The sequence below is a fragment of the Massilia yuzhufengensis genome, from assembly GCF_900112225.1.
Classification (GTDB): Bacteria; Pseudomonadota; Gammaproteobacteria; order Burkholderiales; family Burkholderiaceae_D; genus Telluria; species Telluria yuzhufengensis.
Window position 1 is genome coordinate 1 of sequence record NZ_FOLD01000016.1, and the last position, 56887, is coordinate 56887.

At 67.9% G+C, this 56887-nt stretch carries 47 protein-coding genes, 3 tRNA genes and 1 pseudogene (1 of these 51 cut by a window edge); 20 read left to right on the top strand and 31 right to left on the bottom strand.

Features of this window, described 5'->3' with window-relative positions:
* From BM031_RS25090 to BM031_RS14065, 5 genes are all read right to left on the bottom strand, one after another.
* A partial coding sequence (locus BM031_RS25090; RefSeq protein ID WP_177207757.1) for a DUF4372 domain-containing protein occupies positions 1-181 on the bottom strand: 181 nt, incomplete at its 3' end.
* Between the two features lie 225 nt (positions 182-406).
* Positions 407-1795: a multicopper oxidase family protein gene (locus BM031_RS14050; RefSeq protein ID WP_091875207.1), complete on the bottom strand. Its 1389-nt coding sequence runs from the start codon at positions 1793-1795 to the stop codon at positions 407-409.
* Entirely contained in the window at positions 1792-3168 is a 1377-nt protein-coding gene (locus BM031_RS14055; protein WP_091875208.1) for a TolC family protein, read from the bottom strand. Before BM031_RS14055 ends, BM031_RS14050 begins: the two co-directional genes overlap by 4 nt.
* Positions 3168-3491, bottom strand: a complete 324-nt coding sequence (locus tag BM031_RS14060) for a hypothetical protein (RefSeq protein ID WP_091875209.1) — start codon at positions 3489-3491, stop codon at positions 3168-3170. The genes BM031_RS14055 and BM031_RS14060 overlap by 1 nt, the downstream gene beginning before the upstream one ends.
* Before the next feature lie 55 nt (positions 3492-3546).
* Positions 3547-3846, bottom strand: coding sequence for a hypothetical protein (locus tag BM031_RS14065; protein WP_143084591.1), 300 nt, complete (start codon positions 3844-3846; stop codon positions 3547-3549).
* A gap of 181 nt (positions 3847-4027) precedes the next feature.
* On the opposite strand from BM031_RS14065, the gene BM031_RS14070 reads away from it, so the two are divergent.
* Positions 4028-4429 carry a hypothetical protein gene (locus BM031_RS14070; protein ID WP_091875211.1) on the top strand — a complete coding sequence of 134 codons (402 nt, stop codon included), beginning with the start codon at positions 4028-4030 and terminating at the stop codon, positions 4427-4429.
* Between the two features lie 88 nt (positions 4430-4517).
* Positions 4518-7196, top strand: a complete 2679-nt coding sequence (locus BM031_RS14075; protein ID WP_091875212.1) for a bifunctional acetate--CoA ligase family protein/GNAT family N-acetyltransferase — start codon at positions 4518-4520, stop codon at positions 7194-7196.
* Between the two features lie 440 nt (positions 7197-7636).
* Here the strand turns inward: BM031_RS14075 and BM031_RS14080 are convergent, their stop codons facing one another.
* From BM031_RS14080 to BM031_RS14085, 3 genes are all read right to left on the bottom strand, one after another.
* Positions 7637-8884, bottom strand: a complete 1248-nt coding sequence (locus BM031_RS14080) for a DEAD/DEAH box helicase (protein WP_091875213.1) — start codon at positions 8882-8884, stop codon at positions 7637-7639.
* Between the two features lie 75 nt (positions 8885-8959).
* Positions 8960-9085, bottom strand: coding sequence for a hypothetical protein (locus BM031_RS26235; RefSeq protein ID WP_267873317.1), 126 nt, complete (start codon positions 9083-9085; stop codon positions 8960-8962).
* Between the two features lie 71 nt (positions 9086-9156).
* Positions 9157-9834: a hypothetical protein gene (locus tag BM031_RS14085; protein WP_091875214.1), complete on the bottom strand. Its 678-nt coding sequence runs from the start codon at positions 9832-9834 to the stop codon at positions 9157-9159.
* 215 nt (positions 9835-10049) lie between these two features.
* On the opposite strand from BM031_RS14085, the gene BM031_RS14090 reads away from it, so the two are divergent.
* The 4 genes from BM031_RS14090 to BM031_RS14105 all read left to right on the top strand — a co-directional run bounded on the left by BM031_RS14090 (position 10050) and on the right by BM031_RS14105 (position 13506).
* Positions 10050-11348, top strand: a complete 1299-nt coding sequence (locus BM031_RS14090) for a histidine kinase (RefSeq protein WP_091875215.1) — start codon at positions 10050-10052, stop codon at positions 11346-11348.
* Positions 11341-12111 (top strand): LytR/AlgR family response regulator transcription factor, encoded by a 771-nt coding sequence (locus tag BM031_RS14095; RefSeq protein ID WP_091875216.1) that lies wholly within the window; start codon positions 11341-11343, stop codon positions 12109-12111. Before BM031_RS14090 ends, BM031_RS14095 begins: the two co-directional genes overlap by 8 nt.
* 104 nt (positions 12112-12215) lie before the next feature.
* Entirely contained in the window at positions 12216-12719 is a 504-nt protein-coding gene (locus BM031_RS25550) for a hypothetical protein (protein ID WP_091875217.1), read from the top strand.
* 238 nt (positions 12720-12957) lie between these two features.
* Complete coding sequence (locus tag BM031_RS14105; protein WP_091875218.1) at positions 12958-13506, top strand: ferritin-like domain-containing protein; 549 nt, start codon at positions 12958-12960, stop codon at positions 13504-13506.
* 93 nt (positions 13507-13599) lie between these two features.
* Here BM031_RS14105 and BM031_RS14110 read toward each other — a convergent pair whose 3' ends face one another.
* Complete coding sequence (locus BM031_RS14110; RefSeq protein ID WP_091875219.1) at positions 13600-14589, bottom strand: aldo/keto reductase; 990 nt, start codon at positions 14587-14589, stop codon at positions 13600-13602.
* Between the two features lie 128 nt (positions 14590-14717).
* Between BM031_RS14110 and BM031_RS14115 the strand changes: the two genes are divergently transcribed.
* The gene (locus BM031_RS14115) at positions 14718-16034 is read left to right on the top strand and encodes an NAD(P)/FAD-dependent oxidoreductase (RefSeq protein ID WP_091875220.1); all 1317 of its coding nucleotides are present in this window, start codon (positions 14718-14720) and stop codon (positions 16032-16034) included.
* 156 nt (positions 16035-16190) lie between these two features.
* Here BM031_RS14115 and BM031_RS14120 read toward each other — a convergent pair whose 3' ends face one another.
* Positions 16191-16928, bottom strand: a complete 738-nt coding sequence (locus BM031_RS14120; RefSeq protein WP_091875221.1) for a sensor histidine kinase — start codon at positions 16926-16928, stop codon at positions 16191-16193.
* Positions 16929-17116: 188 nt separating this feature from the next.
* Here BM031_RS14120 and BM031_RS14125 point away from each other — a divergent pair, with 188 nt between their 5' ends.
* On the top strand, positions 17117-17572 hold the full coding sequence (locus BM031_RS14125) for a hemerythrin domain-containing protein (RefSeq protein ID WP_091875222.1): 456 nt from the start codon (positions 17117-17119) through the stop codon (positions 17570-17572).
* A gap of 189 nt (positions 17573-17761) precedes the next feature.
* Here the strand turns inward: BM031_RS14125 and BM031_RS14130 are convergent, their stop codons facing one another.
* Positions 17762-19387 carry an ATP-binding response regulator gene (locus tag BM031_RS14130; RefSeq protein ID WP_091875223.1) on the bottom strand — a complete coding sequence of 542 codons (1626 nt, stop codon included), beginning with the start codon at positions 19385-19387 and terminating at the stop codon, positions 17762-17764.
* 259 nt (positions 19388-19646) lie between these two features.
* Between BM031_RS14130 and BM031_RS14135 the strand changes: the two genes are divergently transcribed.
* Positions 19647-20096, top strand: a complete 450-nt coding sequence (locus BM031_RS14135; protein WP_229408885.1) for a hypothetical protein — start codon at positions 19647-19649, stop codon at positions 20094-20096.
* Positions 20097-20406: 310 nt separating this feature from the next.
* On the opposite strand, the gene BM031_RS14140 is transcribed toward BM031_RS14135, so the two are convergent.
* The 4 genes from BM031_RS14140 to BM031_RS14155 form a co-directional block, all read right to left on the bottom strand.
* On the bottom strand, positions 20407-21411 hold the full coding sequence (locus tag BM031_RS14140) for a GGDEF domain-containing response regulator (RefSeq protein ID WP_229408894.1): 1005 nt from the start codon (positions 21409-21411) through the stop codon (positions 20407-20409).
* A 132-nt stretch (positions 21412-21543) separates the two neighbouring features.
* Entirely contained in the window at positions 21544-24612 is a 3069-nt protein-coding gene (locus BM031_RS14145) for a hybrid sensor histidine kinase/response regulator (protein WP_091875224.1), read from the bottom strand.
* Entirely contained in the window at positions 24609-25688 is a 1080-nt protein-coding gene (locus BM031_RS14150; RefSeq protein WP_091875225.1) for a uroporphyrinogen decarboxylase/cobalamine-independent methonine synthase family protein, read from the bottom strand. Before BM031_RS14150 ends, BM031_RS14145 begins: the two co-directional genes overlap by 4 nt.
* A 112-nt stretch (positions 25689-25800) precedes the next feature.
* Complete coding sequence (locus BM031_RS14155) at positions 25801-26643, bottom strand: response regulator (RefSeq protein WP_091875226.1); 843 nt, start codon at positions 26641-26643, stop codon at positions 25801-25803.
* Positions 26644-27037: 394 nt separating this feature from the next.
* Here BM031_RS14155 and BM031_RS14160 point away from each other — a divergent pair, with 394 nt between their 5' ends.
* The 3 genes from BM031_RS14160 to BM031_RS14170 are packed head-to-tail and all read left to right on the top strand — an operon-like array spanning position 27038 to position 31392.
* On the top strand, positions 27038-28903 hold the full coding sequence (locus tag BM031_RS14160; RefSeq protein ID WP_177207758.1) for a TOL_0244 family TonB-dependent receptor: 1866 nt from the start codon (positions 27038-27040) through the stop codon (positions 28901-28903).
* A gap of 15 nt (positions 28904-28918) precedes the next feature.
* Positions 28919-29500 carry a TOL_0243 family YfiR-like periplasmic protein gene (locus BM031_RS14165; RefSeq protein ID WP_177207759.1) on the top strand — a complete coding sequence of 194 codons (582 nt, stop codon included), beginning with the start codon at positions 28919-28921 and terminating at the stop codon, positions 29498-29500.
* Positions 29497-31392, top strand: a complete 1896-nt coding sequence (locus tag BM031_RS14170; protein WP_091875229.1) for a sensor histidine kinase, YfiR-like protein-associated — start codon at positions 29497-29499, stop codon at positions 31390-31392. The genes BM031_RS14165 and BM031_RS14170 overlap by 4 nt, the downstream gene beginning before the upstream one ends.
* A gap of 252 nt (positions 31393-31644) precedes the next feature.
* On the opposite strand, the gene BM031_RS14175 is transcribed toward BM031_RS14170, so the two are convergent.
* The 3 genes from BM031_RS14175 to BM031_RS14185 all read right to left on the bottom strand — a co-directional run bounded on the left by BM031_RS14175 (position 31645) and on the right by BM031_RS14185 (position 33067).
* Positions 31645-32160, bottom strand: coding sequence for an FxDxF family PEP-CTERM protein (locus tag BM031_RS14175; protein WP_229408902.1), 516 nt, complete (start codon positions 32158-32160; stop codon positions 31645-31647).
* Between the two features lie 521 nt (positions 32161-32681).
* Positions 32682-32758, bottom strand: a tRNA-Arg gene (locus BM031_RS14180).
* A 232-nt stretch (positions 32759-32990) separates the two neighbouring features.
* Positions 32991-33067 (bottom strand) — tRNA-Arg (locus BM031_RS14185).
* Positions 33068-33258: 191 nt separating this feature from the next.
* On the opposite strand from BM031_RS14185, the gene BM031_RS14190 reads away from it, so the two are divergent.
* Together BM031_RS14190 and BM031_RS14195 are read left to right on the top strand one after the other, a co-directional pair.
* Complete coding sequence (locus tag BM031_RS14190) at positions 33259-33588, top strand: H-NS histone family protein (protein WP_091875231.1); 330 nt, start codon at positions 33259-33261, stop codon at positions 33586-33588.
* A gap of 33 nt (positions 33589-33621) precedes the next feature.
* Positions 33622-33858 carry a hypothetical protein gene (locus tag BM031_RS14195; protein WP_091875232.1) on the top strand — a complete coding sequence of 79 codons (237 nt, stop codon included), beginning with the start codon at positions 33622-33624 and terminating at the stop codon, positions 33856-33858.
* A gap of 231 nt (positions 33859-34089) precedes the next feature.
* Here BM031_RS14195 and BM031_RS14200 read toward each other — a convergent pair.
* Positions 34090-34166, bottom strand: a tRNA-Arg gene (locus tag BM031_RS14200).
* Positions 34167-34274: 108 nt separating this feature from the next.
* Here BM031_RS14200 and BM031_RS14205 point away from each other — a divergent pair.
* Positions 34275-38195, top strand: a complete 3921-nt coding sequence (locus BM031_RS14205) for a two-component regulator propeller domain-containing protein (RefSeq protein ID WP_091875233.1) — start codon at positions 34275-34277, stop codon at positions 38193-38195.
* Between the two features lie 3 nt (positions 38196-38198).
* On the opposite strand, the gene BM031_RS14210 is transcribed toward BM031_RS14205, so the two are convergent.
* Together BM031_RS14210 and BM031_RS14215 are read right to left on the bottom strand one after the other, a co-directional pair.
* Positions 38199-39146 carry a D-2-hydroxyacid dehydrogenase gene (locus BM031_RS14210; protein WP_091875234.1) on the bottom strand — a complete coding sequence of 316 codons (948 nt, stop codon included), beginning with the start codon at positions 39144-39146 and terminating at the stop codon, positions 38199-38201.
* Between the two features lie 99 nt (positions 39147-39245).
* On the bottom strand, positions 39246-39599 hold the full coding sequence (locus tag BM031_RS14215) for a hypothetical protein (protein ID WP_307186917.1): 354 nt from the start codon (positions 39597-39599) through the stop codon (positions 39246-39248).
* Positions 39600-39798: 199 nt separating this feature from the next.
* Between BM031_RS14215 and ligD the strand changes: the two genes are divergently transcribed.
* Positions 39799-42435, top strand: coding sequence for a DNA ligase D (ligD, locus tag BM031_RS14220; RefSeq protein ID WP_091875235.1), 2637 nt, complete (start codon positions 39799-39801; stop codon positions 42433-42435).
* 162 nt (positions 42436-42597) lie between these two features.
* Here the strand turns inward: ligD and BM031_RS14225 are convergent, their stop codons facing one another.
* Genes BM031_RS14225 through BM031_RS14240 form a run of 4 tightly spaced genes read right to left on the bottom strand, consistent with a single transcriptional unit; the run spans position 42598 to position 46328 of the window.
* Positions 42598-44028 carry an App1 family protein phosphatidate phosphatase gene (locus BM031_RS14225; protein ID WP_091875236.1) on the bottom strand — a complete coding sequence of 477 codons (1431 nt, stop codon included), beginning with the start codon at positions 44026-44028 and terminating at the stop codon, positions 42598-42600.
* A gap of 13 nt (positions 44029-44041) precedes the next feature.
* On the bottom strand, positions 44042-44275 hold the full coding sequence (locus tag BM031_RS14230; protein WP_091875237.1) for a hypothetical protein: 234 nt from the start codon (positions 44273-44275) through the stop codon (positions 44042-44044).
* Between the two features lie 3 nt (positions 44276-44278).
* Positions 44279-45337, bottom strand: a complete 1059-nt coding sequence (gene ku / locus BM031_RS14235) for a non-homologous end joining protein Ku (protein WP_091875238.1) — start codon at positions 45335-45337, stop codon at positions 44279-44281.
* 25 nt (positions 45338-45362) lie between these two features.
* The gene (locus BM031_RS14240) at positions 45363-46328 is read right to left on the bottom strand and encodes an SDR family oxidoreductase (protein WP_091875239.1); all 966 of its coding nucleotides are present in this window, start codon (positions 46326-46328) and stop codon (positions 45363-45365) included.
* A gap of 169 nt (positions 46329-46497) precedes the next feature.
* Between BM031_RS14240 and BM031_RS14245 the strand changes: the two genes are divergently transcribed.
* The 3 genes from BM031_RS14245 to BM031_RS14255 all read left to right on the top strand — a co-directional run bounded on the left by BM031_RS14245 (position 46498) and on the right by BM031_RS14255 (position 51823).
* A complete protein-coding gene (locus BM031_RS14245) occupies positions 46498-47979 on the top strand; it encodes a GGDEF domain-containing protein (RefSeq protein ID WP_091875240.1) in 1482 nt (493 codons plus the stop codon).
* Positions 47980-48180: 201 nt separating this feature from the next.
* Positions 48181-49815: a SulP family inorganic anion transporter gene (locus tag BM031_RS14250; protein WP_091875241.1), complete on the top strand. Its 1635-nt coding sequence runs from the start codon at positions 48181-48183 to the stop codon at positions 49813-49815.
* Positions 49816-50038: 223 nt separating this feature from the next.
* Positions 50039-51823: a DUF1302 domain-containing protein gene (locus tag BM031_RS14255; RefSeq protein WP_091875242.1), complete on the top strand. Its 1785-nt coding sequence runs from the start codon at positions 50039-50041 to the stop codon at positions 51821-51823.
* Positions 51824-51829: 6 nt separating this feature from the next.
* Here the strand turns inward: BM031_RS14255 and BM031_RS14260 are convergent, their stop codons facing one another.
* Complete coding sequence (locus BM031_RS14260; RefSeq protein ID WP_091875243.1) at positions 51830-52471, bottom strand: 1-acyl-sn-glycerol-3-phosphate acyltransferase; 642 nt, start codon at positions 52469-52471, stop codon at positions 51830-51832.
* Positions 52472-52662: 191 nt separating this feature from the next.
* Between BM031_RS14260 and arsC the strand changes: the two are divergent.
* Positions 52663-53007, top strand: a pseudogene (gene arsC / locus BM031_RS14265) (arsenate reductase (glutaredoxin)); the annotation flags it as partial.
* 27 nt (positions 53008-53034) lie between these two features.
* Here the strand turns inward: arsC and BM031_RS14270 are convergent.
* From BM031_RS14270 to pepN, 5 genes are all read right to left on the bottom strand, one after another.
* Positions 53035-54243, bottom strand: coding sequence for a right-handed parallel beta-helix repeat-containing protein (locus BM031_RS14270; protein ID WP_229408895.1), 1209 nt, complete (start codon positions 54241-54243; stop codon positions 53035-53037).
* A gap of 112 nt (positions 54244-54355) precedes the next feature.
* Complete coding sequence (locus BM031_RS14275) at positions 54356-54790, bottom strand: acyl-CoA thioesterase (RefSeq protein ID WP_218147598.1); 435 nt, start codon at positions 54788-54790, stop codon at positions 54356-54358.
* Between the two features lie 61 nt (positions 54791-54851).
* Entirely contained in the window at positions 54852-55697 is an 846-nt protein-coding gene (locus tag BM031_RS14280) for an endonuclease/exonuclease/phosphatase family protein (RefSeq protein ID WP_091875247.1), read from the bottom strand.
* 311 nt (positions 55698-56008) lie between these two features.
* Positions 56009-56725, bottom strand: coding sequence for a hypothetical protein (locus BM031_RS14290; RefSeq protein ID WP_091875249.1), 717 nt, complete (start codon positions 56723-56725; stop codon positions 56009-56011).
* Positions 56726-56729: 4 nt separating this feature from the next.
* Positions 56730-56887, bottom strand: partial view of an aminopeptidase N gene (gene pepN / locus BM031_RS14295; protein WP_229408896.1) — the 3' end only. The gene runs 2488 nt beyond the window's last position; the window shows 158 of its 2646 coding nt (coding positions 2489-2646); its start codon lies beyond the right edge, outside the window — the gene reads right to left on this strand; its stop codon occupies positions 56730-56732.

A 56887-nucleotide genomic window follows, 5' to 3' on the forward strand; every position in this document is an offset into this window, starting at 1 on the left:
GGTAGTGATGCGATGCGTGCGCATTGAAGCCAGTTTCGAGGGCGCGCAAACTCGGCGCTCCGCTGGCCTGCGCATACACCATCGCCGTCATGTGATTCCAAGGCTTGAAGTGCTTGGTATATTTGGCGGCATTGTGGCGGGCGACTGCCTGATCGAAGGCAGCGCGGGGCAGCCCCTTCATTAATTCTTGAAATGTCGTTATGCTGTACATGGTTGCAGGTTTGGTTTTTAAGTCGGCAAACCGAGGTTAACCCTCGTAAACCAATGCCTGCAACCCCTCCTTGCTAAGTCAAGCAAATTATTCCGGACAGCAGTGCGCGCAGGCGGGAATCCAAGTTTGCATGCACCGCGATAGCGCACACAAAATTAGGCTCCCGCCTGCGCGGGAGCGACGGGCTAACTAAGCCTAGTGGCGGTGACTGGTCGGCTTGCGCGCATTCAGCGCAGGCGCTGCTGGCACTGCGTCGCCTGGCGCTGTCTTCGGCGCCCCCGCCGCCACCGGCACCTCCCCCGTCCACTCCTGCGCCACCGTCCCCTTCGGATGCGCATACCACCCCGGATCCCGGTAATCCGACCGCCCCAGCCCCGCGCGCACCTTCAGCACCGTGAACATCCCGCCCATCTCCATGTTCCCGAATGGCCCCTTCCCATCCATCATCGGCAGGGTGTTTTCCGGCAGCCGCATGCGCATGTCGCCCATCGAGCCCCCGCGGTCGCCCATGACCATGTAGCCCGGCACCAGGCTGTTGATCTTGCGCGCCACGCCGCGGTGGTCGACGCCGGCCAGGTTGGGCACGTCGTGGCCCATGGCGTTCATGGTGTGGTGCGACTTGTGGCAGTGGAAGGCCCAGTCGCCCAGGTTGTCGGCGACGAACTCGATGGCGCGCATCTGGCCCACCGCGATGTCGGTCGTCACTTCCGGCCAGCGCGCGCCTGGCGGCACCCAGCCGCCGTCGGTGCCGGCGACCTCGAAGCGGTGGCCATGCAGGTGGATCGGGTGGTTGGTCATGGTCAGGTTGCCGACCCGGATGCGCACCTTGTCGCCCAGCCGCGCCACCATCGGGTCGATGCCCGGGAATACGCGGCTGTTGAAGGTCCACAGGTTAAAGTCCAGCATGGTGTTGGTGCGCGGCGTGTAGCTGCCCGGTTCGATGTCGTAGGACGAGAGCAGGAACACGTAGTCGCGGTCGACCGCGTGCTGCTTCGGGTTCCTTGGATGCGTGACCCAGAAGCCCATCATCCCCATCGCCATCTGCATCATCTCGTCGGCATGCGGATGGTACATGAAGGTGCCGGCGTGGCGCGCCACGAATTCGTACACGAAGGTCTTGCCGGGCGGGATACCGGGCTGGGTCAGGCCGGTGACGCCGTCCATCCCGCTGGGCAGCAGCTGGCCGTGCCAGTGCACGCTGGTGTGTTCGGGCAGCTTGTTGGTGACGAAAATGCGTACCCGGTCGCCCTCAACCACTTCGATGGTCGGGCCCGGGCTCTGGCCGTTGTAGCCCCACAGGTTGGCCTGCATGCCGGGCGCAAGTTCGCGCACCACGGGTTCGGCCACCAGGTGGAATTCCTTGACGCCGTCCTTCATGCGCCAGGGCAGGGTCCAGCCATTCAGGGTGACCACCGGGTTGTAGGGCCGGCCGCCGGCGGGCGGGAGCGGCGCGGCGGTGGCGCTGCTGCTGTGGACCGGGGCTTCGGGCAGCGTGGCGGCGCCGGCCTTGCTGACCAGCGAGGCGCCCAGCAGGGTGGCGCCGGCGCCGGTGACGTTGCCAAGAAAAATCCTGCGCTTGTTCATTGCTGTTCTTCCTTCGAGTTCGTCGGTTGATGCGCCGGGCCATCCAGGCGCCCGCCCAGCGCGCCTTCGAGCGCGGCCTCGGCCAGCCAGAATTCCTTCAGCGCGTCGATGGCGCCGCTCACGGCCTGCGCCTGCTCGCGCGCGTCGGCCAGCAGCTCGAACGGGCTGGCCAGCATGCCGTTGTAGCGCAGCAGGGTCTCGTCGCCGATCTTGCGGCGCAGCGGGATCACTTCGTCGCGGTAGTGGCGCGCCAGGTCGTAGCCGGCGCGGTAGCCGAGGTAGGCTTCGCGCGCTTCGCTGCGGGCGGTGATGGCGGTGTCGGCGACCCGTTGCACGGCCTGCATGTAGACCGCTTCGGCCCGCGCCACGCGCGCGCCGCCCCAGTCGAACAGCGGCAGTTCCAGGCCGATCTCATAGCCGTTGGCGCGGTCGGCGCCGGTCTCGCTCTTGTTGTGGTATCCCAGGTCGAGCACGTTGACGAAGCGTGTGGTGCGCGTCAGGCCCAGGTCGGCGGCGGTGTGCTGCGCGGCCAGGCGCGCGGCCTGCACGTCCAGGCGCCGTTCCAGCGCCAGCGCTTCGATGCGCGCGAGTTCGCGCGGCGCGGCCGGCAGCGCGGGCAGGCGCTCGGGCAGCGTGTAGCCGGCCTGCGCGCCCCACAGCCCGAGCTGGCGGGTGAGGTGCTCGCGCGCGGCGCCGGCGGCGCGGCTGGCGCGCAGCACGCCGGCCGCGGCTTCGGCATGGGCCGCCTGTTCGCGCGCCACATCGAGTGCGCTGGCGTTGCCGGCTTTCGCCATGCGGCCCATCAGTTCGGCCCCGGCCTCGGTGGCGGCATTGACCTGGCGCGCGTAGGCCAGGCTCTCCTGCGCGGCCACCGCCTCGATCCAGGCCTTGCGGGTTGCCAGTGCGTGGCCTTCGATGGCGCCCGCCACCGACAGGCGGGCCGCCTCGAAGCGGCGCGTCTCCATGCGCCGGCGCAGCGGCATGGTCAGCAGGCCGGCGACATCGATCGACACGGCGCGCTCGATCTCCACGCCGCCGTTGCCCGACAGGCGCGACAAGCCGAGCGACGGGTTGCGCAGGCGCGCCGCCTGGGCCAGGTCGGCCTGGGCGATGCCGACTTCCCAGTAGCTCGCCTGCAAGCCGGGGTGCTTGAGCAGGGCGATGTGCACCGCGCTGTCCATCGCGAGCGGCGCGGCCAGCAGGGCGTCGATTTCCCGGTCCAGCGCCGCGGACTCGGGGCCGGCCAGGCGCGGGGTGGCGCCGGTGCGTTCCCGTACCAGCGCGGCGACCTGGCCGGCGGCGTCCTGCGGACCGGGGCTGGCGCAGCCGGCCAGCACCAGGGCTGCGCAAGGCAGGAAGAGGGCGGCGCGCATCAGCGCGCTCCCTTGCCGCCATGGCCGGCATGGTGCTCGTGCGCCGGCGCCGGCTTCTCGCGTGCCTCAGGCCGGGCCGGCGCCGGCGCCGGGGCTGGCTCGGGCCGGGTCAGCATCATCGGGTGGTAGTCGAGCAGGCTGCGGTTGGCGGCGATCCAGTGGCGGTCGGGTGTGGTGGCCGGCTGCTCCGGCGCGAGGTAGGCTTGCGGCGCGCGGTAGCGCGTCTCTGGGACGGCGGCGGCCGGGTCGTCGGGAGCGGGCGGCGTGGCGCGGGCGGCAACGGGGGCGAGCGCCAGCAGGACTGGCAACAGTAAACGAAACATGCGGACCTCGATCGGTGAATACGGGAAGGCCGCCCTTGTGGGGCGGCCTGGCGGATCAGGCGAGCGCGGTACGGGGAGGCCGTTCGGGAAGGTCGGGATCGATGGCGGCGACCCGCGCCGCTACGCTGGCGGGGCAGCAGCTGCACGGGCGGTGATCGGGCGCCGGGCTGCCGGAGGCGGGCGCCATCGCGGCGCCGACCGAGCAGGAGGCGCAGTTGCCGCACTTCTTCTCATGCGCCTGGCCGGCGTCGGCGTGCGCGTCATCCAGGCTGGCCGCGGCGGCGGCAGCGCCGTGGCAGGGCGGCTTGGCGTGCTGGCTTGCCGTTGCCGGGGCCGCGCCGTGAGCGCAGGTCATCGCCGCCGCCGCGAATCCCTGGAAGGGAACCGCCAGCAGCACGAGCCAGACGAGCAGGGAGCGCAGGATCGATCTCACGCAGCGATTCTATCATGGGTTTTTACAACACTGGCAGCCGCTGGAAGTTGCATGGAATGAAACAGACTGTTAGTATTTCGGCTGAGTTAAATGGAGTTCCATCATGCATATGCTCTTCCGCCTATTCGGTCCGCGCCGCAGGAAGAACCAGGACGAAATCGCCAGCCGGGTGGCGGAAGTGATCGTGCATGTGCTGTATGACGTGGGCCTCGATCGTTTCTTGAAAGGCACGGTCCTGCTCGACCGCCAGTTCCGGCTCCACTTCTACGCCGCCCCGCCGGCGCCGTCCGCCGCCATCCTCGCCAGCCTGCCCGTGCACGAACTGGCCGAGGCGCGCGTATTCAGCGCGCACGTGCACGAGCAGGGCATCGACGCGCCCACGCTGGAGCGCTTCACCCGCAGCATGGCGGACGGATTCATGCGCGAGCTGCGCGCCCAGTCGGCGGCCCTGCGCGCCTTGCCGGCCGCGCGCCGCACCCGCATTTCGGCACTCTTCCACGCTTGAGCGGTCCGGTGCGCGCCGCCTGACGCAGCGGCGCTATCCTTGCACGCGGGGCGCACGCGCGTCCGCCACGTGGGGAAAGGGCTTCGGCATGAGCGTACGCAACCTCGGGCACCTGTTCGCACCAAGCTCGGTCGCCCTGATCGGCGCTTCCGAACGGGCCGGCAGCCTGGGCGCGACGCTGCTGCATAACCTGCTGGCCGGCGGCTTCAAGGGCGAGGTCTGGCCGGTCAATCCCAAGTACAGCGAACTGGCCGGACGGCGCTGCTACGCCAGCGTGGCCGAGCTGCCGCAGGCGCCGGCGCTGGCCGTGATCTGCACGCCCCCGGCCACCGTGCCGCTGGTGGTGCGCCAGCTGGGCGAGCGCGGCACCCGCGCCGCCGTGGTCCTGAGCACCGGCCTGGCAACGGCGCGCGACCAGCGCGGGCGCAGCCTGCGCCAGGCGATGCTCGACGCCGCCCATCCCTATCTGCTGCGCCTGCTCGGCCCGAACAGCGCCGGCCTGCTGGCCCCCGGCCTGGGCCTGAACGCCAGCGTCGCCCACAGCGGCGCGCTGCCGGGGCGGATCGCCTTTGTGTCGCAGTCGGGCGCGCTGATGGCGGGGGTGCTGGACTGGGCGCGCACCCGCGGCATCGGCTTCTCGCACTTCGTCGCGCTGGGCGACGCGGCCGACGTCGACCTGGGCGACGTGCTCGATTACCTGGCCAGCGACGGCGGTACCGGGGCCATCCTGCTGTATGTGCAGGACCTGCGCTACGCACGCAAGTTCATGTCGGCGGCGCGCGCGGCGGCGCGCAGCAAGCCGGTGCTGGTACTGAAAAGCGGCCGCGAGGACGATGCCGCGCCGGCCGCCGCCAGTGAAAGCGGGGCGCTGGCCGATGCCGACGCCGTGTTCGACGCCGCGATCCGGCGCGCCGGCATGCTGCGCGTGGCCACCACCGACCAGTTGTTCTCGGCTGCCGAAACCCTGGCCTATGCGCGCCCGCTGCATGGCGAGCGGCTGGCCATCGTCAGCAACGGCGCCGGCCCCGGCGTGCTGGCGCGCGACGCGCTGGCCGACGGCGGCGGGGTCGAGGCCAGCTTCTCGGACGCCTCGCGCGAGCGGCTGGGTGCGCTGCTGGCGCCCGGCTGGCAGCGCGGGAACGTCGCCAACCTGCGCGGCGGCGCCTCGCCCGCGCTGTACCGCGAAGCCATGGAGGTGCTGCTGCAAGACCCGCAGGTCGACGCGGTGCTGGTGATCCAGTCGCCCACCGCGACGGTGGCCAGCCGCGACGTCGCCGATGCCGTCGCGCCGCTGGTGCGCACGGCCTCCAAGACCATCCTCTCGTGCTGGCTCGGCGGGGCCTCGGTGTCGGAGGCGCGCGCGATCGCCTCAGGCGCGCGCCTGCCGGCCTACCGCACCCCCGAAGACGCGGTGGCCGGCTTCCTGCAGCTGGTGCACTACCGGCGCAACCAGAACCTCCTGATGGAGGTGCCGCCCTCGATGGCCGGCTCGGTGGCGCCGGACCGTGCGGCGGCGCGCGCGCTGGTGCGCGAAGCCATCGCCGGCGGGCGCTACCTGCTGTCCGATCCGGAGACCAAGGCCATCCTGCGCACCTACGGCATGGCGGTGGTCGAGACGCGCCAGGCCGCGAGCATCGACGCGGCGGTGGCCGCGGCCGAGCGCATCGGTTTTCCGGTGGCGGTCAAGATCCTCACGCCGGACGTGATGCACAAGTCGGACTTCGGCGGGGTGACGCTGGACCTGGACAGCGTCGAGGCGGTGCGGGCGGCCGCGGCGCGCATGCGGCGCCGCCTCGCCGAACTGTTCCCGCAGGCGCGCTTCGACGGCTTCTCGGTACAGGCCATGGTCAGGCGCGCCAATGCGCACGAGCTGATCGCGGGCGCGGCGCTCGACACCGTGTTCGGGCCGGTGATCGTGTTCGGGCAGGGCGGGGTTGCGGTGGCGGTGACCCGGGATTCGTCGGTGGCGCTGCCGCCCCTGAACCTGGTGCTGGCGCGCGACCTGGTCGACCGCACCCGCGTGGCCAGGCTGCTGGCCGGTTATCGCAACCGGCCGGCCGTGAACATGGACGCGGTGCTGGCCAGCCTGGTGCAGGTCTCGCGCATGGTCTCGGACATTCCCGAAATCGTCGAACTCGACCTCAACCCGCTGCTGGCCGACAGCAAGGGCGCCGTGGTGCTGGACGCGCGCATGCGCCTGGCGCTGGCCGACCGCTCCGGCAGCACCCTGGACCGGCTGGCGATCCGGCCCTATCCGCGCGAGCTGGAGGAAACCATCGAGTGGAATGGCGCGCCACTGCTGCTGCGCCCGATCCGCCCCGAGGACGGCGCGGCCCACCTGGCCTTCTTCGACGCGCTCACGCCCGACGACGTGCGCTACCGGATGTTCGTGCGCATCCGCGAGCTGCAGCCCTCGCAGCTGGCGCGCTTCACCCAGATCGACTACGACCGCGAGATGGCCTTCATCGCCACGCGCAGGAACGGCGAAGGCGTGTTCGAGACGCTGGCTGTGGGCAGGGTGGTGGCCGACCCGGACAACATCAGCGCGGAATTCGCGGTGACGGTGCGCTCGGATCTGAAGGGCATGGGGCTGGGCAAGATGATGATGCAAAAGCTGATCGCCTACTGCCGCTCGCGCGGCACGCGCGAAATCGTGGGCGAGGCGCTGCCGCAGAATTCGCGCATCACCGGCATGGTGAAAAAGCTCGGCTTCACCGTCACCCCTACCGGCCCGGAAGGCATGCGCGAAATGCGCCTGATCCTGTAAGCCAACTTCGGGGTCAGGTCTGACATTTGGACACGAGCTTAGCCGTAGTTCCTCTTTATCATCCTTCGGTCTGCACCAAGATTGGCTTCGGCTAACTTCCGGCCTTGCTGGAACGCCTGATTCGCCTGCTACAGTTGAGGCCGTGTCCAAATGTCAGACCTGACCCCGAAGTGATCTCATGACCCCGAAGTGATTTCATCGCCTGAAGCGCACGTCTTCCTTCACCACCGCCGCATCGCCCTTCGGCTTCTTGTAAGCCAACTTCGGGGTCAGGTCTGACATTTGGACACGAGCTTAGCCGTAGTTCCTCTTTATCATCCTTCGGTCTGCACCAAGATTGGCTTCGGCTAACTTCCGGCCTTGCTGGAACGCCTGATGCGCCTGCTACAGTTGAGGCCGTGTCCAAATGTCAGACCTGACCCCGAAGTGCCGAAGTGATTTCATCGCCTGAAGCGCACGTCTTCCTTCACCACCGCCGCATCGCCCTTCGGCTTCTTGGGCTTCTTCGGCTTCTTCACGATCTGGCCGCCGGCTTGCGTCTCCGGCACCCGATGGTCCGGCGCGAAGCCGTTTTCCTCGATCCGGTCGAGCACCTGGCGCGTCAGCGCTTCGATCGCCGCCAGCTGCTCGACTTCATCGGCGCACACCAGCGACACCGCCTCGCCCGACGCGCCGGCGCGGCCGGTACGGCCGGTGCGGTGCACGTAATCCTCGGCCACGATCGGCAGGTCGACATTCACTACCACCGGCAGGCCGGTGATATCGAGCCCGCGCGCGGCGACGTCGGTTGCCACCAGCACCCGCACTTCGCCGGCCTTGAAGCGCTCCAGCGCGCGCAGGCGGGCCGGCTGCGGCTTGTCGCCGTGGATCGAATCGGCCGAGATGCGCTTGGCCTCGAGCAGCCCCACCAGTTCATCGACGCCGCGTCGGGTCTTGGCAAAGGCCAGCACCTGGGGCCAGTCGTGTTTTTTCAGCAGGTGCAGGAACAGCTCGGATTTGCGTTTCTTGTCCACCGTTACCAGCCACTGCTTGATGGCGGTGACGGTGGTGTTGCGCGGCGAGGCTTCGATCCGCACCGGCTCGCGCAGCAGCTGGTTGGCCATGGCGCGGATCTGGTCGGAGAAGGTGGCCGAGAACAGCAGGGTCTGGCGCTTCTTGGGGAGCGCCGCGAACACCTGGTCGAGTTCCTTCGAAAAGCCCAGGTCCAGCATGCGGTCGGCTTCGTCCAGCACCAGGGTCTGCACTTCGTTGAACTTCACCGCGTTCTGGCGGTACAGGTCGAGCAGGCGCCCGGGCGTGGCCACCAGCACGTCCACTCCCTTGCGCAGGTTCATCATCTGCGGGTTGATGCTCACCCCGCCGTAGGCCACCATCGTGCGCAAGCCCAGTCCGGCGCCATAGGTGCGGAAGCTCTCGTGCACCTGCTCGGCCAGTTCCCGGGTCGGCACCAGCACCAGCGCGCGCACCGCATTGCTGCTTACTGGCGTGCTTTTCTTGACCAGGCGCTGCAGGATCGGCAGGGCGAAGCCGGCGGTCTTGCCGGTGCCGGTCTGGGCGGCGGCCATGACGTCCTTCCCGGCCAGCACGGCAGGAATCGCCTGCTGCTGGACAGCGGTCGGGGTGGTGTAGTCGAGGGAGGCGAGGGTCTGGTTGATCTGGTCGATCAGGCCAAGGGAAGCAAACGGCATGGGAACCTTACGGCAAAAATGGTCAGGCCGTAGTGTAACCCCGCCGGGGGCGGCTTGCGAAGCTGAAACGCCGGCCTAGGCGACGACGACGATGGCCGACAGGTCGACGATCGGCTTGGCCGGCTCGCGCTGGTCTTTGCAGCCCGTTAATACCAGGCAGGCAATGGCGAGCGCAGCAGGAAGGATTTGGCGCGGATGCATGATGTTTCCTCGATAAGAAATGCCATCATACGCCGGTCCGTGCCGGAATGCATATCGCTCGCCGTTTTAAATCAGAAGCTGTACGACACGCTGGCGCGCAGCACCGGGTACACCTTGTAATCGGCCGCATCTTCGCTCAGGCGCAATTCTTCCACGGCGACGTCGCTGGCCAGCTTGCCGCACACGGCGTTCGAGATGGTGCAGCCGAGCGGGATCAGGTTGACCTGTGCCTTGCCCTGGTAGAAGGCGCCGATGTCGGCGCTGAAGTTAAGGCGCTTGTTCGGGGTCAGGGCATTGCCCCAGCCGATGCCCACGTACGGCGCGGCGCGGCGGAAGCTCACGTCGCCCTTCAGGGTACCGATATCGGTGCGCGAATAGGTGTTGCCGTTGAAGGTGAAGGTGCCGGCGGCGCTCGGCACGCCGCTGAGCTTGAAGCGGTTGCCGTTGTACAGCACGCCGCCGGTGAGGCGGAAGCTGCTGTTGGACAGCACATACCAGTCGAACAGCGCATCGAAGGTCGCCAGCTTGCCGTCGAGCTTGTAGTCGACCCGGCCCGAACGCTTCTCGAAGTCGTGCGGCAGGTAGTTGGCGCCGAAGCGGCCGTTCAGGGTGGATTCCATCGGAACCACCACGTGGAAGCCGACGCCGGTGGTGCCGATGTCGGCAGTCAGGGCGGCGCCCACCTGGGCGTGGGCGGTTGCGCCGGCCACGAGGGCGGCGAGGGCGAAGACGGTGTGCTTGAGTGCCATGCTGGGAAACCTTTTAACGGAGATCAGCGCAGCATTGTATCCGCAAGGCATCTTCGCGGCGAGCGAAAGCGGCCCGGGTGAGGGCAATGCGCAACGGATTATTTGTGCTGGATCGCCCCGGTTTCGTCGCCGCTATCCCGGCTCCGTCGCATAATGTCACCCGGCAATGGAGACCGGCACTAATCTGGCGCTGCCCTGACTACTGAGAGAACATCATGATCGCAAGCACATTTCACCTCGCACGACTGCTGCTGGCCTGGCTCGGCTGCTACCTGTTCTTCTGCATCCTCGCCAACGAGACCATCTTCGAGCCGCTCGACCGCGACCCGGGCGGCTACTTCGCCGTGGTGGCGCTGCTGCTGGGCACCTGGGTGGCGTCCGGCGTGTTCTCGCACATCCGCCGGGTGCGCCTGGTGGCCGGCGCCCTGAACGGCAGCACCCTGTCGAACCGCCAGCGGCGCCAGATCGAGATCCCGTTCGAGGCCGGCGAAGCCTTCGACCTGATCGACGCCGCCATCCGCGAGCTGCCCGGCGCCGAGATCGTCGACTCGGCCCGCGACAGCCTTCAGGTGCGCGCCAAGGTGACCCGCATCGACCCCTACGGCGGCAACGACCGCAACACCGGCGAGCGCCATGTCGCCAGCTGGGCGCTGGACCACTTCGGCGCGCGCCGCAACCAGATCCTGGCCACCGTCACGCCCAATGGCGACGACGCCGGCAGCGTGACCCTGATCTGCGAGCCGGAAAACGCGGCCTGGACCGACCTGTTCCTGGTCGACCATGGCACCAACCTGGAAAACGCCGAAGCGATCGCCCGCGCCATCACCCGCCGCGTGGCCGCGCGCCGCCGCGGCGAGCAGGCGCAGGTGCGCCAGAGCGCCACCGAGAAGGAACTCACGGTCGCCAAGCTGAACCTGCTGCACGCCCAGGTCGAGCCGCACTTCCTGTACAACACCCTGGCCAGCGCCCAGGTGCTGACCCGCAGCGACCCGGCCCGCGCCGACGAGATGCTGGGCAACCTGATCCAGTACCTGCGCCACTCGCTGCCGCGCACCGAGGACGCGCCCTCGACCATCGGCGAAGAGCTGGAACGTGCCAGGGCCTACCTCGACATCCTCAAGATCCGCATGGGCCCGCGCCTGCAGCTGCAGGTCGATATTCCCGACGCGCTGCGCGGCGTGCTGTTCCCGACCATGATGCTGCAGACCCTGGTGGAAAACGCGATCAAGCACGGGCTGGAGCCCAAGCCGGGAGGCGGCACCGTGTGGATCCTGGCGCGCCAGGTCGACAGCGCGGTGGCGGTGACGGTGGCCGACGATGGCCGCGGCTTTACCGCCGAGGGCGGCGGCACCGGCGTCGGCCTGCGCAATGTGCGCGAGCGCCTGCGCCTGGCCTATGGCAATGCGGCCAGCTTCTCGATCGTGGCCAACTTCCCGAGCGGCGTGGCGGCCACCATCATGGTGCCCAATGCCGTCAACAGCACCGCCGACGCAGTGGGAGGCCATCATGCTTAAGTGTGTCGTCGCCGAAGATGAAGCCCTGCTGCGCGAGTCACTGGTGCAGCTGCTCGGCCAGGTGTGGCCGGAACTGGAGATCGTCGCCGCCTGCGAGGACGGCGGCAGCGCGCTGGAGGCGATCGCCGCCCACCAACCCGACGTGGCCTTCCTCGACATCCGCATGCCGGGCCTGAGCGGCCTGGAAGTGGCGAGCGCCGTGCTGGACGCCGGCTTCAAGACCGAGGTGGTATTCGTGACCGCCTACGACCAGTACGCCATCGACGCCTTCGAGCGCGGCGCGGTGGACTACCTGCTCAAGCCGGTCTCGCGCGAGCGCCTGGCCGGCACCGCCGGTCGCCTGCGCGAGCGCCTGCAACGCGGCGGCCAGGATGCGGGCCAGTTGCAGGCCTTGCTGCAGCAGCTGTCGGCCATCGCACCGCCCCAGCCGAAGGCCCCGCCGCTGGTCTGGCTCACCGCCAGCCGGGGACAGGAGACGCGCTTGATCCTGGTCGACGACGTGTCCTACTTCCAGGCCGACAGCAAGTACACGGTGGTGATGACGGCGGACGGCGAGTCGCTGCTGAGGAAACCCATCCGCGACCTGCTCGAGGTGCTCGACCCGTCGATGTTCAAGCAGGTGCACCGCTCGACCATCGTGAACCTGCGCGCGGTGGCCGGCGTCACGCGCGACGAGAGCGGGCGCGGGACCCTGCGCCTGAAGAACCGGCCGGAGACGCTGGCGGTGAGCCAGCCGTTCATGGCCCTGTTCCGCAACATGTAAGCAAATGTGAAAGCTTGCACAGAGTGTAAGAGTGTGGGGTGGCGCACCGTTCGGGCCGATTGCTGGTGATAAAGTCCAGCCATTGATTCGAAGAGAGGTACCCCATGAAAGCCCTGATTCTCTGTGCAGCCTTCGCGGCCGCTTCCATCCCGGCCCTGGCCCAGACCAATGTCAGCATCAACATCGGCCAGCCAGGCTTCTACGGCAGGATCGACCTGGGCGATTCGCGCGGCTACTACGGCCCGCCGCCGGTGTACGTGGCCCAGCCGGTCATCATCGAGCGCCACTACCGTGGCCGCGCCGAACCGATCTACCTCCGCGTGCCGCCCGGCCACCGCAAGAACTGGAGCAAGCACTGCCGCAAGTACGGCGCCTGCGGCCAGCCGGTGCTGTTCGTCCAGGACCGCTGGTACAACGACGTCTACGCCCCGCGCTACCGCGACCGCCACCATGACCGCTTCGATGGCCGCCGCGATGGCCGCCACGACGACCGCCGCGACCGCCACGACGACCGCCGCGACCGCCACGACGACCGCGGCCACGGCCGGGGCCACGACAAGCACGGCGACAAGCATGATGGCCGGGGCAACGGCCGCGGCCACGGTTGAGCAAGCCCACAGGTAGCGGACCGTTCCATCCATCCGCTTCCTTTCCTGGCGGCCAGCGCCGCCACGGACCTGTCCGCCCGCACGAGGGCTCATCTATTCAGCGTTAGCTCATCCTTGCATGGTTATGTTCGGAATTCTTTGCATTCGGCAATCGAATCTCCGGTTGAACTTGGCTGTGAACGCGTTATTGTAGGGTCTTGGTTGGCCAGCCTGAACGCATATTAGCTTGGAGAAAGACATGGTTTCCAGCATCCCGGTTTCACACATCCTGATCGATAAGATGGGCGAGCGTCTCGTCATGGAGCACACCGCCGTCCGCTTGTATGACGCGCTGCTGGCCAAGGTCGATGACCTGGTCGCGGGCGACGCCGCGCGCGAGCAGCTGGTGGCCATCCGCGCCGACAAGGCAAGCCACGCCGACCTGATGAAGGCCGCGATCGAATCCATGGGCAGTGACCCGGCCGCCATGACCCCGAGCGGCGGCCTGGTGGGGGTCGAGGCGATCGGCCTGTTCCAGGTGCTCGACGACCCGGGCACCAGCCTGTCGCAATCGCTGCACGCGGTCCTGACGGCGGAGCTGAGCGACAGCGTCGGCTGGGAGACCCTGGTCGCGCTCGCCCATGAGCATGGCCAGATGGGCCTGGCCGACGGCTTCAACGAGGCGCTGGCGCAGGAGCGCCGCCACCTTGCTGCAATCCAGACCTGGTACGAGGAAGCGGTGGGCCTGGACGCCGGCATGATGGCGCTCGCCGCCAGTGCCGGCACTGGGCAGCCAGCCCGGCCGTAGGGTGGTCGGCTTCGCCGACCGCGCGTTCGATTCCCGCGAGCGCAGCTGCTGAGCTTGCACTGGCTGGACGCGCGGTCGGCACAGCCGACCACCCTACTGGTCCTGGCCAGGCAGCGGCGCATCCGCCGGCAGCAGGGACTCGGCCACGAGCTCCTGCCAGAACTGCGCGGGCAAGCGCACGTCCATCAGCGCGGCGTTGCGGCGCAGGTGCTGCGGGCTGCTGGCCCCGGGGATGGTGGCCGCGACCACCGGGTGCGCCGCGCCGAACTGCAGCGCAGCCGCCGCCAGGTCGACCCCATGGCGCGCCGCCACCTGGCGCAGGTGCTCGCGCCGCGCCCGGTGTGCGGGTGTCGCCGGCACGTAGTCGTAGTGCTCGCCCCCGGCCAGGAAGCCCGAGTTAAACGGCCCTCCCAGCACCACCTGCGCCCCGCGCTCGGCGCACAGCGGGAACAGGCGCTCGAGCGGCGTGGTCTCCATCAGCGTGTAGCGCCCGGCCAGCAGGAAAATGTCGGGGTCGGACTGCTGCAGCGCGCGCAGGCAGGGCTCGACCGTGTTCACGCCCAGGCCCCAGCCCTGGATGATCCCTTCCTCGCGCATCCGCACCAGTCCCTCGAAGGCGCCGCCGGGCCCCGCCGCAATCCGGAAATGATGCTCGTACGCGTCGCCGAACGCGTCGGGCGAGAGGTCGTGCACGTAGACGATGTCGATGCTGCCCAGGGCCAGCCGCTGCAGGCTGTCCTCGACCGCGCGGCGCGCGCCGCCGGCGGTGAAATCGAGCACGCGCCGGAACGGCATCGACGACACGAAGGGCGGGGCGATGTCGCCCGCGGGGTCGGGCACCAGCACCCGCCCGACCTTGGTCGAGAGCGTGTACTCATGCCGTGCGCGGCTGCGCAGCGCCTGCCCGAAGCGGTGTTCGGACAGGCCGGTGCCGTAGTGCGGGGCGGTGTCGAAATAGCGGATGCCAGCTTCCCATGCCGCGTCGACGGTGCTGCGCGCCGCCTCGTCGCTCGTGGTGTGGTACATGTCGCCCAGCCCGGTGCCGCCCAGGCCCAGCTGTGTAATCGGTTGGTAGCGCTGCATGCCCTCTGCTCCTTCAGGTCCTTTGTGACGAGCCATGCTACACCTCGGGGACGCCCGCACAGCCCGCATTGCAGTAACGTAGTAAGATTGCCACATCGTCCATGTGCTGGCATTGCCGGACGGGCGCCATGAAGGAGCTTACTTTGCGTAGCGATATCGTGATTGTAGGAGGAGGGGCGGGCGGCCTGGAGCTGGCCTGCAAACTGGGCCGCAAGCTGGGGCCCACCAAGGTGACGCTGGTGGACAGCCGGCTTTACCATATCTGGAAACCGTCGCTGCACGAGGTCGCGGCGGGCACGCTGGACATCCACCAGGAAGGCCTGTCGTACCAGATGCTGGCGCACGATAACGGCTTCAATTTCGTGTTCGGGCCCATGACCGCGCTCGACGCCGCATCGAAAACCATCACCGTGGGCGCCATTGTCGCGGCCACCGGCAACGACGAAGTGCTGCCCGAGCGCCGCCTCACCTACGCTTCGCTGGTGCTGGCCGTGGGCAGCACCTCGAATTATTTCGGCGTGCCGGGCGCGCAGGAACACACCATTTCCCTGAACGCCACCGAAGACGCCGAGCGCTTTCGCCTGCGCATGCTGCGCCTGATGCTGGCTGCGGAACAGGAACATGAAGAAGGCCGCGGCACCGGCCTGGACGTGGTGATCATCGGCGGCGGCGCCACCGGGGTGGAACTGGCGGCCGAACTGCGCGAAGCCTCCGGCGTCTACGTCACCTATGGTTTCGACCAGCTCGACGTGCGGCGCGACGTGCGCATCACCATTCTCGAAGGCGCCTCGCGCGTGCTGGCCCCGCTGCCCGAGAAGGTATCGGCTGCCGCGGCCGACCTGCTGGCCAAGCGCGGCATCCGCGTGGTGACCGACTGCCGGGTCACGCAGATCGAGCGCGACAAGGTGACCGACAAGGACGGCAATGTGTACCGGGCCAACCTGTGCGTCTGGGCGGCCGGCATCAAGGCGCCCGACCTGCTGGCCACGCTCGGCCTGCCGACCTCCAAGGGCGGCCAGGTCGAGGTCGACGACCGCCTGCGGGTGAAGGGCGCGCCTGATATCTACGCGCTGGGCGACTGCGCCGCCTGCGTCGACGGCAACGGCCACCCGGTGCCGCCGCGCGCCCAGGCCGCGCACCAGCAGGCCGACTACCTGGTCGCCAACTTCGTGCGCCAGTCCAAGGGCCAGGCGCCGCAGGACAAGCCCTACGAGTACCGCGACTATGGTTCGCTGGTGTCGGTGGGCCAATCCACCAGCGTGGGCAGCCTGATGGGCTCATTGCGCGGCGCCAGCTGGTTCGTGCAGGGCTGGATGGCGCGCGTGATGTACACCAGCCTGCACCTGATGCACCACCGCGCCGTGCTCGGGACGATGCGCACCGGCGTGCTGGCGCTGGCGCGCTTCCTGGTGCGCAGGGCAACGCCGCTGGTGAAGCTGCACTAGCGGATAGGTTGCTGCTTTCTTCCGCTAACTGAAAGACCGTCGCACCGGCGAAAGGCCGGTGCCCAAGTTTTTCGCGCAGTGGTAGCAGGCACACTTGGGTTCCGGCCTTCGCCGGAACGACGTGCATGCTTCAGGGGCGAACTCAGAAGCTTGCAGTCAGCTCGCCGGACCTTGTTTGGGCAAGGTCACCCGCAACGCCGCCCCACCCGCTTCATGGGCAGCCAGCTCCAGCGACCCCCCAAGGAAGCGCGCCCGTTCGCGCAGCAGGCGCAGGCCGTGGCACGCATTCGAGTCGAACACCTTGTCGTTGCCGGCCAGGCCGGCGCCGTTGTCGCGTACCGTCAGCATGACCTGGTCCCCGTCGTCGTCCAGGATCACCTCGACGTCGGTCGCGCGCGCATGCGCGGCCACGTTGCGCAGGCCTTCCTCGGCGCAGCGCAGCAGCACCACGCCCTGGGCGCGGGTGTAGGCGCCGTCGTCGTCGGGGAGGTCGACCCGTGCCTTGATGCCGTGAGCGGCGCCGAATTCCGGCACCAGCTCCGCCAGCGCGGCCTTCAGGCCGAGGAACTCGAGCTTGTCGTTCCACAGCTCGAGCTGCATCTTGCGGTTGGTCTCGATGATATTGCCAAGCAGCGTCTTCATCTGCGCGCTGCGGTCGCGCATGGCCTGGTTGTCGGCCGGGATGTGCTGGCTGAGCAGGGCGAGGTGCATGGTGAGCGCCGTCATCGACGAACCGAGGCTGTCATGCAGCTGGCGCGCTAGCAGGCGGCGTTCCTCGTCCCAGCAGGTGGTGACATGGCCCAGCATCTCGGAGAGTTCGGCTGCGCGGTCTTCCTGCGGCGCCTCGGGTGATGCGGGCGCCGGGTCGCGCTGCGGATGTGCCGGTTCGATCATCGTGGACTCGGTTAAATGTTTCCCAAATCATACAACAGTTGGCCAGGCAGGGGCGCGCAGACGGCGCCATGCGCTGCGTCAGCCGGGCGGGCAGGGCAGCGTGCGGTGCCGTACAGTCCCGGATCCGGATTCAGGGGAAAGTGGAGGCTGGCGGATGCCAATTTACTAATACAACGGGGGTACTTCACATGACGACCGCAAACAAGCCACAAGACGCCATCACGCTGCTCACCGCACAGCACAAGGAAGTGCATGCGATGTTCGAGAAGTTCGAGAACATGACGGACCGCGCCAAGGTCAGCAAGAAGAAGCTGGCCGACGAGATCTGCAACGCGCTGATCATGCACACCACGATCGAGGAAGAGATCCTGTACCCGGCGGTGCGCGAAGCCACCGAAGAGACCGAAGACATGGTGGACGAAGCGGTCGTGGAGCATGCGTCGGCCAAGGACCTGATCGCGCAGATCCAGGAAATGGACCCGGGCGACGACCTGTACGACGCCAAGGTGAAAGTGCTGGGCGAGCTGGTGGACCACCACGTCGAGGAAGAAGAGCAGGAGATGTTCCCCAAGATGCGCGAGCTGAAGCTGGACCTGGTGGGGCTGGGGCAGGAGATGGCGGCGCGGGCGGCTGAGCTGCAGTGATTGCTTGGAGCGCATCGTTCGTGGTGCGCAGCGAACTTGGGTTCCGGCCTTCGCCGGAACGACGGTCTTCAGGTTGCTTGGTAATGGTTGAACCAACACCATGCACACTTGCACGTCGTTCCGGCGCAGGCCGGAACCTAATTTTGCGTGCAAGCCGCTAGCGCAAAACCTGACGCAACAATAGATCGCTCAAGCCGCATCCTGCGCCCGCAAACTCGCCGGCGCCAGCGCCTCGAGCAGCTGGTCCATGCTGACCGGCTTCACCAGGTGCTGGTCGAAGCCCGCTTCCAGCACCCGGCGCTGGTCTTCCGCCAGCCCGTAGCCGGTGAGCGCGATCAGGCGGATTCCGCTGGTCGCCGGGTCGCGCCGCAGCCTGCGCGCCACTTCATAGCCATCGATCCCCGGCAGCCCGATATCGACCAGCGCCGCCGCCGGCAGGTTCGCCACCGCCGCCGCCACGCCCTGCAGGCCGTCGGCCGCCTGGGCCACCGGAAAGCCGTGCGCGGCCAGCATGGTCGCCATCATTTCGCGGCCATCGTCGTTATCTTCGATCAGCAGCACCGACGGCTTGCCGGTGTTGTCGCCCAGGGTATTCTGCGGCGCCGGTGCGGCGCTGACCGGCTCGGTGCGCGGCAGGCGGATCATGAAGGTGCTGCCGCTGCCATTGCCCTCGCTTTGCGCGCTGACGCTGCCGCCATGCAGTTCCACCAGGCGCCGCACCAGCGACAGGCCGATGCCCAGGCCGCCCTGCGAGCGGTCGATCGAGATCGCGCCCTGCACGAACACGTCGAACACGTGCGGCAGCAGTTCCGGCGGGATGCCCACGCCGGTATCGCGCACGGTCAGCACGACTTCGTCGCCGGTCTCGAGCAGGCCGATGTCGATATTGCCGCCGCTTGGCGTGTACTTGATCGCGTTGTCGAGCAGGTTCGAGGTGATCTGCTCGAGGCGGGTCGGGTCGCCGTCCACCCAGCCCGGGGCCAGGTCGACGCTGAAACGGTAGCCGGCGGTGCGGCCGGTGGCGCGGAAGGTCTCCAGGCAGCCGGAGACCAGGTTGGCCAGGTCGATCGGTCTGCGCGCCAACAGGATCTTGCCCGACATCGCGCGCGACAGGTCGAGCAGGTCGTCGACGATGCGCGACAGGTGCTGGCTCTGGCGCTGGATGATCTGCTTGGCGCGGCCGACCGTCTCGCTGTTGGCGCCCGGCAGCCCGATCAGCGACGAGGCGCTGCTGATCGCCGACAGCGGGTTGCGCAGCTCGTGGCCGAGCATGGCGAGGAATTCGTCCTTGGCGTGGCTCTTGCGTTCGGCGTCGCGTCGCTCTTCCATCTCGCGCACGAGGCGGCGGTTGGTCGCGGTGAGTTCGGTGGTGCGCTGCGAGAGCTTCTCGGCTTGCCGCTTGAGCTGCTCGTTCTTCATGGCCAGCGCCACGAATACCGAGACCTTGGCGTGCAGGATCTGCGGGATGACGGGCGTGAACAGGAAGTCGGCGGCGCCGCGCTGGTAGGCCTTCAGGCGGTCGATCTCGTCGGCCAGGAAAGCGGTGACGAAGATGATCGGGATGTCGGCCGAGCGCGCGCGCTGGTGGATCGCTTCGGCGGTCTCGAAACCATCCATGCCCGGCATGTTCACGTCGAGCAGGATCACGGCAAAATCGTGGAGCAGCACCTGGCGCAGGGCTTCCTGCCCGGAGCGCGCGGAGTGCACCGTGTAGTTACTTTCGTCCGCCCATTGGTCGAGCAGGCTTGTCAGTGCAAGCAGGCTGCCGGCGTCGTCGTTGACGACAAGGATCTTCGGTTTATCAGTGTGTGCCACGATTGTTTGCGGTGCTTTCGCTACAAGGCTTGACCTTCAGGAAAGGGCTGTACCAAAGCAGTTAGTTACGTAAAAGAAATACCGTGTAATAACAAGGGATGATATCACGGCGATTTAAGTGCAAATGGGCAAAATTCAATCGTGTGCAAGGGGACGATGTACGGTGCCGCACATACGGGCCAGCGGGCTTGTGCGATAGTGGAATCGTCTAGATCGACCGATCCTTGGGAACGGTGCTGCCACCATGAAAGGACACACAATGAATATCGACACTATCGTAAATCAAGATTATCGCGGTAAATCCCTGAACGAGCTCGTCAACGCACCCTTGACCGCCCTCTGTGGGGTCAGCGAGCAACAGGCCAGCGCCTTCGCGGCCGCCGGCGTGCACACCGTGAGCGACCTGGCCAACCTCCAGGTGGTCAAGTACGCCACCGCCATCAAGGCCCTGGCCAGCTGCGAAGGCCTGTCGCCGAAGGAAGAGGCCGAAGAGGGCCTGCTCGACGACGCCGTTGAAATGACCTTCCCGGCGAGCGACCCGATCTCGGTCGATTCCGGCATCACCCGCATCGAAGTGGCGCCGGACCGGGTAGACGCCGCACGCGATCACCAGAACGCGCAGGCGATGGAAGCGACCAAGGAAGAATCCATGGGCTCGGCCGGAATGGGCACCAGGTACCTGCAGCAGGGTGAGGGCGGGAACCGCTGATTCGCTGAAGCTCTGCGTTACACGACGGGCCACGGGCGGCGGGAGCTGCCGGTGGCCCGTTTGTTTTTGTGGGTGGTGTAGCAGGTGGCGTTGTTCAATTTCGTCGAGACGACACGCACCTCCACCACGTCGTTCCCGCGCAGGCGGGAACCCAATTTTTTGTATTGGATCGCGAGCGTTATTGTGGGCGGTGCAAGGACAAGATCGGGGTATGCGACGGACTTAGGTTCCCGCCTGCGCGGGAAGTCGTAGGCGCCAGTGGCGCGTACGACGGTCTATAAGCTAGCTAAGCAATCTGGGAGCGTCGCAACTACCGGTGCGGCGCCGCCAGCTCCGCCGCAGGTGCAGCCGTCGGCGATGCCGGCATCTTGACCGCGGTCTGGCGGTTGGCCGCCGGCGAGCAGAAGCGGTTCTTGCCGGCGCGCTTGGCTTCGTACAGGGCGTAGTCGGCGATGCTGATCAGGGCGTCCACCGATTCGGCGTCGTCCGGATAGATGCTGATGCCGATCGAGGTCGACAGGCGCAGCGTGAGGTCGTTGATGAAATAAGGCTCGGACAGCGCCTCGACCAGCTTGGCCGCCGGTCCCTGCGCATCGGCCAGGCTGTGGATGTCGCCCAGCACGACCATGAATTCGTCGCCGCCCAGGCGCGCCACGGTGTCTTCCTTGCGCGAGGTGGCCAGCAGGCGCTGCGACACCATTTTCAGGATGTCGTCGCCGTAGGCGTGGCCGTAGGTGTCGTTGACTGCCTTGAAGCCGTCCAGGTCCAGGTACATGATCGCAGCCTTGGCGTGGCTGCGGTTGGCGTGCTGGAGGGCGGTTTCGATGCGGTCTTCCAGCAGGCGGCGGTTGGGCAGGCCGGTGAGGGCGTCGTGCAGCGCCAGTTCCTGCTGGGCGCGCGAATATTGCGCCAGTTCCTTGTAGAGCAGGCGCACTTCGAGCATGTTGTGGATGCGCTTGTGCACTTCCAGCAGGTCGAAAGGCTTGCTGATGAAGTCGCGCGCACCGGCCTCGAGCGCGGCGATCTTGAAGCTGGGCTGGGCCGTGAGGGCCAGCACCGGCAGGTAGCCGCCCTGTTCGATTTCCTTCAGGCCCTTCATGACCTGGAAGCCATTCAGGCCCGGCATCTGCAGGTCGAGCAGGATGATGTCGTAATTATGCTCGCGGTGCAGCGGGCACACCTGCTCCGGCAGCATGGTCGAGCTGACGCAGGTGTAGCCTTCCTCGCGCAATATCTCTTCCATGAGTTCGATATTGTCTGGCGAGTCGTCCACCACCAGGATCTTTGCGTTCAAAATGTCTTGTCTGCTCGGCATGCTTTTTTCTCTTCTATGCATTTCGGAAAGTATTCCATTTCCTTTTGGAATGGGTACCTGCCAACTCTTCATAGTCTAGCAAAGCCTACAAAAATTTCTTGTAGGACAGCGCCGCGTGTCGCGGTAGGAGCCTCAACGACCGTGCCGGCGCACTGCCATGCCGGGCGTAGGACCGGCAACCGAGGCCACCGCGGCGATCAATTCCCCTGGTTCAACCGGCTTCGAAATGTGGGTCGAAAAGCCCGCTTCCAGCGCCTTGAGGCGGTCTTCGGGCCGCGCGAACGCCGTCAGGGCGATGGCCGGCACTTGCCCGCCGGACTCGCGTGGCAGCGCCCGCACCCAGCCGATCAGCTCGAAGCCGTCCGCTTCCGGCATGCCGAGATCGCTGATCAGGACGTCCGGGCGCTCGGCGCGCAGCGCGTCGAAGGCTTCCTGCGCGCTGGCCGCGATGCGCACGCGGGCATGGCAGTCGGTCAGGATGCGGGCGATCAGCTCGCGCCCGTCGCGCGCATCGTCCACCACCAGCACCGTGAGGCCGTCGAGGTCGCGCACCGCCGGCTCCGCAGGCTCGGGCGCGGCCGCCGGGGCAGGGGTGCTGCCGGCGCGCGGGGCCGGCGCTTCGGCGCGCGGCAGTTCGATCGTGAAGCTCGCGCCCTGGCCTTCGCCGGCGCTCTCGGCGCGCACCGTGCCGCCGTGCTGCTCGACCAGGTGCTTGACGATCGACAGCCCGAGACCGAGGCCGCCATGGCGGCGCGTCATGGAGGCGTCTTCCTGGCGGAAGCGTTCGAACACGTGGGTGATGAATTCGGGGCGGATGCCGGCGCCGTTGTCGCGCACCGTGATCGCCACCGACTCGCCGCGCGCTTCCACCTCCACCGCCACGCTGCCGTCGCGCGGCGTGAACTTGATGGCGTTGGAGAGCAGGTTCCAGATCACCTGCTGCAGGCGGCCGGTGTCGCCGGCCACCAGCGCCACCGGGGCGTCCGGTGCGCCGTAGCGCTTCTCAAGCTGGATGTGCTTGGCGTCGGCGGCCGGGCGAACGGTCTCGATGGCGGCGTCGATGAAGCCGGCCGGGTTGATGGCCTGGATGTCGAGCAGTACCTTGCCCGAGGTGATGCGGCTCATGTCGAGCAGATCTTCGATCAGCTGGGCCTGGGCGCGCGCATTGCGCTCGATGGTCTGCAGGCCGCGCTGCAGGTCGGCGCCGTCGCGGCTGCCGCGGCGCAGCACCTGCGACCAGCCCAGGATGGCCGACAGCGGCGTGCGCAGCTCGTGCGACAGGGTGGCCAGGAATTCGTCCTTCATTTGGCTGCTGCGCTCGGCCTCGGCGCGCGCTTCGCGCTCGTTCTCGAGCAGCACCTTGCGCTCCTCGGCGGCGCGGCTGGTGGCCTCGTACAGGCGGGTGTTGTCGACCGCGGTCGCGGCCTGCGAGGCGATCCCCCGCACGATGCGTTCGCTGCGTTCGGTGAAGACGCCCGGTTCCGGGTGGCCGAAGAACATGGTGCCGAGCAGCTCGCCGGAGCGCGCAGTGACGGGGACCGCCATGTAGCTGCGCACCTGGGCGTTGGCGGCGCCGGCCTGGCCAGCGGGCAGCCCGAACAGCTGGGTTCCGGCGGCGGGCTCCTGGCTGATGTCGTCGACCCGCACCAGGCCGCCGGCGCGCAGGGCAGGGCCGAACAGCGCGCTGGCGCGCGGTTCGCCGAAGCTCGCGAACTCGGTCGAGGTGGCGCCCGACAGGGTGTACAGCGAGAACAGGGTGCCGTCCGGCGCGCCCTCGGCCCCGGCCTCCTGCCCGTAATGCAGGAAGGCGCCGAAGCGGGCCCCGCTCACGCCGGTAGCCGCCTCGGTGGCCGCGCGCAGCAGCGAGCGCAGGTCGCGGGTCGAGGCCAGGATGCTGCCGGTATTGTTAAGCAGTTCAAGCACATGCGACTCGTCGCGCAGCGCCTGTTCGGCGCGCTTGACCTGGTCGACGTCGGTATTGGTGCCGAACCAGCGCACCACCTGGCCTTCGGCGTCGCGCACCGCGCTCACCCGGGTCAGGTACCAGCGGTAGTTGCCGTCGGCTCCGCGCAGCGGGAATTCCATCTCGAAGGGTTCGCCGTTGCGCAGGGTCTGGCGCCAGTGCGCCTCCACGCTCGGCAGGGTGCTCGGTTCGACCGCGTCCAGCCAGTTCCAGCCGGTGCTTTGTTCCGGCGTGCGCCCGGTATAGGCGTACCAGCGGTCGTTGAACCAGACGATGCCGCCGTCGGTGCCGGCCATCCAGGCCAGCTGCGGGATGGTGTTGGCCAGCGCGCGCAGCAGCTCTTCGCTCTGGCGCAGCGTGTCTTCGGCCCCCTTGCGGTTGCTGATGTCCTGCACCACGCCGGTCATCCCGACCAGGACTTCCTCGCCCTTGCGGTCGGCATAGTCGGGACGCCCGACCAGCGCCACCCAGCGCGGCGCCCCGGATTCGCCGGCGCCCGCGTCGGCGCGCTCGATGCGGCATTCGATGTTCAGGTCGGCGCGTGCCTTGAAGGCCTTGAGCACGGCGCGCCGCACCAGCACCCGGTGCTCGGGGACCAGGCGTGCGCGCAGCTCGGGCCAGGTCAGCGGCGTGTCGGCCGGCAGCCCCAGGATGCCGGCGGCGCGCGCGCCCAGCAGCACCCGGTCGAGCATCGCATCCCAGCGCCAGTCGCCCAGGCGCCCGGCTGCCAGCGCCACCTGCAGCCGGGTATTGTTCTCGACCAGCGCCTGCTGGTCCTGCTTGCGCCGGGTGATGTCCTGGAAGTACAGGGTCAGGCCGTCCGGCGACGGGTGCAGGCGCATCTCGAGCCAGCACTGCAGGCGCACATAATAGAACTCGCGCACCACGGTCTCGCGCTGTTCCATCGCGCGGCGGCAATCCTGGGCCACCGTGGTGCCGTGCAGGTCTTCGAACTCGTCCCACAGGTTCTTGCCGACCAGGCCCGCACGGTTCTTGTCGAGCGGCGCGATCATGTCGAGCGCGCGCCCGTTGATATAGGTGATGCGCCAGTCGCGGTCGACCGCGCAGAAGCCGTCGCTGAGACTCTCGAGCATGTTTTCCATGCGCTCGCTGGCGCGGCGCAGCGCTTCCTGCGCGCCCATCAGCTCTTCCTCGGCGCGCTGGCGCGCAGCCAGCACGCTCTGGGCATTGCGCAGCGCGGCCGAGCGCATCATCTCGAACTCGTGTTCGTCGCTCATGCACTTCCCTCGAGGATGGCGGCGGCGAGGCGGGTGCCTTCGACCCGGGCGCGCACCTTGGCGAATGCGGTGGCCCGGCTCAGGCTGTCGTCGTCGAAAAACGGCGCGAAGCCGGTGTCGTCGGTGGTGCCGAGGCGATGCGGCGCCAGGTAGCGCGCTGCCAGCAGCACGCGGTCGCGCACTTCCTCGGCCGTTTCGACCGCCGGATTGGCCGGGTCGGTGACGCCGGCGAACACGCACTGGTCGGGGCGCGCGTAGTCGCGCGCGATGCGCAGCACGCGTTCGGGGTCGGGCTGGCCGGCCACCGCGATGTAGAAGCTGCCGGCGCGGATCTCGAACAGGGCCGGCAGCAGCTCGGCGTAGTCGATGCCGGCGTCCGCGGCGCCGAGCACGTTGGCGGTGCGGATCCCGGCGGGCGAGACGTGCAGGCCGATCAGGGCGCGTTCGGCGCTTGAAAAGCGGTCGAGGGCCATATTGTTCAGGTGGACGAAGCTGGCCAGCAGCGCGCCGCTCGGGTCGAGCCGCATGGCCAGCGGGCCTTCGGCGAAATCGACCTGCACCTTGTGCGCGCCGGCTTCGAGGCAGCGGCGGATCTCGGTTTCGTGTTCGCGCACGAGGTCTTCGAGGAACTGCTCGCGCGGGTAACCGGCGATGCCGTCGTGCGGGTAGAGCAGCGACAGGGCCGACGGCGAAATGATGGCCTGCTTGACCGGCCGCGTGGCGTGCCGGCGCGCGGCGCGCAGGTACTGGTCGGCATAGCAGCCGTAGCGGAACGGGCCGTGCGTCAGGCGCGGCATGCGGTGATGCAGGCCGCCGGCATTGTTGGACACGGGGATCCGGAAGCCGTCCGGCGCCGTATTGGCCGCGCCCTGGACCGGGTAGCTCCAGAAATTCTGCAGCTTGCCCTGTTCGCCGTCGCCGATCACCGGTGAACCGGTGGCCTCGAACTCGGCCACGGTGGCGCGCACCGCCGCATCGAGCAGGGGCGCGAGCTCGCCGGCCGCGGCGCCGGCGCGGATGGCGGCGACCAGCTCGGGCGGGCGGGGAATGCTGCCGATCGGTTCAGTCGGGATCATCGGTGCTGGCCAGGTGTGGGAGCGTGGGGGCCCGGCTGCGCAGGGAATGGCGCGGCAGGGCCCGATTCAGGCCATTGTAGCCCAGCCGCCGCGCGGCGCGGGCGCGCCAGGCTCACCGGCCATGCGCCGGCAGGCGCGCCACCTTCGCCAGCGCGTCCTGGAGCTGGTCGAGCTCATAGGGCTTCTGGAGCGACAGGTAGGGGAATTCGAGATGGCGCAGCAGCGAATCGCCATAGCCCGACGCGAAGATGACTTTCAGCGCCGGGTCGTCGGTGACGGCCTTGCGCGCCAGGTCGACGCCCGACATGCCGGGCAGGCTGACATCCGAGAACAGCACCTGGTAGCGCTGGCGCCCGAGCAGGTCGAGCGCATCGTTCGGGTGGGCCACGCCGTCGGCTTCGTGGCCGAAGGCCTTGAGCATTTCGCACACCAGGTACTGGGAATCGAGGTTGTCCTCGACCACCAGGATGCGCAGGCCGGCGTCGTCCGCTTCCGGTTCGGCCGCCGCCGGGGCTGCCACGGGCGGCGCCAGCAGGATGTGCACGCCGGCCACGGCGCCTTCCAGGCCTGTCACCGGGGTCAGGTGCAGGTCGAAGCGGTGTCCGCGCGGGCCGTCGGCATGGCGGAACGACAGGTCGACGCCGGCCACCCGCCCGGGTTGTCCCGACCAGGCCGCCTGCATGGCCGCCCCGGCGCCCGACAGCGGCGGCGGCAGCACCGAAGGCACCGAGCCGCCCGGCACGCGGCCGCAGCCGAGGCCGGCCAGCGCGGCGTAGGCTTCATTGAAGACGAGGATGGTTTCGCGTCCCCAGACCAGCAGCCCCGGCAGGGGCGCGTTGAGCAGGAGGTCGGCGGCCACCCGCAGCGGGGCTGGCCAGCGGGCGCTGTCGCCCAGGGCGCTGGCGGACCAGTCATAGGAAGCGGCGCTGCGCGGGGACGGGTCGTGGTCAGGCATGTGTGTTGTGTTGTATGAACGAAAACATGGCGGCCATGCTACACCAAATGCGGGGCGACTGGCGTCATCATCCGTGCGCCCAAAAAAAAGCCCGCTTCGTGAGAAGCGGGCTAAATCTATTTCCTTGGAGGAGATAGAGGAGACAGGAGGGATGATGGTGCAGCGCGGAAAATTCGTCCAATTTATATTTCCAATGACCGCCATCAAGGAAATTGATAAGTCAATATCGCCATGCCCACCCGTGGCATCGGCGCGACGCCGTGGACCAATGAATCGTGCGCTCTTGGTGCACGAGTGAAAATGTTCTACGATGGCAACTATGTTAAAACCTTCCGAGCTTGCTTGCGCCTGTGCGGCACTGTTTCTGCTGCACACGGGCAGCGGACATGCGGCCATGCAGGACGACGTTCAGGGCGGCTCGGCAGGCGAACCACAGCTGGCGGACTACTCGCTCGAGCAGCTGTCCGACATCGTCGTCACCTCGGTCTCGCGCCAGCAGGGGCGCCTGAGCAGCGCACCGGCTTCCCTGTATGTGATCAGCGGCGCCGAGATCGCCCGTTCCGGCGCCACCACCGTCCCGGAAGCGTTGCGCCTGGCGCCGAACCTGCAGGTGGCCTTCACCGGCGCCCAGGAATATGCGGTCAGCGCGCGCGGCTTTTCCTCGCCGCTGGCCAACAAGCTGCTGGTGCTGGTCGATGGCCGCAGCGTCTACTCGCCGCTGTACTCCGGCGTGTTCTGGGAGGCCCAGGACGTGGTCATGGCCGACATCGAGCGCATCGAGGTGATCAGCGGGCCGGGCGGCACCATCTGGGGAACCAACGCCGTCAATGGCGTCATCAATATCATCACCCGCAGCGCCGCGGACACGCAGGGCGGGCTGGCCGTGGTCCACGCCGGCAACCGCTATGCCGGCGCCACGGTCCGCTACGGCAAGCGGCTGGCCAACGGCGCCTTTGTCCGGGTCTACGGCAAGCGCGACGAAGCCGGCGCCGCGGCGGACGACAGCGGCGGCCATGGCGGCGGCGTGGGCCGGCGCCAGGCCGGTTTCCGGCTCGACTGGGAAGGGGCCGGACGCACCCTCAGCGTCCACGGCGACATGCACGCAGGGGCGCTGCGGGCGTCGAGCGAAGCGCGCACCAGCTTCTCCGGCGCCAACCTGGGCGCCCGCTTCGACGCCGACCTGGCCGGCGATGCCCAACTGCGGCTACAGGTCTACGTCGACCAGGGCGAGCGCGAGCAGCGCGGCGCCGGCCGCTACCAGCTCGATACCTTCGATGTCGAGGCGCAGTACGGCTGGCGGGTGGGCGAGCGCCACGCCTTGACCTGGGGCGGCGGCTACCGCCATGCGCGCGACCGCTTCGACAATGGCCCGGTCCTGCAATTCGTCCCGGCCCAGCGCCGCCTGCGCTGGGCCAACCTGTTCGCGCAGGACGAGATCAGCCTGGCGCCGGCACTGCGTGCGACAGCCGGGCTGCGCCTGGAGCACAATGACTATACCGGCACGGAAGTGCTGCCCAGCCTGCGCCTGGCATGGGACACCGCACCCGGCGCCATGCTGTGGGCGGCGGCCTCGCGCACGGTGCGGGCGCCGGCCCGGATCGACCGCGACATGCTGCTGCTCAATCCAGTCTATGGCACGGGCGAGGGCGGCATGCGCTACCTGGTGGCGGGCGGGCCCGACATGCAGTCCGAGACCGCGCGCGTGCTGGAACTGGGGTATCGCGCCCAGCCCACCACCGCGCTGTCGTACGCGGCGACGCTGTTCTACAGCGACTATGCGCGCCTGCGCACCCTGGAACTGCAGGCCGGCGGGGCGGTGTTCCGCAACCTGGGACATGGCCGCGCGCGCGGCCTGGAGCTGTGGGGCAGCTTGCAGGCCGCGCGCGGCTGGCGGCTCTCGGCCGGTGCTGTGTGGCAGGACATCGGTACCGGCGCCGCAGCGAGCAGCACCGACGCCTCGGCGCGCACGGGCCAGGCGACCAACGACCCGCGCAGCTACTGGACGCTGCGCTCCTCGCACGACCTGGGCCCCGGCCTGGTGGCCGACCTGCTGCTGCGCCGCGTCGCGCACCTGCCGCAGCCGGCGGTGCCGGGCTATCATGAACTCGATGCACGGATCGCGTGGCAGGCGCGTCCCGGCGTCGAACTGGCCCTCGCGGGCCGAAATTTACTGCACGCGCGCCATCCCGAATTCGGGGCGGCGGGCCTGCGCCAACTTGCCGAACGCAGTGTGTTCGCCAGCGCTTCGCTGCGTTTCTGAAGGTCCATGACACCAATGACGACAATCCCTCCCGACCGCACGCGCCGCCTCCTGGCGGCGCGGGTCCTCGCGCTGCCGCTGCTGCTGGCCGGTGCGGGAGCGGCGCTGGCCCAGCGCAGCGGCGACCCCGCGCTCGAGCGCCGGGTCAAGGCGGCCTTCCTGTTCAAGTTCCTCGGCTATGCCGAATTCCCGCCGCACGCCTTTGCCGACGCCTCTGGCCCGCTCACGATCGCCGTGGTCGGCTCGGACGAGATGGCCGGCGAACTGGCGCGCATCGCCGCCGGCCGCAGCATCGCCGGGCGCCCGATCGCGGTGCGGCTGGTGCGTGACACCGAGCTGGCGGCGCCCGTGCACCTGTTGTTCGTGTCCGGCGTGGACGCCGAGCGCGCCGGCCGCGTGCTGCGCGCCGCGCCGGCGGCCTACCTCACCGTGACCGAATGCGAGGGCGGGCTGCGCTACGGCAGCGTGATCAACTTCCGCATCGTCGACGAGCGCGTGCGCTTCGACGTGTCGCTCGACGCCGCCGAAAAGAAGAGCGTCAAACTCAGTTCGCGCCTGCTGACAGTGGCGAACCGGGTGCAGAAGGGAGGTGCATGATGAGCATGCACGATACCAACTCGGTCCGCAGCAAACTGATCCTGATGGCGGTGGCGACCACCATCGTGGCCCTGCTGTCGGCCGCCATCGCCATGCTGGTGGTGGACGTGCGCACCTTCCAGAAGGTGTGGGTCGACGACATCACCACCCAGGCCGACATCATCGCCGACGTCGCCGCCCCGGCGGTGTCGTTCAACGACACCGCCGCCGCCGCGCGCAACCTGGCGGTGCTGCGGGTGCGCCCGCAGATCGTGGCCGGCGCCATCTATACCAATAGCGGGCAGCGCTTCGCCACCTACGCCCGGGCCGGCTCCGGCCAGGGCTTCCCGGCGCGTCCGGAGGCGGCCGGCTACAGCATCGAACGGGGCGAGCTGGTGGTGTTCCGCCCGATCGTGGAAAACGGCGAGCCGCTCGGCACCGTCTACCTGCGCGCGCGCTACGGCCTGCTGGAGCGCGTCGTCAGCTATGGCGCCACGCTGGGCGGCGTGATGCTGGGCGCGCTCGTGATCGCGGCCCTGCTGGCCTCGCGCCTGCAGGCCTCGATCACGCGGCCGCTGGAATCGGTCACCAATGTGGCGCGCCAGGTGATGCTGCGGCGCGACTTCAGCCTGCGCGTGCCGGGCAACGAGAAAGGCGAGATCGGGGTGCTGGTCGAGGCCTTCAACGACATGCTGGCCGAGATCGGGCGCCGCTCCGACGCCCTGCAGGCGGCCAACCGCACCCTCGAACACGAGATGACGGTGCGCGAGCGCGCCGAGCAGGCGCTGATCGTGGCCGACCGCCGCAAGGACGAATTCCTCGCCACGCTGGCCCACGAGCTGCGCAACCCGCTGGCGCCGATCCGCACCGGGCTGGACATCCTGCGCATCCGCAGCGGCGACGCCCAGGCCACCCAGCGCGCCACCGACATCATGGAACGCCAGCTGCGCCAGATGGTGCGCCTGGTGGACGACCTGCTGGACGTCTCGCGCATCAATACCGGCAAGTTCACGATCAAGATGGGCAGGGTCGAGCTGAAGGCGGTCGTCAACGACGCGCTGGAAGTGGTGCGCTCTTATATCGAACTGCATGGCCACGAACTGGTGATCGACCTGCCGGACCGCCCGGTGTTCCTGCACGGCGACGCGACCCGCCTGGCGCAGGTGCTGTCGAACCTGCTCAACAACGCCGCCAAGTACACCAACCGCGGCGGGCGCGTGACCCTCAAGGCGGGCGTGGAAGACCGCACCCTGGTGCTGGAAGTGGCCGACAACGGCATCGGCCTGGACCCGAGCATGCTCGATTCGGTATTCGAGATGTTCGTGCAGGTCGACTCCACCCTCGAGCGCAGCAACGCCGGCCTGGGTGTCGGGCTGTCGTTGGCCCGCAAACTGGTGGAGCTGCACGGCGGCACCATCGCCGCGCTCAGCGAAGGCCTCGGCCAAGGCAGCCGCTTCGTGGTGCGCCTGCCGATCGTGGTCGACCCGGAGCCGATCGCCAAGCCGACGCCGGCCGCCTTCATCAGCACCGAGAGCTACCGCATCCTGCTGGCCGACGACAACGTCGACTTCGTCAACAGCATCGGCGCGCTGCTCACCGCCATGGGCCACAGCGTGGTGATCACCCACAACGGCCCGGACGCCCTGGCCGCCGCGGCGCGCTTCTGCCCGGACTACGCCTTCCTCGACATCGGCCTGCCGCACATGTCCGGCTACGACCTGGCGCGCGGCATCCGCAAGCTGGGGACCGGCGCCATGACGGTGCTGATCGCCGTCACCGGCTGGGGCCAGGAAAAAGACCGCCAGCTCGCCTTCGAAGCCGGTTTCGACCACCACATGGTCAAGCCGGTGCGCTTCGAGCAGATCGAGGAAATCCTGGGTAACCGCAGCATCATCAAGAAACTGCGCACCTGAGTGCGGGTCAAAGAAGAAGCGGGCGCCTGAAGGCGCCCGTTTTTTTAAGCCTTGGTTCATGGCGTCGCCAGGACCAACGTCCGCGCCACCGGTGTCACCACCCATCTGACCAACGTCGTTCCGGCGCAGGCCGGAACCTAATTCCGTCGCGCCTCGATAGCCCATTCTTGCGCCCACGCTGAAAAACGCTGGCCGCAAAAAAAACGGAAGCGCCCCACAGGCGCTTCCGTCATCCCTTCACCACACCGTTCTTCAAGCCTGCTTCGCCTTACGCCGGCGCGCCAGGAAGCCCAGGACGCCCAGCCCGCCCAGCATCATCCCGTAGGTTTCCGGTTCCGGCACCGGCGCCAGCATCACGGCGCCGCCAAACGACGCCCCGGTGTCCGACACCAGGTTGCCGCTCACTTGCAGGTAGTAGTCGCCCTCGCCAAGGTTGTTGTACGTGATGGTCCACACGTCGACGGCGCCGGACTGCAGCGATGAGCCGGTGGAGAGCAGGCTGTCGCCCTCGCCATACAGGGCCAGGCCGGTGATATCCAGGCCAACGTCGGCGCTGCGGCTGATCGACGAGATGATCGCATCGAGATTCATGCCAACCGTAGCGTCCACGCTGAAGGTGAAACGGTCAGCGAAGGTCGCACCTTCGTTGTCCGCTTCGAAGGTGTCGCCAAAGAAGGCGGTGTCATCGATCAGGTTCAACACCTGTGGGGTGTTGCCCACCACCTGGGCCATGACAGCCGACGAACCGAATGAAGCGGAAGCCAACACAATTGCAGCAATCAGTGATTTTTTCATAGCGTTCCTCGCATGAGAATCAGCCGCGTCCTGCAGCCTGGGTTTCAAGTATCGGGGAATTTCATGCTATCAAAAGGTCAAAAAAAAGCACGTATACGTGAAAATGGCTTTAGTTCTGGGCGGTTCCTTCCAACACTCAACTGATTCTGTCAGGACAGGCGCATGCGCGCGGCGCCATAGGAGAAGCGGTGTAGATCGCATTGCAAGTCAGCAAAACGTTCGCCGATTGCGAAAAATATGTCAGTCCGGTCCTACAAGTTTAGGAGGGCGCTTCCGGCGATCAGGTCGTCTGCTTTCAGCCACGTTTAGCCATGGTGGTCTAGGGCTTGCCGGATTTTCCGTGTTGTGAGGCGTCGCGACAGACCCGGCAAGCCCTGGGCACGCGAGCGGCGCTGTGCCGACTGCGCAAACGCGGCAGAAAGATAAAAGGAATGGAAAAGGAAAGCTGAAAAGAAAAATGGCCCAGAATCACTTCTGGACCATTTTAAAACAGTTGGTGCGGCTGGCAGGAATCGAACCCACGACCCCTTGGTTCGTAGCCAAGTACTCTATCCAGCTGAGCTACAGCCGCCCGAGGCACGCATTATAGCAGCACCTGACGAATTGGCAAACACCTTGTCGCGCCCAGTATGCAGCTTGCGTCGCCAGGCGGCTTTCGCCGGCGGGCTGTGGCTTTGGCGCGACTGGCCGCGCCCAGGATGCCGGGAGTCGCACGAGCCAGTTTCCGTTCGGGCGCGTCGCTGCGCGCAGGGCAGCCCAACGAAAAAAGGGACCAGATCTTGCGATCTGGTCCCTCATATTCTTGGTGCGGCTGGCAGGAATCGAACCCACGACCCCTTGGTTCGTAGCCAAGTACTCTATCCAGCTGAGCTACAGCCGCCCGATGCACGCATTATAGCAGGGGATCGGGACTTGGCAAAGCCTCGTTGGCGGCGCCGCGGAAAACTGCCGTCGCGTTCGCGATCCTGCCTATCCGGTCGCGCATGCCTGCCTGCCAGCGCGCCTTGAATTCCAGGGCCGCATAGTAGAATCAACAGCAACACGTACTCTTTCAACCCAAAGGAAAACCATATGGCGAATATTGACCTGTCGAGCTATAACCTCGGCGAGCTGAGAGGCCTGCAGCACGACATCGAAAAAGAAATCAAGGGCCGCCAGCAAGGCGACCTGGCGAAAGCACGGCAGCAGATTCTCGCGATTGCCCAAGAGGCCGGCGTGTCGGTCGAAGACCTGCTTTCGGGCGGTTCGAAAAAATCGAACAAGGGGAAGGGACAGAAAGTGCAGGCGCAGTACCAGAATCCTGCCGATCAGGCGCAGACATGGACGGGCCGGGGCCGCCAGCCGAAATGGATCGCAGAAGGTATTGCGGGCGGCAAGCAGCTGGCGGACTTCCGTATTTAGTATGACAATCACGCCCCGGTGGAAGGATATGACATGAGCGACAGGGAAAACACGACAGTCGCCGAGCTGGTGTTCGAGCTTGGCAAAGTAACACGACGCGCAATCGATAGCACCGACCAAAAGCTTGGTCCGGCCGAGCTCACGAAAATGGCGAATGACCTGCTCGAAGCAGGGCATGCGAAGCTCGCGAATGAACTCCTGCTGGTGTTCGTCGCCGGCTTCGAGGAGGGCGATCCGCCTGAGCGGCGTACCAGCCTGGAATCCCGTTGATCGCCCTGGGCACTTTTTAAACATTCAAGGCTGCGCGCATCATCGTGTCGCAGACTTCGCATGGTTTGCGGATTATTTGTCGAATCGCCTTGAATCAAGGATGCCGGAGATGGGGCGCCAATACCCATCCGGCATTCCTGGGAAAAGGCATGGCGAATGAAGCGGCGGCGGAAGTCCTGCGTCCCCAACGAAAAAAGGGACCAGATCTTCCGATCTGGTCCCTCATATTCTTGGTGCGGCTGGCAGGAATCGAACCCACGACCCCTTGGTTCGTAGCCAAGTACTCTATCCAGCTGAGCTACAGCCGCCCGATGCACGCATTATAGCAGCGGCTTGTTGTTTGCGGAAGTGTCATTTTTTGCCGTAGGCAAACCACCTCTGGTAGATTAGCCGGGTTGGATCGATATTGGACACGTATGCTTGCCTTGAAGCCGGGACCGCGCCTTGCCCTGACTGCCTTGTTACTGCTGTGGATGTGGAGTTGGGCCGGCGGCGCCCATGCCGCCCCGCGCAGCCTGCGCTTCGAGCGCCTGTCGATCGAACAGGGGCTGTCGCAGCAGTCGGTACTGGCCATCCTGCAGGACCGGCGCGGTTTCCTGTGGTTCGGCACCCAGGCCGGCCTGAACCGCTACGACGGCTACCGGGTCACGACCTACCGCAACGACCCGGACAAGCCCGACAGCATTCCCGACAACTACGTGATGGCCGCGCACGAAGACGCGCAGGGCCGCCTGTGGTTCGGCACCAAGGGCGGCCTGGCCCGTTTCGACCACGCCACCGGCAAGTTCATCCGCTATGCGCCGCCGGAGTCGGGCAACCGGCGCGCCGGCAACCGCAGCGTGCTCAAGATCGTGCCGGCGCCCGGCGGCGGGCTGTGGCTGGCCACCGGCGACGGCTTGCTGCACGTCGATCCACAGAGCGGTGCATTCCGCAGCTACCGCCACGATCCGGACATGCCGGGCACGCTGCGCGACAACCGCGTCAACGCGCTCGCGCTCGACAACAAGGGCAACCTCTGGATCGGCACTGCGGCGGGTCTGGACCGGCTGGTCCCCGGCGCCGACCGCTTCGAGCATATCGATGTCGATGGCGCCGACCAGCAGCGCAATACCGTGATGGCGCTGTCGATGGGGCCGCGCGACACGCTCTGGATCGGCACCGCGGCGGGCCTGGAGGCCTGGCGTCTCAAGGATGGCCGGGCCGGCGCGCAGGCGGCGCGGCGCCATATCGGCAGCCAGGACGGCATGGGAGACGCGCGCGTGAACGCCCTGTACCACGACAGCGGCGGCACCCTGTGGGTCGGCACCGACATGGACGGGCTTAAATGGCTCGATCCCGCGAGCGGGCGCTTCCTCAGCTACCGCAACGACCCGGCCGACCAGCATTCGCTGTCCGACAACCAGGTCAGCGCAATGCTGGTCGACCGCACCGGCACCCTGTGGGCCGGCACCATGTTCGGCGGGGTCAGCCGCACCGACCTGGCCAGCGGCGGCTTCACCCGCTACGGCGGCAACGAAGGCCTGGGCCGCGCCAAGGTGCGCTCGATCGCCGAGGAGCCGGGTGGCAGGCTGTGGATCGGCACCACGGGCGATGGCCTGATGCGCATGGAGCGCCCGGGCGGACGCATCGAACGGGTCGGCCGGGGCGGGGAACCGGGCGACGTGATCACCGCGCTGGCGCTGGCGCGCGGCCGCACCTGGATCGGCACGCCGACCGGGCTGGCCTGGCGCGACGCAGCCGGGCGCTTCGGCCAGACGCCGCTGGGCGCGAGCCCTGGCGCCAATTACGTGCAGGCGATCCATGCGGGGCGCAGCGGCACCCTGTGGATCGTCACGCGCGGCGGCCTGTCGGCGCTGGCGCCGGGCGAGGACAAGGTGCGCAGCTGGCGCCACGACCCCGACGACCCGCTTGGCCTGGGCGAGAACTATGGCTTCACGGTGCTGGAAGACCGCCAGGGCATCGTCTGGATCGGCACCGAGACCGGCCTGGAACGCTACGACCCCGCCACCGGCCGCTTCACGCGCTTCCGACGCGAGCCGGCCAACCCGAACGGCCTGCGCCACAGCCGCATCTATTACCTGATGGAGTCGGCGCGCGGCGAGCTGTGGGTGGGCACCGCGGGCGGCCTGCACCGCATGGAGAACGGCAAGGACGGCGTACGCTTCCGCTTCTATCCATTTGCCGTCGGCCACGAGGCGCTCCCGATCGGCGCCATGCTGGAAGATTCGCACGGCTACATCTGGGCCAGCACCACCGCCGGCATCACGCGCGTCGATGCGGCCACTGGCCACGCCAAGAACTACACGGCCAAGGATGGCCTGGTGGACGGCTCGTATTTCGTCGGCGCGGCGCTGCGCTCGGGCGACGGACAGCTGTACTTCGGCGGCATCAACGGCCTGACCGCCTTCATGCCCGATTCGATCCGCGACAATCCCTATCCGCCGGAAGTGGTCATCACCGACTTCCTGGTGCTGAACCGTTCGCGCGCCACGCCCAACTTCCATGAACAGACCGAACTGACGCTGTCGCACCGCGACTCGGTGTTCGCCCTCGAATTCGCGGCGCTTCACTACGCCGACCCGGACGGCAACCGCTACGCCTACCAGCTCGAAGGCTTCGACCAGGGCTGGGTCGACACCGACGCCGGGCGCCGCTTCGCGTCGTACACCAACCTGGATGCGGGCGACTATGTGTTCCGGGTCCGGGCCAGCAACAAGGACGGGGTCTGGAGCGAGCGGCCGGCCACGTTGAAGATCACGATCACGCCGCCGTTCTGGAAGACCTGGTGGTTCCGCACCCTGGCCGTGCTGGCGACCCTGGCCCTGTTCACGATCGGCTACCGGCTGCGCATCCGCGCGCTGGTGGCGCAGAAGCTGCTGCTCGAGCGCGAAGTCGGCGCCCGCACCGACGAACTGCGGCGCCAGAAGGAATCGGCCGAGCGCCGCAAGCAGGAAGTCGAAGTGCAGAAGGAGGTGGTGGAGCAGGCGCACCGCAACATCGCGCTGCTGTCCGACATCGGCCGCACCCTGACCGCCAACCTCGATACCGAAGCGATCATGCGCACGCTGTACGAGCACGTGCACGCGCTGATGGACGCGACCCTGTTCGCGGCGATCTTGCGCCACCCGGAACGCGGCACGCTGGAGTATGTGTACACGGTAGTGGACGGGGAACGCGGCGCGGCCTTCGAGATTCCTGAAGAACCCAACCTGCACCTGGCCTCCTGGGCCATCGTGCGCGGCCGCGAGGTGCTTTCCGGCGACCTGCCGCACGAGCTGCTCGAATACCTGCCCGGACTGCCGCCGGAACGTGCGATGGAGCTGGCGCTGCCCTGCGCCTGGCGCGCCGGCATGGCGGCGCGCTCGCTGCTGCTGGTCCCGGTGGTGGTGGGCGACCGGGTGCTGGGCGCGCTGACGGTGCTCAGCCTCGAGGCGCGCGGCTATGGCCAGGTCCATCTCGACATGCTCGAAACCCTGGCCGCCTACGTCGGCGTGGCAATCGACAATGCCGAGGCCTACCACCGCCTCAAGGAAACCCAGGTCCAGCTGGCGGCGCAGGAAAAACTGGCCTCGCTCGGTTCGCTGGTGGCGGGCGTCGCCCACGAGCTCAATACGCCGATCGGCAACAGCCTGCTGATGGCCAGCACGCTGCAGGAAAAGACCAGCGACATTGCCGCGCGTTTCGACGAATCGTCGTTGCGCCGCTCCGAGCTGGCCGACTACATGTCGGCCTCGCGCGAGGCGGCGGGACTGATCATGCGCAGCCTGCACAGCGCCGCCGAACTGGTGAACAGCTTCCGCCAGGTCTCGGTCGACCAGGCCAGCGCGCACCGGCGCCGCTTCGACCTGGCCCAGGCCTGCCTGGAAATCGCGGCGACGCTGATGAATACGGTGCGCCTGGCCGGGCACCGGCTCGAACTGGAGGTCCCCGCGGGGATCGTGATGGACAGCTTCCCCGGCCCGCTGGGCCAGGTCGTCATCAACTTCGTCAACAATGCGATGCTGCATGCCTTCGAAGGGCCGGGCGGCGTCATGCTGCTGCGCGCCCAGCTGCTCGATGGCGGCGCGGTGCGGATCGAGTTCCGCGACGACGGGCGCGGTATCCCGCCAGCCCACCTGGCGCGCATCTTCGACCCCTTCTTCACCACGCGCATGGGGCAGGGCGGCACCGGCCTGGGCCTGAACATCACGTGGAACATCGTCACCAGCCTACTGGGCGGGACCGTGCGGGTGGAGAGTGTGCCCGGGCAGGGCGCGGTTTTCATCCTGGACCTGCCGCTGCGCGCGCCGGACCCGCAGGTGCAGGAAGCGCCGGCCGTGGCGGCCGGCGAGCACTGAGCCCTAGGCGAGAACGTTGCGCGGCTGGCCCGCGGCCCAGGCCTCGATGTTATCGACCAGCATGTCGGCCAGGGTCTGCATCGCGCCGGCACTGGCCCAGGCCACGTGCGGCGTCAGGATGAAGTTCGGCAGGCGCAGGCCCAGCAAGGGGTTGCCGGCCGTGGGCGGCTCCTTGCTCAGGACGTCGAAGCCGGCGCCGCCGATGGTGTTCGACATGAGCGCGCCGGCCAGCGCCGCCTCGTCCACCAGCCCGCCGCGCGCGGTATTGATCAACAGCGCCGTCTTCTTCATCAGCCCCAGTTCGCGCGCGCCGATCATGTGGCGGGTCTGTTCGCTCAGTGGCAGGTGCAGGCTGACGACGTCGGAGGTGGCCAGCAGTTCGTCCAGCGGCAGCTGCACCACGCCGTCGTCCATGATGCGCGAGCGCGAGGTGGCGGCAATCTCCATGCCGAAGGCGCGCCCGAGCTGCGCCACCTTTTTTCCCAGCGCGCCGTAGCCGACGATGCCCAGGCGGCTGCCGGCCAGGTCGCCGATCGGGTGGTCCAGCAGGCAGAAGCGGCTGGACGTCTCCCAGCGCCCCGCCTCGACGTCGAGGGCGTAGGCGCGCAGGTTGCGGCGCAGCGCCAGCAGCAGGGCAAAGCAGTGTTCCGGCACCGAGACCAGCGAATAATCGCGGATGTTCGACACGACGATGCCGCGCGCGCGGCAGGCGTCGAGGTCGACGTTGTCGGTGCCGGTGGCGGCGATGGCCACCATTTTCAACTCCGGCAGCTGGTCGAGCGCGGCGGCGCGCAGCGGCACCTTGTTGGTGACGGCCACCGTGGCTCCGGCCAGGCGCGCCACCACCTCGTCTTCGCGGGTGCCCGCATGGTCCTGCCAGGCGTGGGCAAAGGCGGGTGGGCGGACGATTGCCTGCAGGCTGTCGCGGTCGAGGAAGACGATTCGGTGCATGGCGGGCTCGCAGCTGGAGAAATCATGATTGTAGACCCGGGAACGACAAAAGACAGGGCGGCGCCCTGCCTTTTGCAATATGGGGGCCTGGGCGGCCTGTTATTTGGCGCCGGCGGTCTGGTCGTGGGCCTTGGCTTCGGCATGGTCTGCTGCCTTGTCGGCCTTCGCTTCCGCCTTGTCGGACTTGGTTTCGGCCTTCTTGATGGCCGCCTTCTTGTCCGCCTTGGCCTTGCTCTTGGCGGCGTCCGCTTTTGCCTCGGCGACATCCTTGTCCGCTTCGGCGGTGGCCTTTTCTACCTTGGCATCGGCCTTGGCAACCTGTTTGTCGTGCCTGGCCTCGGCCTGCGCGACTTCCCTGGCGGCCTTGGCGTCGGCCTTGGGGGCGGTGGCCTGGGCGAAGGCGGAAGCGGCGAACAGGCCGGCGATCACGGTAGCAACGATCTTGCGCATCATGGCATTCCTCATGTCAGGTGGATGGGTCGGGGCGATCCCCGCAGGACTGTGGATTCAACGTGGGGCCGGAAAGTGGCGTTGACCGTATTTACATCCGCTTACATATTGCACAACACCAGTATGCAGGGTTAGGTGGCGTACAGTCGCGGCGGGCAGGCCGGCACTACACTGTCCCGACGCCGATAGACGGAGGTGCCCCATGCCAGACGCGCTCGCACTGTACAAAGCCAAGCGCAATTTCGACATCACGTCGGAGCCTGCCGAGGGCGGCGTTGCGAACACGGAAGCCTTGACCTTCGTCATCCAGAAACACTGGGCGACGCGCCTGCATTACGATTTCCGCCTGGAACTCGACGGGACGATGAAAAGTTGGGCCGTGCCCAAGGGACCGAGCTACGACACCCTCGACAAGCGCATGGCCGTGCATGTCGAGGACCATCCCATTTCCTATGCCGATTTTGAGGGCACCATTCCGCCAAAGCAGTACGGTGCAGGCAAGGTCATCATCTGGGACAAGGGCACCTGGTCGCCGATCGGCGACCCGCACGAAGGCTACCGCAAGGGCAACCTCAAGTTCGAGATCCGCGGCCACAAGATGCACGGCCGCTGGGTGCTCATCCGCATGAAAGGCCGCGGCGACGACAAGCAGGAGCCCTGGCTCCTGATCAAGGAAAAAGACGAATATGCCCGGCCGGCCGACGAATTCTCAGTGGTGGACGAGATGCCAGACAGCGTGAAAAAACTTCCCATGCCAAAACCCGCGCGCGCCAAGGTCGCCGCGCTGAAGGCCGAGGCCGACGGCGACGCGCCGCCCAAGCCGGCACGCAAGCGCGCAGCCGCGAAAGCGCCGGCAAAGCCGGCTGCGAAGGCGGCTGCCAAGACCACCCGCAGCAGGAAAGGCAGCGCGCTCGCCATCCCCGAGGGCGCGGTGGCGGCGGCGCTGCCGGACGACTTCGCGCCTGAACTGGCTACCCTGGTCGATGCGCCGCCGCACGACCCGGAGAACTGGGTGTTCGAAGTCAAGTTCGACGGCTACCGCATGCTGGCGCGCGTGGAAAACGGCGACGTGCGCCTGGTCACGCGCAACGCCAACGACTGGACCGCCAAGCTCAAGCCGCTGCAGGACGAACTGGCGCGCATGGCGCTGCCCGACGGCTGGTACGACGGCGAGATCGTGGTCAACGACGAACAGGGCAAGCCGAACTTTGGCCTGCTGCAGATGGCCTTCGATGGCGTGCGCACCGGCGACATCGCATTCTTCCTGTTCGACGCGCCGTATTGTGGCGGCTACGACCTGCGCGAGGTGCCGCTGATCGAGCGCCGCGCGGTGCTCGAGCGGGTCCTGAAAAAGGCGAAGTCCGACAAGGTGCGCTTCTCGGCCGAGTTCGGGGACAACCCGGCCGAGCTGGTGGTTGCGGCCTGCAAGATCGGGCTGGAAGGGGTGATCGGCAAGCGCCGCGATTCGCGCTACGTGCAGCGCCGCTCGCCGGAATGGATCAAGCTCAAATGCGGCCTGCGCCAGGAATTCGTGATCGGCGGCTTCACCGATCCGAAGGGCTCGCGCAAGGGCATCGGCTCGCTGCTGCTGGGGACCTACGACCGCGAGGGCAAGCTGCGCTACGCCGGCAACGTGGGCTCGGGCTTCAATCACGCGTCGCTGAAGGACATCGCCGCGCGCCTGGAAGCGCTGCGCACCGGCGACAGTCCCTTCCCGCCGCGCGCGGTGCCGGGGCGCCAGCACCACTGGGTCAAGCCGGTGCTGGTGGCCGAAGTGAGCTTCTCCGAGTGGACCAATACGGGTTCGGTGCGCCATCCCGTGTTCCAGGGCCTGCGCGAGGACAAGCCGGCGCGCGGCATCACCCGCGAAGAGCCGCGCCACATCGATGACATCGCCAAACCGGCGCTGGCCGACGCGCCGGTCAAGCCGCCGCCGGCCGGCCTGCATGGCAAACTGCCGGAGTCGCTGCGGGTGACCAACCCCGAGCGCGTGGTCGACCCGTCCACCGGCATTACCAAGCTGGACGTGATCCGCTACTACGCGCTGGTGGGCGAACTGATGATGGAGCACCTCAAGCGCCGCCCGCTCACGCTGGTGCGCGCGCCATCGGGCATCAGCGCCGAACTGGTGTTCCAGAAGCACGCCGACGTGAAAAAGCTGCCGGGCGTGAAGCAGATGGACGCCGCGCTCGACCCGAGCAATCCGCCGATGCTGGAAATCGTGGGGGTCGAGGGCATCCTGTCGGTGGCGCAGTGGAACGCCATCGAGCTGCATACGCAGAACGCCTTCGCCAAAAGCTACGAGACGCCCGACCGCATGGTGTTCGACCTCGACCCGGGCGAGGGCGTGGAGTGGCCCGCGATGCAGGAAGCGGCGCAGATCATGCACGCCTTCCTCGAAGAATTGGGACTGCCCGCGTTCCTGAAGACCAGCGGCGGCAAGGGGCTGCACGTGGTGGTGCCGATCAAGGGCGAGTATGGGTGGGATACCGTGAAAGCCTTCTCGCAGGCCATCGTGCGCCACCTGGCCGGCACGCTACCGGACCGCTTCGCCTTCAAGAGCGGGCCGAAGAACCGGGTTGGCAAGATCTTCATCGACTACCTGCGCAACGGCCGCGGCGCGACCACGGTGTGCGCCTGGTCGGCGCGGGCGCGGCCGGGGATGGGGATCTCGGTGCCGCTGGCCTGGGACGAACTGCCAAAGCTGAAATCGAGCACGCAGTGGACGGTGGCGAATGTGCACACGCGGCTGGACAAGGGCAACGCGCCGTGGGAGGGGTTCGCGAAGGCGGCGAAGGGCTTGAGCAAGGCGATGAAGGTGTTGGGGTTTGAGCCGTGAGTGGTGATGCAAAAAAAAATTGGGCGGGACAATGCCAGTGGCATTGTCCCGGCCTGCGCCGGGACGACGGTTTTTCAGCTGGCTGATCAAACGGCGAATCGATTGATCCGCTACCCCTGAACCGTCGTCCCGGCCAAGTTCGCACCGCAGCCCCGTTGCCCTTTACACCCCCGTCTTCACCGCCGCCGCCGTCTCATCCTCCCGCTTGTCCGACCGCACCGCCCCCAGCCGGTCCACCGCGATCAACCCCTCCGCCGCCGCATGCGAGGCCGCGAACACGCTGTCCGGCGAGATCACCAGCTGGATGCCGGTCGCGCTGACTTCCTCGATCAGCCGGTCCAGCGCGTCGATCCGCGCCGGGTCCGGATTGACGTTGCGGATGTAGATCATCTTGACCGAAGCCGGGTGGCGCCGCACCACCTCGGTATAGATCTCGGGATCCTGCTCGCCGCTGTCGCCGATCAGCACGAACTGCATGTCCGGATAAAAATCCAGGATGCGCTCGATCTGTTCCAGCTTGTGGTTGCCGTGCTCGTTGATCTTGAGGACCTGGCGCACGCTCAGTTCGCGCAGCAGCAGGGGGCCGACCGGGATCCGCTGCAGCTTGAGGAAGTCGACCAGCGGCCCGTACAGGTGCCAGGGGCTGCTCGAGACATAGAACATCGGGTTGTTCTCGGCGCTGCCCACGCCCTCGTTGAGCGCGCGGTAGAAGGCGGCCACGCCCTTGAAGGGTTTGCGGGTATGCGAGTTGGTCCGCGCCAGCATCAGCGCCATGTTCAGTTTATTGGTGACGTTGGTCCACAAGACCGTGTCGTCGATGTCGCTGATGATGCCGAAGCGCGCCGTCTCGGCCGGCACCCGCACCTCGGCCACGGCGTGCAGGGGCTGGCCGTCCGGCTGCAGGTTGTCGGGAAATTCCAGCTGCACCTGGTGCCAGCCGCCGACCAGCGCGGTGCCGGGTGCGATCTCGAAGGAAAAATAGCCGCCGCGGTCGGTGCGCGTCTCCTGGGTCGTGCCGGCGAAGCGCGCGACCACGCGCGCATCGGCCACCTCGTCCGATTCCAGGCGCCGGTACAGGGCCACCAGGTTCTGCCAGCCACTGTCGTCCAGGGCCTGGTCGCGGAAGCTGTTCTCGTCCAGCAGGCGCCCCTTGACCCAGATGCGGCTGGCGTTGCCAAAGCCCAGGTAGGGCACGGCCATCAGGCGCCGGCCCTGTTCGGGCGCGCGCAGCTGGCGCAGGGCCTGGGTGGCGAAGGCCCCGGCGCTGCGCGCCAGGCGCTGGCGCAGCGACGTGGCCGGCGTGACGGCGCCGGACGCGCGCTGGGCGGTCGCCACCCCGCGCTCGACCCAGGCGCTGCCGCTTTCCTTGCGCACCAGGAGCAGGGCTTGCTGGACTTCCTGGGGCTTGAGCGGGTCCACGGTGGTGGCCATGACATGCACGGCGGTTCCGCTTTCGCGCAGGCGTGCGATGTCTTCCGCCTGCAGCAGGCCGGGGTTGAGGAACAGCGTGGCCCGGCCGAGGTCGACCCGCTGGGCCAGGTCGTCGAAGCCGGCGCGGGTCAGCACGAGGAAGGGCATGGGGCTGGTCGTCATGGTGGCAGGGCGCTCAGAACTCGTTCTTGTAGATGCCGCGGATATTGGTCACCATCAGCGCCGCCTGCAAGGCGATCAGGGCCCAGGCCTCGTCGTGGATGCCCCAGACAATCCACAGCACGTTACTGAGGATGAAGGTGCAAAAGCCGAACACGCGCCGGTCAGCGCGCTTGGAGCCGATCAGGTAGGCCGCGTACAGGGTGACCAGCATCGCCGGCCACTGGAGGAAGTCGATGAATTCATCCATCCTCTACGCCGCCTTCTTGCGGCGCGCGGGAGCGGCGCTGGTCTTGGCGGCGGCCTTCTTTGCGGCGGCCTTGGGCGCGCCTTTGGCGGCCGAGCGCTTGGGCGCCACGCCGCTGGCGGCAACCCGGTCGCTGCTGTGCGCCGGGGCCTTGCGCGCACGCGGCGCTGGGGCTTCTTCCTCGTCGTCCGCGGCGGCGGTTTTGCGCTTCTTCGATGGCGGCGGTTCGTCGTCGTCATCGTCGTCTTCCTCAGGCGCGGCCTTGCCGGGCTTCTTGCCCAGGCTGGCCTGCAGCAGCGACACCAGGTCGATGACCTTGCCGGTCTCGCGCTTCTTTTCGCCCGGTTCCGGCATGGTGATGGTCTTGGTCTGGTGCGCCTTGACCTTCTTCTCGATCAGCGCCATCACGTCTTCGCGGTAGCTGTCGTGGTATTGCTCGGGTTCCCAGTCCTCGGCCATGCCCTGCACCAGGGCCATCGCCATTTTCAGTTCCTTGTCGGTGACCGCCGCCTTCTTGTCGCTGGCGGCCGGGATCTTGAGGTCGCCCGGGTCGCGCAGTTCATCCGCGTAGCGCAGCGTATTGAGGACGATGGCGTCGCCCACGCACACCAGCGCGCACAGGTGCTGCTTGACGCGGATGACGACCCGCGCAATGCCAATCTTGCCGGCCTTGCGCAGGGTCTCGCGCAGCAGCGCGTAGACCTTGTCGCCGCCCTTGCCGGGGGCGAGGTAATAGGGCTGCTCGAAGTACAGGAGCGAGACATCCTCGGCATCGACGAAGCCGACGATGTCGATGGTCTGGGTGGCTTCCGGGTTGGCGCGCCGCAGGTCTTCGTCCGACAGCACGACGTATTCGCCGCTGCTGTATTCATAGCCCTTGACGATGTCGTCCCAGGAGACTTCCTTGCCGTTGCCCTTGTTGTAGCGCTTGAAACCGACCGGCGAAAAGTCGCGCCGGTCGAGCATGGTCAGGTCCAGCCCCTTGTTGGCGACGGCGGGGTACATATCGACCGGGATGTGGACCAGCCCGAAACTGATCGCCCCCTTCCACATGCTGCGCGGCATAAGCGTTCTCCTGTATCTTCCTGGTTTATTCGCCGACCACGCCGGTGATCGGCAGCACGATGCCGGTGATGTAGCCCGAGCACACCGACGAGGCCAGGAACACGTAGGCCGGCGACAGTTCTTCCGGCTGCGCGGGGCGCTTGAAGGTGGTGCTGGCGCCGAACTCCTTGATCTTGTCGGGAGACTGGTCGGCCGGGTTCAGCGGCGTCCACACCGGGCCTGGCGCCACCGCGTTGACGCGGATGCCCTGGTCGATCAGGCTCGCGGCCAGCGACATGGTGAAGGCGTGGATCGCGCCTTTGGTGCTTGAATAATCGAGCAGCTTGCCGGAACCTTTGAGCCCGGTCACCGAGCCGGTGTTGACGATGGCGGCGCCGCGCTTGAGGTGGGGCAGGGCGGCGCGCGCCATGTGGAAGTAGCCGTAGATATTGGTGCGGAAGGTCTCGTCGAGGCGCTCGTCGGTGATGTCCAGCAGCGAGCCGGCGTGCTCCTGGAAGGCGGCGTTGTTGACCAGGACATCCAGGCGGCCGAATTCGGCCACCACTTGTTCCACCGCCGCATTGCAGAAGGCCGGGTCCTTGACGTCGCCCGCGATGGTGATGCAGCGCCGCCCCTCGGCCTCGATGCAGCGCCTGGTCTCGGCCGCGTCTTCGTCTTCGCTCAGGTACATCACCGCGACATCCGCGCCTTCGCGCGCGAACAGCACCGCTACTGCGCGCCCGATGCCGGAGTCGCCGCCGGTGACGATGGCCGACAGGCCTTCGAGCTTGCCGCTGCCTTTGTACCCCTCGGCCATGAATTTCGGCTTGAGCGCCATCCGGGCTTCGATGCCCGGCTTGGCCAGGTGCTGCTCGGGCATCGGCGGCGCCGGCTCGTCGACGCCGGTCTGCACGGCGTCCTTGCTCTCTTCCTTCTGCCCGCCCGCGTCCTTCTGGTCTTGCCGGCTCTGGATCGCCTTCTGCTTGTTCGCTACGTCGTCCTCGTGTGCCATTGCAGTGCTCCCGTGAAGATTCAATCGACCGGGAGAGTATTCAACGGGGCCACCGGGGCGACGGTGCGCTCCCACACACTCGGAGACAAGTTTCTCCTATCCGGCCCGGAGGCTTTATGGCAAACTCGCCCTCGTTTTGTCACAAAATTGCTTGTCAGGGAGAAAAGCGATGTCTCAGCAGGAAGGCGCCGGTACCCGTACCACCGGCCTGTTCGTCAATCCGGTCGGCCAGCGGCGCGCGCAGTTTCAGCACGCCTGCGCCGGCCTGTTCGACGAACTGCGCGTTGCCGACGGCGCCGAAGCGGCGGCACTGCAGCTTGCGGCGCAGCCGGCCGGCCTCCTGGTGCTCGACCTCGACCGCTTCGACCTGGCCATCGACCTGCCGGCGCTGGGCCAGCTGGTGGCCGGACGCGCCGGCCAGCCGGTGCTGGCCCTGTGTCCGTTCACCAATGCGCGCTGGCTGCCCGCGCTGATGGCCTTCGGCCCGCTGGAATACGCGATCGGGCCGCTGTCGCCTGAAGAAACCCGCAGCTACCTGCACGCCCGCCTGCAGAACGGCTTCACGCCGGCGCCTGCCGTTAGCCCCGCGGAAGCGGAACTGGCGGCGCTGCTGGCGGTGCGCAGCGGGGCCCAGCAGGCCCTGGCCGAGGCCGACGACACCATCCGCTTCGGCGAGCGCCTGTGCGCGGCCCTGCTGGGCTGGCCCGGCGTGGTGCACGCCGCGATGTTCCAGTTGCGCGGCGGCGGCGACCTGCGGCTCGAGGCGCAACACGGGCAGCACCAGGGCGCGGCGGGCCTGGACCTGGCCCAGGTCCTGCAGCGCGGCGAGCGCCTGCTGCAGTCGCCGCTGCGCCATGCCTTCCCCGGCCTGCTGGCGGCGGCCAGCGGCGAGATGGCGCTGCTCGATGCGCCCGAAAAAGCCGGCGAGCCGGAACTGGCGCAAGCGCTGGGCGCGCATGGCGTGCGGATGGTGCTCGGCTTGCCGATCCCGGCCTCCGGCCCGGGCGCGCCGCGCGGCGCCCTGTGCCTGCTGTTCGATCATGCCCGTCCGTTCTCGCGCGCCCAGCTCACCGCCTTCGACGACCTGGCGCAGCTGGCCGCCTTCGGCCTGCGCATGGCCGAACTGATGCGCGAGAGCGAACAGCTGCTCGGGCGCGTCACCCACCTGGCGACCACCGACGCCCTGACCGGCGTGGCCAACCGGCGCCATGGCGAATACCTGATGGAGCTGGAGATCAAGCGCGCGCGCCGCTACCGGCTGCCGCTGGCGCTGGTCGCCTTCGACATCGACCGCTTCCGCAACGTCAACGACACCTACGGCCACCCGGTCGGGGACATGGCCCTGCGCACCGTGGCCGACACCGCCCGCGCGCTGCTGCGTGCCAACGACGTGCTGGTGCGCTCGGGCGGCGAGGAGTTCCAGGTCATCGCCCCCCACACCAGCGCGATCGACGGCCTGAAGCTGGCCGAGAAACTGCGCGCGGCAATCGAGCAGGCCGAGATCCCCGGGTGCGACCATGTGACGGTGAGCCTGGGGGTGGCGCAGCTGGGGGAGACGGAATCGGGCGATTCGCTGGCGGTGCGGGTGAATGCGGCGCTGGTCAGGGCGAAGCGTGCAGGGCGCAATTGCGTGGAATTGGCGATGCAGTAGGCGTCGCGGCGGAGTTATTCATTTAGCTGACCCGGAGACCGTCATTCCCGCGCAGGCGGAAACGACGGGCTAACAACGTCGAGTCGTGAGCGGAGTCATAGAGTCCGCGTACTCAATGCGATCCACCCCGAGCACCGTTCATGACGCCGCCCCGCTGTGGTAGGCTATTGGCTTTTCTTTCAAGCAACACTCAGGTTCTTCATGCTCCACTGGCTGCAGCACTACCGGCGTGCGATGCTGCCCGGCGATATCAGCGCCGGCATCGTCGTGGCGATGATGATGATCCCGCAGGGCATGGCCTATGCGCTGGTGGCGGGCTTGCCGCCGGTGGCCGGCATCTATGCCAGCATCGTGCCGCCGCTGCTGTATGCGCTGTTTGGCACCAGCAGCACCCAGTCGGTCGGCCCGATGGCGATCATCTCGCTGATGACGGCGTCCACCCTGGCGCCGCTGGCCGCGCCGGGCAGCGCGTTGTACGGCGTGCTGGCCGCGCAGCTGGCGCTGCTGTCGGGCGCCGTGCTGCTGGCCTGCGGCCTGCTGCGCATCGGCTTTCTCGCCAACTTCTTTTCCCGTCCCGTGATGAGCGGCTTCACCATTGGCTCGGCGCTGCTGATCGCCTGGGGCCAGCTGCGCCCGCTGGTCGGCGGCATGCCACCCGAGCTGCACCTGCCGAGCGCCCTGCTGGGCCTGGGGGCGCTCGCGCTGCTGGCGTGGTCGCGCAGCTATCTGGCCCCGGTGCTGCGCCGCGCCGGGATGGCGCCGGCGGCGGCCGATATCGGATCGAAGCTGGCGCCGATGCTGGTGGTGATCGGCGCCACCGCGCTGGTGGCGGCGCTGGGGCTGGACGCGCGCGGGGTCGCCACCACCGGCGCGGTGCCGGCCGGGCTGCCCGGGCTGAACCTGGCCACCTCCAGCGGGCACTGGCAGGCGCTGTTGCAGCCGGCCCTGCTGATCGGCTTCATGGTGTTCCTGATCAGTATGTCCGGGGCCCAGGCGCTGGCGCTCAAGCGCGGCGAGAAACTGAAAAGCAACCGCGAACTGGTGGGCCTGGGCGCGGCCAATATCGGCAGCGCGCTGTCGGGCGGCTTTCCGGTAACGGGCAGCATGTCGCGTTCGGCGGTCAATTTTTCGGCCGGCGCCAACAGCCAGCTGGCCAGCATCATCACGGCCGCGCTGCTGGCCCTGGCCCTGGTGGCGCCGAGCGGCTGGCTGGCGCTGCTGCCGCTGCCGGTGCTGGCAGCGACCATCATCGTCGCGGTGCTCGGCATGCTCGACCTGTCGCTGCTGCGCACCGCCTGGCGCTACGACCGCGCCGACGCCGCGGCCTTGCTGGCCACCGCCAGCGGGGTGCTGGTATTGGGGGTGGAGGCGGGCGTGGTGGTGGGCGTGGCGCTGTCGATGGGCGCGCTGATCTGGCGCGCCAGCCGGCCGCACATTGCGGTGCTGGGACGCATCCCGGGCTCCGAACACTTCCGCAACATCGACCGCTATTCGACCGAGACCGCGCCGGGCCTGCTGATGCTGCGGATCGACGCCGGCCTGTTCTTCGGCAATGTCGAAGCGGTGAACGAACGCATCGAAGACGAACTGGCCGCGCATCCGGCCACCCGCCACCTGGTGCTGGTGCTGTCGGCGGTGAACGCGATCGACACCTCGGCGCTGTTCGGGCTGGCCGAACTGAATACCTCGCTGAAGCAGCGCGGGGTGCTGCTGCACCTGGCTGAAGTGAAGGGGCCGGTGATGGACCGGCTCAAGGAAAGCAGCCTGCTGCAGGCGCTGCACGGACGGCTGTTCCTGAGCGCGGCGAAAGCCTGGGACGACCTGGTCGACAGTTAAGAAATTTTTATTCTTCTTGGAATCAGGTAAGAATTTTTTAATAAGTCTTTCGCTTGAGCTAGATCAAGACTCGGCCAACAACCCCGCGCAAGGATGCTTTCCAGACACATTCGTATTGACCTCAACTAGCCCGGCCACTAGCATTGTTTCAGCGCAGAACTAACTTAGTGGAACTGGCCCTTGGCGGCGATCCGCATCGCGCGTGAACCCACGAGGGGCAGGGATGAACGGAAACACGACGCCGGCGACGCGGATCGCCATTCGCAGGACAGCTCTATCCGTAGCGCTCGCCGCGGCCTTGGCGGGCCCCGTCCAGGCTGCAACAGTCCACGCCAGTGGCCGTATCGTGGCTGGTAACGTCTACCGGGTACAGGAGCGCGACCCCCACTTGCTGACCGGCGTCAATGCGGCCGAGATGGGGCTGGTCGGCTATGGCAGCGGCGGCAACGCCGACGATGCCAACTCCAACTACGCCAAGGGCGACGCCGCCTCGCGCGCGCTCAGGGCGCTGCTGGACCTGTCCGCCACCAGCGGCGACTGGTCGGCCTTCGTGCGCGTGAAGGCCTGGCGCGACGCCGGGCTCGCCCACGATGGCCGGCCCTGGGGGAATGTCCCGAACGGCTATGTGGCTGGCCTGCCCTTGTCGGACAGCGGGGCCCCGCGCCTGACACGCTTTTCCGGCGTGGCCCTGGTCGATGCCTGGGTGCAGGCCAGCGCCATGCTGGGGGAGGCGCCGGTGCTGGCGCGCCTGGGCCAGCAATCGCTGCGCTGGGGCGAGCAGTCGCTCACGCCCGGTGGACTTGAGTCGCTCAACCCGCGCGACATGCCGGGCCTGCACCGCGCGGCGCCGGTTGTCAGCGAAACCATCGTGCCGCGCCCGATGCTGTTCGGACGCGTCGAACCCATTTCCGGCCTCGTATTCGAGGGCTATGTCCAGGCCAGTTTCCGCCCGACCGCGCTGGACCAGTGCGGCACACTGTGGTCGATGAGCGACTATGTGGTGAGCGGCTGCGACAAGGTCATGTCCGGCAACCCGCAGGTAAGCGACCGCGCCCGCCAGCCGATCCGCGCCTACAAGAAGCGGGTGGCGACGCCGGAACCCTCAAGCAAGGAATTCGGCGTCGGGGTGACCTGGGAGCCAGGCGCGCCGGGCACCGAGGTGGGCCTGTACCACGCCCGCTATCACGCCCGTAGCGCGCTGCCCGGCCTGCGCCGCACCCTGCGTCCCAACGGGCCGGCCTTGATTGCAGGCGACCCGGATGGGCGCAACATGGCCTATTTCACCGAATATCCCGAAGGCCTGCGCATCAGCGCGATCACCCTGTCGCGCAAGCGCGGCGCCAGCACCGTGTACGGCGAGTTCTCGCACCGCCCCGGCGTGCCCTTCATGCTGGCGCCGGGCGACGTGATCCCGCCCTTCATGAGCCCCACCATCGCGTCGCCGCTGCGCGCGCGCGCCGACGCCGTTCCGCCCGGCGGCTTCTTCCGCGGCTACGACCTGTATGCGATGCTGCAGGTGCAGGCCGGGGTGCGGCGCGAATGGGTGCTGGGCGGCCTGGCGATGGGAGGCGCCATGGAAGTGGTGGGCAAGCACGCGCGCGGCCTGCCCGATCCTTCGGTGATGCGCTACGGTCGTGCGGATATCTTCGGCGTCGGCGCAGTCAACGGGGGCTGCCTGGTGACCACCGGCGACGCTGCGCGCCAGTGCAGCCTGCGCGGCTACGCCACGCCGAACGCCTGGGGCTACCGGCTGCGGCTGGACGCACGGCTGCCGGACCTGGCGCCGCAGCTGGCCGGCAGCGCCAGCGCGCTGTTCGTCCATGACGTGAAAGGCTGGTCGGGCGACCTGCTGCTCAATGAAGGGCGCAAGTCGGCGAACCTGACGCTGCGCTTCGAATACCGCCAGCGCTACCTGCTGGAGCTGGGCTACCAGCCGTCCTGGGGAGGGGACTACAACCAGGCGGCCGATCGCGATACGGCGTCGTTCGCGGCCGGGTTGCGGTTCTGAGAAGCCTCAGGCCTTGCGGCGCTGCGGCTCGGCCGGGTCGCGCGGCGGCGCCAGCTTGATCGGCGCGGCCTGGTCGGGATAGCGCGCCTGGCGGCCCGCATATACGGCGGCGATGGCTGCCATGTCGGTGTCGGCGTCGCCGCTGAGCATCAAGGTGTCGACCACGCTCAGGACCTTGGTGCCGTAGTCGATGTACACCAGCAGCAGCGGCACCTTGGCGGTCGTGGCCAGGTGGTAGAAGCCGCTCTTCCAGTGCGGGCGGTAGCTGCGCGTGCCTTCCGGCGTGATGCCGATCCAGCACCAGTCCGAGTCCAGCATGGTCTTGGCCAGTTGGCGCGTCGCGCCCATCGAGGCGCGGCGGTCGATCGGGATGCCGCCCCAGTAGCGCATGATGGCGCCCATCGGGCCGCGGAACAGCGAATCCTTGGCGATCCAGCGGAACTTCAGGCCGATCGCCCATTTGCCAAGCAGGCCGACGGGGAAATCCCAGTTCGAGGTGTGCGGATACACCACCGCGATCCCGTGCGCTCCCGGCAGGGGTTTGAAGCGCAGCTTCCAGCCGGCCAGCTGGAGCAGGCGCAGCGCGGTGCGCTGGCCCCAGGTGGGAAGGTCTGCCGCTTGCAGCATGTAGTCGCGCGTGGCGCTCATTGGGTCTCCGTCGCTGTTCAAGATCTTGTGCTCCGCTCGTCTTTTTCCCGCGATTGGGTGTTTCTGCTGGAAAATAAGCGACGAATTCTATAGCGAGCAGGGGCATGGAACAAGCAAAAATGCTGGTGCCAGTCATGAGCTGTGGTTATCATGCTGCTTCAATTCAGGCAATATTGAAGGGAATTCATCGGATGGATATCACGATTTACCATAACCAGCGCTGCGGCACCTCGCGCAATACCCTGGCGGCGATCCGCGAGGCCGGGCACGAACCGCAGGTGGTGGACTACCTGGCCACGCCGCCATCGCGCGCGCAGCTGCAGGCGATGATCGGGGCTGCGGGCCTGGGCGTGCTTGAGGCAGTGCGCAGCAAGGAGGCCCTGTTCACCGAACTCGGGCTGGATGCGCCGGGCGTGGGGGACGACGCGCTGCTGGACGCGATGGTGGCCCACCCGGTGCTGATCAACCGCCCGTTCGTGGTCACGCCGAAGGGCGTGCGGCTATGCCGGCCAGTGGAGCTGGTGAACGAGATCTTGTAAAGGCAGGGGGGGCTGCCCGGCGCGCTAGTGCACCCCAGGCGACGGCACGCCCGCCGGTTCCGACTCGGTATACGGTACCGCGCCGATATCGGTTTCGCGCCGCGGGCGCATGGCGATGCCGTCCTTGGCGTCGGCCGGGATGCCCTTGCCGATGGCCGGCGAACCCGGCTGCAGGCGGAAGTCGGGCGCGGCGACCGTGCGGCCGTAGTCGGCGAACAGCGGCTGTGCGCTGACGGTGCCGCTGTGCTGGCGCCCGGCCGCCAGTTTCCAGTCGCCGCCCGCGTTCTGGAACACCAGGTTGTTGCGGTAGCTGATGTTGGCGCCGATCGCGCCCTGCTCGAGGATGCCGTGGCCGTTGTCGTAGACGATGTTGTTCATCGTATGCGTATGGTCGTTCGGCCCCTTGCTGTGATAAAAATCGCCGCCGCCGACCACGATGCCGGTGCCGCAGGCAGCCACCGTGTTGCCGCGGATGGTGACGTGGCTGGCGTCGTGCCACAGGTGGATGCCGGCGCCCGAGGCCCGGTAGATGATGTTGTCGCGCACGCTGGCCGTGGTGCTGACGTAGATGCCGTGCATGTAGCGGCATTCCGGCGGGCCGATGTCGTGCACGTGGTTGCCGGCCACTTCGGCGTCGTTGCCCTTGTAGTAGCTGTCGATGCCGATGCCGGCGCCGCCCTTCGCTTCGCAGGGCACGTCGTTGCCGATGTGGTGGATGTGGTTGTGGTGGATGCCGTTGTGCGAGCCGCCGTTATAGATGCCGCTGAGCCATTTCATGCCGCTCTGGTACTGGCCGCCGTCGACCTCGAAGCCGACGATGTCGAGGTAGTTGGCGCGGTTGTCCCAGGCCGCCGGCTGGCGCGAATCGAGCGGCGGCACCAGCCGCGCGCCGCCGCGCTCGGTGGATTCGAATACGATGCGCGCCTCGGCCGTGCCATGGGTGGCGGTGCGCACGCCGCCGAAATACGTGCCGGGCGCCACATGCACCGTGGTGCCGGGCGTGACGGCCTGGGCGGCGCGTGTGAGGGTGCGGAAGGGCTCGTCGCGGGTGCCGGGATTGCTGTCAGAGCCCGACGGCGCGACGTACAGGTGGGTACGCACCAGTTCCGGGATAACGAGGTCTTCCTGCCCGGGCTCGCGCAGGCGGCAGCCGGACAGCAGCACGGCAAGGACCAGCGCGCCGAACAGCGCGATGAGCCAGGTACGGACTATGATCGATTGGTGGCGCAACATCATTCCCTCGTCGCAGCGAATGTGACAAGGCCAGTCTGACCCGGCACAAGCCGGAGGGGGGCCGGTTGCCTCAATGTCTACTTTGAGCCTGCTCAACACGCCGCGCCGCTCACTACGGCTGCACCACCGCCGCCATGTAGGTATCCACGAATTCGGCCGGCATGCGGCGCGCCCGGCCACTGCTTACCTCGATGCAGACCAGGTCCCAGCGCCCGCGCAGGACGGTGGCGCCGTCGCTGTCGCGCACCAGCTGGAAGCGCCGCTCCATGGCCAGCCGGCCATCGCCCGCCACCAGCCAGGTGGCCAGCGTCAAGGCTTCGCCCAGCAGGGTTGGCAGCAAGTAATCGTATTCTCCGCGCCGGATCGCCATCGCGCGGTCAAGGCGCCGGTAGTCGTCCAGGTCCAGGCCGAGCTGTTCCGAATGGGCCCAGCCGGCCTGTTCGCACCAGCGCACGTAGACGGCATTGTTGGTGTGCGCTAACCCGTCGATGTCGCCGGAGCAGGGCGTGACGCGAAACAGGAAGGGGTTCGGATAATCCCAGGGCAATGGTGGCCTCGTGCTGCGTGGCGCGGCACGCGGCCGCGGGAGCGCCATTGTACCGCCGCCGCTATTCCAGCTCGACCAGCAGGGCCTGGTGGTCGGAGCCTTGCTCGCTCGCGTCCACCCGCACACGGCGCACGCGCCCGGCCAGGTCGGCGCTGGCGAACACATAGTCGAAAGTAAATGGCGCCGTGGCATCCGGGTTCTGGTCATGCAGGCCCACGGTGGGTGCGTGGCGGCGGCCGGGCTGGGCCAGCTGCCAGCAGTCGCGCCAGGGCTGCACGCCGTCGCCGAAGGGTGCGAGCAGGCGCTGGTGTTCGGGCGAGCCCGGCAGCATGTTGAAGTCCCCGGCGAGCAGCGCCGGCATGGCGCGCGGCGGCGCTGCGAAGGGCCCATGCCCGGGCGCGGGCGCGCAGCGCGCGTGCAGGCTGGCTTCGCGGTGCAGCTCGCGCAGGCGCTCGACCTGGGCCATGCGCTGGCGCTGCGAGAACACCTCCAGGTGGACGCTGGCCACGCGCAGCAGCCCGCCTGGCGCGGCCACGGTGAGTTCGAGCGCCGCGCGCGGCATGCTCATGACGTCGGGCTCGGCCGGCCAGGGCAGGGAATGGCGCAGCGCGTGCAGGACCGGGTGGCGCGAGAACATCATGATGCCGAAGCGGCGCCGCATAGCGGCCGGGCCCTGCGGCGAGACGGTGTCGCAGGCGATGGCGCTGATGCCGGTATAGCCGGGCAGGCGCTGGCGCAGCATGGCGAACTGGTCATCCAACCCGGGCGCATAGCCGCTCGAGACTTCCTGCACACAGAGCACGTCAAAACTGCAGAAGCGGTCAAGGCAGGCAATGATACGGTCGAGGTCGGTCTTGCCGTCCGGACTGCGGCCAGACTGGATGTTCCAGGTGACAAGCTTGAACATGCGGGTCCTTTCACGAGTCTTCAGGCTAGCGCGCACCCATGGGCGCAGGCTTGAAGCAGCGCAGGTGGCCGATTGGAGGCACGGTGTTTACGATGATCCTTCTGCCGTACCTGCCGCAGAACCTTGACGTGATGTTGGAGGGAAGTAGCCTGCGCGGAAGTTTCGAGAGCAGGGAGGCCTGCGAGGCGGCCGGAATCGTGCGTGCCCCGGCCCAACGGCATTCTTATCATGGCCCGTAGGGTGGTCGGCTTCGCCGACCACCCTACGGGATTTCGCTATTCGGTGCCCGCAATCACGGGAGCAGGCCCTAGTCAGTCGCGCTTCCACTCTCCGTGGCTCGGGCAGCGGATGGTGCCGGCGCTGCCTTCGCCGCCGCGGGTGTCGAACATGGTCGCGCCGCCGCCCTCGGCGCCGCCGATGCGCGGCTTCACGCTGCCGCTGGTCCGGCACCAAATCTTGCCCCCCTGGCGAAAGCGGTAGATTACCTGGCCGTCGGGCGCCGTGTAGGTGTCGCTGGCGAGGCTGCGCGCCGTGTCCTTGTGCGCGCCTTCGAGGGCCTGCCTGAAACGGCCCCATGGCGTGTCGGCGACGGCGGGCACGCCCGACTTCCCCTTGCGCAGTTCGCGGTCAATCGGCCCGGCGTCGCGCCGCGCGCGGCCCACCATGGCGTCCAGCGCCGACTCGGCGGGAGCGGCCGGCTCGGCGACGGCCAACGGGTCGGCGGCCGGGGCGGGTGTCTCGGAGGGCGGGGTGATCGGTTCGGCCTCGCGCACGGGCGCTCCGGGCGGCCGGTTGGCGCGTGCCTTGCGGGTGCCGGCGTCGCGAGCTGGGGGAGGGCGAAACTGCGCAACCTCGCGCGCCGGCGGCGGGAGCGCGATCACATCGAACACCCGCTCCTCGCGGGTATCAAGCGCCGGCGGATGCGCGATCCGCCAGCTCCAGGCCAGCAGCAGGTGCAGGCCCAGCGTGGCCAGCAGCGGCCAGCCGGGCGCGCGGCGCGGGTAGGCCGCGCCGTCGTCGAAGATCAACGGCTCAGGACTTCGGCGCCGTCATCGCCTTCTGGATAGCGACGCAGCGCTGGTCTTCCTGCAGCGTGTCGAGCAGCGAGCGGCGGGTGCCGGCCGACAGGTCCTTCAGCTGCTGCGCCGCGCGCTCCAGGCGCTGCACGCTGGCCGGGGTGCAGCTGGCCG

Excerpts from the sequence above, each read along its gene's own strand:
- BM031_RS14190 (WP_091875231.1), top strand. The coding sequence starts at position 33,259 with ATGGCGAATATTGACCTGTCGAGCTATAACCTCGGCGAGCTGAGAGGC.
- BM031_RS14105 (WP_091875218.1), top strand. The coding sequence starts at position 12,958 with ATGGTTTCCAGCATCCCGGTTTCACACATCCTGATCGATAAGATGGGC.
- BM031_RS14195 (WP_091875232.1), top strand. The coding sequence starts at position 33,622 with ATGAGCGACAGGGAAAACACGACAGTCGCCGAGCTGGTGTTCGAGCTT.
- BM031_RS14135 (WP_229408885.1), top strand. The coding sequence starts at position 19,647 with ATGAATATCGACACTATCGTAAATCAAGATTATCGCGGTAAATCCCTG.
- BM031_RS14110 (WP_091875219.1), bottom strand. The coding sequence starts at position 14,589 with ATGCAGCGCTACCAACCGATTACACAGCTGGGCCTGGGCGGCACCGGG.
- BM031_RS14210 (WP_091875234.1), bottom strand. The coding sequence starts at position 39,146 with ATGCACCGAATCGTCTTCCTCGACCGCGACAGCCTGCAGGCAATCGTC.
- BM031_RS14250 (WP_091875241.1), top strand. The coding sequence starts at position 48,181 with ATGCTCCACTGGCTGCAGCACTACCGGCGTGCGATGCTGCCCGGCGAT.
- BM031_RS14055 (WP_091875208.1), bottom strand. The coding sequence starts at position 3,168 with ATGCGCGCCGCCCTCTTCCTGCCTTGCGCAGCCCTGGTGCTGGCCGGC.
- BM031_RS14065 (WP_143084591.1), bottom strand. The coding sequence starts at position 3,846 with ATGACCTGCGCTCACGGCGCGGCCCCGGCAACGGCAAGCCAGCACGCC.
- BM031_RS14215 (WP_307186917.1), bottom strand. The coding sequence starts at position 39,599 with ATGATGCGCAAGATCGTTGCTACCGTGATCGCCGGCCTGTTCGCCGCT.
- BM031_RS14085 (WP_091875214.1), bottom strand. The coding sequence starts at position 9,834 with ATGGCACTCAAGCACACCGTCTTCGCCCTCGCCGCCCTCGTGGCCGGC.
- ku (WP_091875238.1), bottom strand. The coding sequence starts at position 45,337 with ATGCCGCGCAGCATGTGGAAGGGGGCGATCAGTTTCGGGCTGGTCCAC.
- BM031_RS14255 (WP_091875242.1), top strand. The coding sequence starts at position 50,039 with ATGAACGGAAACACGACGCCGGCGACGCGGATCGCCATTCGCAGGACA.
- BM031_RS14230 (WP_091875237.1), bottom strand. The coding sequence starts at position 44,275 with ATGGATGAATTCATCGACTTCCTCCAGTGGCCGGCGATGCTGGTCACC.
- BM031_RS14140 (WP_229408894.1), bottom strand. The coding sequence starts at position 21,411 with ATGCCGAGCAGACAAGACATTTTGAACGCAAAGATCCTGGTGGTGGAC.
- BM031_RS14160 (WP_177207758.1), top strand. The coding sequence starts at position 27,038 with ATGCAGGACGACGTTCAGGGCGGCTCGGCAGGCGAACCACAGCTGGCG.
- BM031_RS25550 (WP_091875217.1), top strand. The coding sequence starts at position 12,216 with ATGAAAGCCCTGATTCTCTGTGCAGCCTTCGCGGCCGCTTCCATCCCG.
- BM031_RS14075 (WP_091875212.1), top strand. The coding sequence starts at position 4,518 with ATGAGCGTACGCAACCTCGGGCACCTGTTCGCACCAAGCTCGGTCGCC.
- BM031_RS14260 (WP_091875243.1), bottom strand. The coding sequence starts at position 52,471 with ATGAGCGCCACGCGCGACTACATGCTGCAAGCGGCAGACCTTCCCACC.
- BM031_RS14095 (WP_091875216.1), top strand. The coding sequence starts at position 11,341 with ATGCTTAAGTGTGTCGTCGCCGAAGATGAAGCCCTGCTGCGCGAGTCA.
- BM031_RS14240 (WP_091875239.1), bottom strand. The coding sequence starts at position 46,328 with ATGGCACACGAGGACGACGTAGCGAACAAGCAGAAGGCGATCCAGAGC.
- BM031_RS14245 (WP_091875240.1), top strand. The coding sequence starts at position 46,498 with ATGTCTCAGCAGGAAGGCGCCGGTACCCGTACCACCGGCCTGTTCGTC.
- BM031_RS14050 (WP_091875207.1), bottom strand. The coding sequence starts at position 1,795 with ATGAACAAGCGCAGGATTTTTCTTGGCAACGTCACCGGCGCCGGCGCC.
- BM031_RS14165 (WP_177207759.1), top strand. The coding sequence starts at position 28,919 with ATGACGACAATCCCTCCCGACCGCACGCGCCGCCTCCTGGCGGCGCGG.
- BM031_RS26235 (WP_267873317.1), bottom strand. The coding sequence starts at position 9,085 with ATGCATCCGCGCCAAATCCTTCCTGCTGCGCTCGCCATTGCCTGCCTG.
- BM031_RS14145 (WP_091875224.1), bottom strand. The coding sequence starts at position 24,612 with ATGAGCGACGAACACGAGTTCGAGATGATGCGCTCGGCCGCGCTGCGC.
- BM031_RS14115 (WP_091875220.1), top strand. The coding sequence starts at position 14,718 with ATGAAGGAGCTTACTTTGCGTAGCGATATCGTGATTGTAGGAGGAGGG.
- BM031_RS14070 (WP_091875211.1), top strand. The coding sequence starts at position 4,028 with ATGCATATGCTCTTCCGCCTATTCGGTCCGCGCCGCAGGAAGAACCAG.
- BM031_RS14170 (WP_091875229.1), top strand. The coding sequence starts at position 29,497 with ATGATGAGCATGCACGATACCAACTCGGTCCGCAGCAAACTGATCCTG.
- BM031_RS14125 (WP_091875222.1), top strand. The coding sequence starts at position 17,117 with ATGACGACCGCAAACAAGCCACAAGACGCCATCACGCTGCTCACCGCA.
- BM031_RS14205 (WP_091875233.1), top strand. The coding sequence starts at position 34,275 with ATGCTTGCCTTGAAGCCGGGACCGCGCCTTGCCCTGACTGCCTTGTTA.
- ligD (WP_091875235.1), top strand. The coding sequence starts at position 39,799 with ATGCCAGACGCGCTCGCACTGTACAAAGCCAAGCGCAATTTCGACATC.
- BM031_RS14225 (WP_091875236.1), bottom strand. The coding sequence starts at position 44,028 with ATGACGACCAGCCCCATGCCCTTCCTCGTGCTGACCCGCGCCGGCTTC.
- BM031_RS14090 (WP_091875215.1), top strand. The coding sequence starts at position 10,050 with ATGATCGCAAGCACATTTCACCTCGCACGACTGCTGCTGGCCTGGCTC.
- BM031_RS14270 (WP_229408895.1), bottom strand. The coding sequence starts at position 54,243 with ATGTTGCGCCACCAATCGATCATAGTCCGTACCTGGCTCATCGCGCTG.
- BM031_RS14280 (WP_091875247.1), bottom strand. The coding sequence starts at position 55,697 with ATGTTCAAGCTTGTCACCTGGAACATCCAGTCTGGCCGCAGTCCGGAC.
- BM031_RS14155 (WP_091875226.1), bottom strand. The coding sequence starts at position 26,643 with ATGCCTGACCACGACCCGTCCCCGCGCAGCGCCGCTTCCTATGACTGG.
- BM031_RS14080 (WP_091875213.1), bottom strand. The coding sequence starts at position 8,884 with ATGCCGTTTGCTTCCCTTGGCCTGATCGACCAGATCAACCAGACCCTC.
- BM031_RS14060 (WP_091875209.1), bottom strand. The coding sequence starts at position 3,491 with ATGTTTCGTTTACTGTTGCCAGTCCTGCTGGCGCTCGCCCCCGTTGCC.
- BM031_RS14120 (WP_091875221.1), bottom strand. The coding sequence starts at position 16,928 with ATGATCGAACCGGCACATCCGCAGCGCGACCCGGCGCCCGCATCACCC.
- BM031_RS14150 (WP_091875225.1), bottom strand. The coding sequence starts at position 25,688 with ATGATCCCGACTGAACCGATCGGCAGCATTCCCCGCCCGCCCGAGCTG.